The organism is Pseudoselenomonas ruminantium, assembly GCF_900104055.1.
Lineage (GTDB): Bacteria > Bacillota > Negativicutes > Selenomonadales > Selenomonadaceae > Selenomonas_A > Selenomonas_A ruminantium_C.
On sequence record NZ_FNJQ01000019.1, the window covers coordinates 1 to 57671 of the forward strand.

The following is a 57671-nucleotide window of genomic DNA, read 5'->3' on the forward strand; positions in this document are numbered from 1 at the left end:
TACGCCGAAAGTACTTGTCTGGAGACGGACTGGGAGGATAGGGCGTTGCTGGTTTGAATCTGGTGACGATAGCCGAGTGGTTCCACCTGTTCCCATACCGAACACAGTAGTTAAGCACTCGTACGCCGAAAGTACTTGTCTGGAGACGGACTGGGAGGATAGGGCGTTGCCAGTTAAGAACTCCTTTTTAGGAGTTATGCTTCCCCGATAGTTCAGCCGGTAGAACGGTGGACTGTTAATCCATATGTCGCAGGTTCGAATCCTGCTCGGGGAGCCAATTATGATATACCTCTGGGGTGATTGGGGTATAGCCAAGTCGGTTAAGGCACGGGACTTTGACTCCCGCATCCGCTGGTTCGAGTCCAGCTACCCCAGCCAGATAATGGTTCACTAGCTCAGTTGGCAGAGCACCTGACTTTTAATCAGGGTGTCCCGGGTTCGAATCCCGGGTGAGCCACCAATAAATATGGCGCGTTGGTCAAGTGGTTAAGACACCGCCCTTTCACGGCGGCTTCATGGGTTCGAATCCCATACGCGTCACCATATCATGACTCACTAGCTCAACTGGCAGAGCAACTGACTCTTAATCAGTAGGTTCACGGTTCGATTCCGTGGTGGGTCACCATTATATGGGCGATTAGCTCAGCTGGGAGAGCGCCTGCCTTACAAGCAGGATGTCAGCAGTTCGATCCTGTTATCGCCCACCATTTTATGGCCCGGTAGTTTAGTTGGTTAGAATGCCGCCCTGTCACGGCGGAGGTCAGGGGTTCAAGTCCCCTTCGGGTCGCCACTTGATATTAACGCCTACGGGCGTTAAATATATATATGTATGATGTGCCTTTGTAGCTCAGTTGGTAGAGCAGGGGACTGAAAATCCCCGTGTCAGTGGTTCGATTCCGCTCGAAGGCACCATTTTTTCAGGCTGGTGTAGCTCAATTGGTAGAGCAGCTGACTTGTAATCAGCAGGTTGGGGGTTCAATTCCTCTCGCCAGCTCCACTACTTGATATTACGCGGGTGTAGCTCAATGGTAGAGCCCCAGCCTTCCAAGCTGGTCACGTGGGTTCGATTCCCATCACCCGCTCCATAAGCAGATTGTTTACTGCCGGGGTGGCGGAACTGGCAGACGCAACGGACTTAAAATCCGTCGGTTGGAAACAACCGTACCGGTTCGATTCCGGTCCTCGGCACCACTTAAAATTACATAGTTTATCATGCGGACGTGGCGGAATCGGCAGACGCGCTAGTTTCAGGTACTAGTGGTGGTGACATCGTGGAGGTTCAAGTCCTCTCGTCCGCACCATTTTTATATTCAGGCCTTTTGGCTGGTGGTGTCCTTTTGAGGGCATATTTTTTTCGCGGTCGTGGCGGAATTGGCAGACGCGCTACTTTGAGGGGGTAGTGTTCACAAGACGTATGGGTTCAAGTCCCATCGACCGCACCATTTTCTTTTTTGAACATACAACTTGTTCTATGATATAGATTTCATGGAACAAGTTTTTTTTATATATTTATATCATTTATCATTTTGCAGGAGTGATGAACACACATGAAAGAAGCGAGTATCGGGAATATCTACCGGCTTGATGGCCGCGTGCCCCTGGAAGCAGCCATTCCTTTTGGCTTGCAGCACGTATTGGCCATGTTTGTAGCCAACCTGACACCCATCGTCATTATTGCTGGAGCGGCAGGTTTTGACAAGGCCATGACGGCCATGCTGGTGCAGAATGCCATGTTTGTGGCAGGGATTGCGACATTGGTGCAGTTATACCCACTGTGGAAGGTGGGGGCGCGCCTGCCAATCGTTATGGGCGTGAGTTTTACCTTCGTGACCGCAATCTGTTTCGTGGCAGCTAATTTTGGCTATGGCGCAGTCGTTGGCGCTGTTCTCGTTGGTGGTATTTTTGAAGGGACACTGGGGCTGCTCGCAAAATACTGGCGGCGGTTTATCTCACCGATTGTTTCGTCGATTGTCGTTACTACGATCGGGTTCTCCCTGTTGGGGATCGGCATCCGTTCCTTTGGTGGCGGTTATAGCGATGGTTATGGTTCCCTGGATAATTTATTTTTGGGGACAGTCACCCTGGTTACCTGTCTGCTCTTTTCTTCGTTTGCCAAAGGGCATTACAAGCAACTGGCTGTATTAGTGGGGCTGGTTGTAGGTTATGTCGTGGCTTTTGGTTTGGGAAAGGTAAATCTGTCCGCCGTGTTTGCGGGCAATATATTTGCCCTGCCTGCGTTTTTACCAGTAGCACCGGAATTTAATTTAGGCGCAATCATTTCCGTGGGAATCATCTTTTTGGTATCGGCGGCGGAAACGATTGGTGATACGACGGCAATGGCTGTGGTAGGTCTCAAGCGGGATATCAAGGAGCGGGAGATTTCTGGCTCGCTGGCCTGTGATGGTTTCTGCAGTTCTGTGGCTGCGCTGTTCGGCTGCTCGCCGATTACGTCGTTCAGCCAGAATGTTGGTCTGATCGCCATGACGAAGGTAGTCAACCGCTTTGCCATCATGACCGGAGCGGTGGCCATGATCATTGCAGGGATGTTCCCGCCAATCGGTGCGTTCTTTGCTTCCCTGCCCGACGCGGTATTAGGTGGCTGCACGATCATGATGTTTGGTTCCATCATGGTCAGCGGTATCCAGATGATGAGCCGTTTGCAGATGACACAACGCAATGTGACGATTGCCGCGCTGTCCTTCTCTCTCGGAATCGGGACAACCACGGCTTCGGAAAATGCCATCTGGCATGTATTCCCGCAGATCGTGCAGGATGTATTCAGCGGCAACTGCGTGGCAGTGGTCTATGTGGTGGCAATCTTGCTGGATACTTTCCTGCCGGCTAATATGGAAGTGGAAAAGAAAGAGGCTGAGGAAGAAGTGCTGGAGCCGGCCATTGACAACCATTGAGAATAGGAGCTTATTATCGTGGAATTATTGAAAGAACGTATCTTAAAAGAAGGTTACTGCCTGTCGGGCAATATCTTGAAAGTGGATTCCTTCATCAATCATCAGATCGATCCGGAATTCACGGTGGAGATGGGCAAGGAATTCGTGCGCCGTTTCGCTGATGTGAAGATTGACAAAGTGCTGACCATTGAGTCCTCGGGGATTGCTATCGGCATGGCCGTGGCCTATGAACTCAAGAAACGACTGGTCTTTGCCCGCAAGAATCCTTCGCTGCTGATGCAGGAGGATATGTATACCTGCCCGATCACTTCCTATACCAAGAAGGAAGCCAAGCTCGTGTATGTGCTCAAGAAATTCTTGCAGGCTGGGGAAAATATCCTGATCATTGACGACTTCATGGCCGATGGCAATGCTGCTCTAGGCCTGGCCAATATCGTCGAGCAGGCTGGTGGCAAGGTCGTGGGTATTGGCATTGCCATTGAAAAATCCTTCCAGCAGGGTGCTCAGCGTGTCCGCGATGCCGGCTACCGGGTGGAATCTCTGGCCCGGATCGCATCTCTGGAAAACGAACAGATAAAATTCGTGGAAGATTGAAGTTTTTTGTAAAAAAACTATTGACAGATGAGCGAATGTAGATTATAATAATTTTCGTTGATTCGGTGATTTCACCGAAAGCAATTGAATAAGCGGACGTGGCGGAATCGGCAGACGCGCTAGTTTCAGGTACTAGTGGTGGTGACATCGTGGAGGTTCAAGTCCTCTCGTCCGCACCATATTCGCGGTCGTGGCGGAATTGGCAGACGCGCTACTTTGAGGGGGTAGTGTTCACAAGACGTATGGGTTCAAGTCCCATCGACCGCACCATTTAGATTTCAGGCCCAGACAGATTGTCTGGGCTTTTCTTGTATAACAGAAGGAGGAATTTCCATGTGGCGCAAGATATTCCTTTTATGTTTCGCCTGGCTGCTTTCCTTATCTCCCGTACAGGCCAGGGAGCTGGACAAGGCCGAGCTTAACTTTGCTACAGCCCTGATTTCCATGTCGACCTACAGTGCAGAACTCAATGTGCTGGCCCGGCATTGGCTGGAGGAGTTGGGCTGGGTGGTGGACTCCCACGAATATGCCACAGCCTTGGCGGCAGGACGCGTGCACATACTGGCCAAGAAATTACCCGATGATGAGCAGGTCTATGTGCTGGCTTTTCCGGGGACGGAACGCAAGCAGGACGCCATTGTCGACCTGCGGGTGAAACGGGTGAATTTTGGGGGGACGAGTCCTGCTGAATTTGCGGAGGTGGCCGGCCTTGAGGACCGGCAGGGAGCCAATCCCTTGGTGCATAAGGGATTTAATGACTATACGCAGGCTGCTTTATTCAGCGAACAATTGCCGGAGTTTGGTAATTTGACGCTCGGAGAGGTCATTGCCCGGGATTTGCGGGAGCATCCTGCCTATCAGGTATATCTGACTGGTCATAGCCTGGGCGGGGCGGCAGCAACGCTGGCAGCGGCCCGGTTGGCGGATATGGGCGTGAGGCCGCAGCAGTTGCAGGTCATCACCTTTGGGGCACCGGCCGTGGGCAATACGGCTTTTGCCAGAGCCTATGAAAAGCGCATGCAGCTGACGCGCATCACCATGGAGGGAGATCCGGTGAAGGCGGCCTTGCAATTGCTGTCCGGCAGTTATGCCCAATTCGGGGAGAAATTGGTCTGGGACAGTCATTTAGGGCGTTTCCCGCATGATATGACGCTCTATCTGGATGAAGCCCTGCGCCATTATCAGGATGCTCATGATGAGTCGGAAAGGCCATTGTTGGTGACAGGGCATTGTCATCAACTGGATGGTCCGCTTTATGTGGCCCCGTTACGCTTCAAGCTGGATGATATGCTCAGCAATGACAGGAGTTATATGGAGCGGGTGGCTCGCGGCATCCTGAAAGGTGCGTATACGCCGATTATCTTTGGCGAAGCTCGGCAGGATGTGTATCAGGCGGCGCGGCAGCAGGGCGCAAAATATGTGCTTTATGAGCGTTTCCGTGGTCAGCGGCTCAAAAAAGAGGATGCCAATTTTCGGCTGACCTTGGAAGAAGAGCTCTACGATATGGAGGGAAATCTCTTGTCCTTCCAGTCATACAGCACGACGGCCAGCACCCTGACGCCGATTGAGGCCGTGGGGTATCTCGTCATGCAGGCGGAAGCAGAGCGGAGTGCCAAATTAAACGTGAAAAAATAGAAATCGGCAGGAATTTTTTTCCTGTGAGCGAATATTTAATATGTGTATGTATTGCCATAAGGCTAGGAGGTTACTATGGAAAAGTCGAAGGTCTATTTTACCAGCTTCCGTACCCAGGTGGGCACGAGCTGGCTGGAGAAGCTGCGCCGTCTGTGCATTGCGGCGGGCATCAAGAATATCGATATGGAAGGCAAGTTCGTCGCCATCAAGATGCATTTTGGTGAGATGGGCAATCTGGCCTTCCTGCGTCCGCAGTATGCCAAAGTTGTGGCCGATATCGTCAAGGAACAGGGAGGCATTCCCTTCCTGACGGATTGTAATACGCTCTATCCCGGCAGCCGCAAGCATGCGCTGGAACATATGGATATTGCGAACCTGCATGGTTTCAATCCCATGACCACGGGCTGTCAGATCATCATCGGCGATGGACTCAAGGGGACGGATGATGTGGAGGTTCCCGTCAAGAACGGCGAATATGTCAAGGCAGCCAAGATTGGCCGCGCCGTGATGGATGCCGATATCGTCATCAGCCTGGCGCATTTCAAGGGGCATGAGATGACGGGCTTTGGCGGCGCCATCAAGAATCTGGGCATGGGCTGCGGCAGCCGTGCCGGCAAGATGGAGCAGCATTCTTCCGGCAAGTGCGTGGTCAATCAGGAGTTGTGCCGCAGCTGCCATAAATGTGCCAAGGAATGCGGTTCGGACGCCATCAGCTTTGATACGGGCAAGGCTTATATCGATCCGGAAAAATGCAAGGGCTGCGGCCGCTGCATCGGTGCCTGCGGTTTCTCTGCCATCCGGAATGAGCAGTGGGATGCTGGTGACCTTTTGGATAAGAAGATGGCGGAATATACGCAGGCCGTGGTGCAGGATCGTCCCTGCTTCCATATCAACCTCGCCATGGACATCTCGCCGAACTGTGACTGTCATGGAGAAAACGATGCGCCCATCCTGCCAGATATCGGCATGTTTGCCTCCTTCGATCCCGTGGCCATCGATCAGGCTAGCGCAGATGCCTGCCAAAAGGCAACGCCGATTCGTGACAGCCAGTTAGGGGATAATCTGGCACAGGCGGATTGGCATCATCATCATGATGTCTTTATGGACAACAACCCCAATGTGCATTGGAAAGAAACGCTGGAACATGCCGAAAAGATTGGCATGGGTACCCGCGAATATGAACTGGTGACTTTGAAATAAAGGGAAAATAAAAGGGCATTGCCGTGGGTGGCAATGCCCTTTTGGCGCCGCAGGCAATTCACTCAGAACAAGGAGCTGAAGAGATTGCCAATCATGCCGTACTGAACAGAGGCGCTCAGTACCCGTGGGTTGGTGTAAGCCGAGGCGGTCTTGATGGAGTCGCCGAACATGCTCTGCAGGGAGGGGAACAGTTTTTCGCTTTGGCTTCCCGCCTCGTTGAGATGCTGTTCAGCCTTGCCCGCAAGTCCGTTGCTGCCGAGAGCGTTCTTGACGCGGTCGCCGTTTTCCGTAAGGGCTTGGGCGAGTTTGTCTTCATCGACAGTCATCTTTCCCGTCTTGCTGTCCACCGAGATACCGAGCTGCTTATAGGTGTCAGCCCGGTAAGTGGTGTCGGCGAACGACTTATGGAGCGATTCCATTCTCTTCCCCACACTGCTGTAATCGCTGGTGAGGTCTAAGGCATCGTTGTAGTCGGAGACGAGCTGCTTGACATTGCTGATGGCGTTTTTGAGGCCATCGCTATAGGTCTTCTGGCCGTCCTCGGCTTCTTTGATGTCGTCCGCACTGAATTCGTAGCTCATGTTCTTCACGGCCTTGGCCGATTTTTCTAGATCGCCCATATAGGCCTTGAACTGGGTGTCGAAGGTGGACTTGGCTTCGTTGTAGGAATTCACAAGTCCGGCCGCGCTGGATGAAACACCGGAAATGGCGTTCAGGCTGGCGAGGCTTGAGGCACTGGAGTACGAATTGGTGTAACCGGACCAAAGGCTGCTGATGGAGTCCTGGGAAGCATTGGTCTTCTTGTTGCCTTGGGCATAACTGAAAGAATCCACCAGCGTACTGAGCGAGCTGATATTGGAAGCCGCGGCGGCATAGCTCTTGCTCTGGGCAGAGCTGGTACTCTTGTCACTGCTTTCCTCAGCCTTGCTGGCTGCCTTTTGGGCAGACGTCGTTTGCTGGGTATCTCCCTGGGCCATCTTGTACATCGTGTACGTATCCTTGGTCATTGCCGAAATGGTAGACATGGTACATCCTCCTTTCCCACTGAATCTGGAAAGTGCGATACTTTCCTTATTGTTATATCGGCGAAAATGGGCGGAGACATAAGCACTTTTTGTACTGGGAACAATTTCAATCAATAGGGATAATTGCCCGGAGAATGGAGGAATAAAAGCAATGAATTTCAAGCAATGAGCCGCTTTTCAGAAAATAATTTTTTCCAGCGTTTTTCGCCGAAAATGTTTTACTTATGGGGACAAAGAGTGTAGAATAGTAACTGATGGGGAGTTTTCCCCGCATGAATTAGGCCGTAGACAGGACGCCATACAGCGACTCCGGAAGGGGAATTTTCCCCAGGAGGTGTCCGTCTAAAATATAATATGTAGTAAAAGAATAGGTGGGGTTTACAACATGTTAAAAAAGACGAAAATCGTTTGCACGCAGGGTCCGTCCACAGAGAAACCGGGCGTAATCGATGCACTGATTGCCAATGGCATGAACTGCGCACGCTTCAACTTCTCCCATGGTGACCACGAAGAACATCTTGGCCGTATCAATATGGTTCGTGAAGCAGCCAAGAAAGCTGGCAAGGTTATCTCTTTAATCCTCGATACCAAAGGTCCGGAAATGCGTCTGGGCGAGTTCAAAGATGGCAAGGTTATGCTCGAGAAAGGCAACCAGTTCACTTTGACTTATGACGATGTACCGGGTGACGAAACTCATGTTTCCGTAAACCACAAAGGTCTCTATACGGAAGTTAAGCCGGGCGACACCCTGCTTCTCTCCGATGGCCTCGTAGCTCTCAAAGTAGACGAAATCAAAGGCAAGGATATCGTTACGACGATCCAGAACAGCGGTAAGATGAGCACCCGCAAGCGCGTAGCTGCTCCGGGCGTATCCCTGGGCCTGCCTCCCATCTCTGAGCAGGATGCTAAGGACATCATCTTCGGCTGCGAACAGGATATGGACTTCGTAGCTGCTTCCTTCATCCAGCGTCCGGATGACGTACTGGCTATCCGCAAGCTCATCGAGGAGCACAATGGCCATATGGAAATCATTCCGAAGATCGAAAACCTCGAAGGTGTCAAGAACTTCGATGCTATCCTCGAAGTTTCCGACGGCATCATGGTTGCCCGTGGTGACCTGGGCGTAGAAGTTCCGGCTGAAGACGTTCCTCTGATCCAGAAGGAAATCATCCGCAAGTGCAACGCTGCTGGCAAGCCGGTTATCGTTGCTACGCAGATGCTCGACTCCATGGAACGCAACCCGCGTCCGACGCGTGCTGAAGTTTCCGACGTCGGCAACGCTATCCTCGATGGTACGGATGCCATCATGCTGTCCGGTGAAACGGCTTCCGGTGACTACCCGGTAGAAGCTGTTTCCACGATGAACCGCATCGCACAGCGCATGGAAAGCTCCCTCGAATACAAGGAGCTCTTCGTAGAACGTGGCTTCCAGCACATGGAATCCCGTACGCGCGCTATCGCTCATGCTACGGTTCAGATGGCTTACGAGCTCGATGCTCCGGCTATCATCACGCCGACCGAATCCGGTTACACGACGAAAGTTGTTTCCAAGTACCGTCCGAAAGCTGCTATCGTAGCTTATACGCCGAGTGAAAAAGCTCTGCGTCAGCTGAACCTGCGTTGGGGTGTATATCCGGTCCTCGGTTCCAAGTGGAACGATGTGGATGAGATGATCAGCAACGCTACGGCTGCTGCTGTCAAGGAAGGTCTCGTAGAACGTGGCGACCTCACCATCATCACTTCCGGTGTGAAGGCTGGCAAGGGCAACTCCAGCTCCGTACGCGTGTACAACATCTAATAGAAGCAAGCATAACGTTGATAAGAAACTCTCTGAGATATTCATCTCAGAGAGTTTCTTTATTGTTTTTATATGGAAAATAGCAGGTAAAGGCGTTATAATGAAAAGGTCTTGTTTTTACAGATAATTTACAGAGTCAAGTGTTAAGATAGGAGTCGTGGGGATGCAGGTTAGGATTTTGGCTAGTGGCAGCAAGGGCAATGCCGTCTTTGTGGAAATGGATGGCGTTCGGCTGCTGCTTGACGCTGGCATCAGTGCCACGAAAATAAAAAAAGGATTGCAGGGGATTGGTGTCGAACCTTCCTCTTTGGATGGTGTCCTCATCACCCATGAGCATCGCGACCATGTAGCGGGACTGGTAACGCTTTCCAAGTGGTATCACCTGCCCATCTTTACCCGTCCGGGCACGATTGAACACATGAAGGACAGGGCCGCAATTCCCGCGGAATGTTTCTGTCCTGTTGGCGAGCAGTTTTCCGTGGGAGGGCTGGCCGTAGAAAGCTTCAATATTTCCCATGATGCCGCTGAGCCGGTGGGTTATCGGCTGAAGGGTCGCAGGAATGTGACGCTGGCGACGGACTTAGGCTTTGTAACGTCCAGCGTGCAGGCCGCGTTGGAAGGTGCAGATGTGCTGATCCTGGAAGCCAATCATGATCCCGAGGTCCTGAGACAGGGCGCATATCCTTGGCATCTGAAACGGCGCATCCTGTCTAACCGTGGACATCTGGCCAATAGTGATGCGGCTTGGGCTTTACTGCGAATGCAAAAGCGTCCGGAAAAGGTCTTCCTGGCGCATCTATCTGAGGAAAATAACCGCCCGGAGCTTGCGGAGGATACCGTGCAGCGTATCTTGGCACAGCAGGGCGTGAATATCGATTTAACCGTAGCCAGCCAGACTGAAATGGTCAGCTGGTACTTGAATTAAATTTTTGGAGGGATTTTCATGAATAAGAAGAAAACTTCACTGATGGTTGCCGCAATGCTGGCTTTGTCAGCGGTATCGTTCTCCGGTTGCTCCGCGGGGACGGCGGCGGATAACTCGGCCAGTGTCAGTGAGTCGACGCAGAGCGCTCAGGCCCCCCGCAGCGATGTGAAATTATCCGATGCGCGGAACACACCGGCTGTGCGGGCGGCCAAGATGGTAGGCCCGGCTGTGGTCGGTATCACCAACAAGGCCGTGGCCCGTGACTGGTTCAACAATCCTGTGGAGACGCAGGGCGTGGGTTCTGGCGTGATCTTCAAGGAAGACGGCTATATCGTGACCAATAATCATGTGGTCAGCGGCGCCAAAGAAATCATCGTCTCCCTGCCCGATGGCCGCAGCCTCAAGGGCAAGCTGATCGGTGCCGATGAGCTGACGGACCTGGCAGTAGTCAAAGTTGAGGCCAAGGACCTGCCAACGGCGAAATTCGGGGATTCGGACCAGATCGTGGTCGGGGAACCGGCGATTGCCATTGGCAACCCCATGGGGCTTGAATTCCAGGGCAGCGTCACGAGCGGCGTGGTCAGTGCGGTCAACCGTACCTTGGATATCAGCGACAAGCTCGTGAAGCTGATTCAGACCGATGCAGCCATCAATCCGGGTAATTCTGGCGGCGCACTCGTGAATGCCGACGGCGAAGTCATCGGTATCAACAGCGCTAAGCTCGCTGCCAGCGGCGTAGAGGGCATGGGTTTTGCCATTCCCACCAACACCGTACAGAACATCATCGATGAAATCATGAGCAAGGGCTACGTGGCTCGTCCGTATCTGGGTGTGTCGGTATTTGATCCCCAGACGGCTGGTCGTTATGGGTATCAGCTCAATATCGACAAGGGCGTCTATATCTTCCAGCTGACACTTAATGGCCCGTGCGGCAAAGCCGGCCTCCAGCGCGGCGATATCATCCTCAAGGTCAACGATGAGGAAGTCAACAGCGTGACGGATCTGCGGGCAAAAGTGGCCAGCCATAAGGTCGGCGATACAGTGAAAATAACCTTTGACCGCAATGGTGCCAGCCGCAATGTGGATGTAGTCCTCGAAGAAATGCCACAGGATAACCGCTGATGAAGATCACGATTGTCTGTGCAGGCAAGATCAAGGAGAAGTATCTCTCTGCGGGCATCGCGGAATTCATGAAGCGCCTGAAGCCCTTCGCGCAGGTGGAGATCCGGGAGGTCCACGAGGAGAAGATGCCAGATAATCCCTCGGCGGCAGAGAAAGAACAGGTGCTGACCAAAGAAGGGGAAAAACTCCTGAAACTCGTGCCCGAGGGCAGCTATCTCTTTGTGTTGGATGTCTTCGGCAAGGAGAAGTCCTCCGAGGAACTGGCAGCCAGCATCGATAAGCTGGGGCTTTCAGGGCGCAGCAACATCACCTTCCTGATTGGCGGGGCCTTTGGCCTGTCGCCCGAGGTGCGCAAGTCCGCCGATGAACTCCTGAGCTTCTCGCGGATGACCTTCACCCATCAGATGGTAAGGCTGTTGCTAGTAGAACAAATATACCGCGCATTCAAGATCAACCGTGGGGAAAAATATCATTGGTAATAATGCCGGGTGGCTGGTTTGCAAAATAGTGTAAACCAGCCACCCTTGTGGTATAATGGAAACATAAATTTGCGGCAAGGGGAGAGGGAGATGCGGAATATATGCGGCCTGTTGGCCTTGATTTTTGGAATTGGCGGGATATATTGCCTGACGAATGACTATGATGCGGCGGGCCTGTTGATGCTGGTGGGCATGGGAGCCGGTCTTTACCGGGGGCAGCTGCCGCAGAAGGTCGTGCGCAAGCTGGATGTCAGCCAGTTGGCCGAAGCACAGGTTGATTCGGCGCTGGAGGATTGGGAGAAGGCCCGGCTGGATTATGACCGGGTGGAGGCCGCCAGGCGGAAAATCCGGGACAGCCAATTGAGCCAGCAGCTGGGACTGATGCAGCAGGAAGCTGCCAGGCTGCTGAATTATGTGGAAAAGCATCCGGAGCGCATCGCAGCGGCTAACCGCTTTATCCATTATTATCAGGACCGGGCGGCCGGCCTTTGCGAACAGTATATGGAGCTCGAGGATACGAAGCTTGAAACCAGCCAGGTCCGCCAGGTGAAAGCCCAGCTCAAGGAAACGCTGGTCAGCTTTGATGAGGCCTATAGTGCGGAGTTTACCAAGATCATCAACAATCAGCTGCTGGATATGGAAGCGGAACTCACGGTGATGAAACAGTCGTTGGAGGCGGAAGGTATCAGCAATACCCGGCAGGAAATGAATGGAGAGCCGGTGGAACTCAATGCGCATAGCGGTCCGCCAGCCACTGGCATCGGCCGGAAGAAACGTCCCCGCCGTGGGGCTGTTACCAAAGTAGGTCAGCACAGTTTGGAAACTGTGCAGGAGAGGCTGCCTGTGCCGGATGATCTGCGCGCGTCTGTACTGATGCAGAAGGCGATCATGAGCGGTTTGGCTATTGCCTTGGGAACTTTGGGGGCGCATAAATTCTATCAGGGCAAAACCAAGTGGGGAGTTGCCTATATTGTCCTATGCTGGACGCTGATTCCCACGTTTGTGTCTATCGTAGAGGGTATTCGGTATTTCTTTATGCCGGTAGATGATTTCTATGAACAATACTATCGCTAAGCGGGAGGACTGACCATGGAAGTAAAATTAGAAGATTTGATGAAGGCGAAGACCAATATTGCAAGTAGCGATGTGACGCCGGATAACCTGCCGTCCGCAGAAGTGATAACGGCGCAGGTAGAACAGGCGGTGAATGCCCTGAGTCCGGAGGAACGGGCACAGGTGGAGAAGATAAAGGACGAGCTGGACCTGACCGATTCCACGGCCATTTTGCGCTTTGGCGCACCGGCCCAGCAGAAGATTGCCGAGTTCTCTGACAGCGTATTGTCCCAGGTGCGTACGAAGGATAGCGGTCCTGTGGGTGAGCTGCTGGGAAGCCTCGTCAAGCAGGTGCGGGATTTTGAACCGGAGGAGAACAAGAGCTTCCTGACCAAGATCCCGCTGGTGGGCAGTCTCGTAAAGAAGGGGGAGGATATCAAGTTAGGCTATGATAAACTCTCCACACAGGTGGAACGCATCCAGGGGAATCTGGAGCAGGCCAAGCTCAAGATGATGAAGGATGTGGCGCTGTTCGATAAGCTCTATGCGGAGAATCTCAGCTATTTCAAGCAATTGCAGCTCTATATCCAGGCCGGTGAGGAAAAGCTTACGGAAATGCGGGAAGTTACCTTGCCGAAACTTCGGCAGCAGGCCGCTGAATCCGGCGATCCCATGGCCGTACAGGTGGTATCGGACTTTGAGGCCAGTGTCAACCGCTTTGAGAAGAAAGTCCATGACCTCAAGATCAGCAAGACGATTGCCATCCAGTCGGCGCCGCAGATCCGTCTGATCCAGAACAATGACAAGGCGCTGATCGACCGGGTGCAGACGGCTATCTACAGCACGATTCCCCTTTGGAAGAATCAGCTGGTCATTGCCTTAGGTTTGCAGGCTCAGCAGGATGTCCTGCGCATGCAGCAGGCGGTCAGCAATACTACCAATGAGCTGCTGCGCCGCAATGCGGAACTTTTGCAGCAGAACAGCATTGAGACTGCACAGGAAAATGAGCGCAGCATCGTGGATATCGAGACGGTGCGGGAAGTCAATGAACGGCTGATCAATACCATCGAGGAGACCATCAAGATCCAGCAGAATGGCCGGGCCAAACGGCAGGCCGCGGAAGCGGAACTGGTACAGATCGAAGGTAAACTCAAGGAAACCCTGCTGAAGAGCAGCGGCAGGCAGGAGGCTCATTAAAACATGAAGAAAGAACGCCGGGCAATACAACGGCGGGTAAGTTTTTTGGCATTTTTTATGCTGGGGCTATTGGGACTGACGGTGGGCCGTTATGCCTGGCTGCAGCTGGTGCAGGGAAATTCCCTGGGCGAACGCATGAAAGCGCAGGTAGGGCAGGATTATGCCATCCAGTCGCCCCGCGGGACGATCGTGGACCGCAATGGTCGGGAAATGGCCGTGAGTACCATGACGAAATCCCTCTATATCGATCCCTCGCATGTAGAAAATCCGCAGGAGGTGGCGGAGAATCTTGCGCCGCTGATTGGCAAGAGCGAGCAGGAAATCCTGGATGATATCGCCGTGGGCGGCGGGTTTGTCTGGGTGAAGCGGCGCATGGAACAAGCGGAATATGAAGCGGTGCGCCAGCTTATCAAGGACAAGAACTATATTTCCTGTATGAACTTCCGGGACGAGGCCAAGCGTTATTACCCCAATGATGTGCTGGCGGCTAATGTGCTGGGCTTCATCGGTACGGATGACAAGGGGCTGGACGGCGTGGAACAGGCGCTTGATTCCCTGCTCAAAGGAGAGGTCAAGGAAACATATATCACCACTGACCAGCAGGCACGGCCTATACTGGATTCTATCTTTTCCAACAAGCGCCGCTATATGGGCGATGCCTGCAAGACCGTAGAACTGACCATCGACAGTGGCATTCAGTTCATCGTGGAGCAGGAACTGGACCGGGCTATGGCGGAAAATAACCCCAAGGCGATCACCTGTATCGTGATGGATCCGAAAAGTGGGGAAGTTCTGGCCATGGCCTCCCGGCCGTCTTATAACCCCAACAAGTTTTGGGATTATTCGCCGGAACTCTGGAAGAATCGAGCCGTGTCCTTTATCTATGAACCGGGCTCGACCTTCAAGTCCGTAGTGGCAGGTGCTGCCCTGCAGGAAAAGGTGGTCAGCCCCAATCAGGTATTCGTGGATCCGGGCTATGTCATGGTGTCCGGGCGGCGTATCCAGAACTGGAACGGCGAGAGCTTTGGTACGGTTACCTTTACCGATGTCGTGAAGCAATCGCTGAATACAGGTTTTGCACAGGTGGGCTTGCGCCTGGGCGCAGAAAAGCTCATGAACTATGCCAAGGCCTTTGGCTTTGGCGAGCCGACCGGCGTTGACCTGCCTGGTGAGGAAAGCGGTATCCTCTTCAAACCTGAGGATATGCGGGATTCGGATATGGCGACTACGGCCATCGGCCAGAGTATCGCCGTGACGCCCTTGCAGCTGATCACAGCCGTATCGGCCATTGCCAACGATGGTGTGCTGCTGAAGCCGCATATCGTCAAAACCATCCGCAATGCGGATGGCAGTGTCTATGAGGAACGCAGCAAGACGGAAGTAAGGCGTGTCATTGACTCTGCTACGGACAAGACGCTGATGGGCCTTCTCGAGCAGGTCGTGGCTAGCGGCGGCGGTGCCAAGGCACAGGTCAAGGGCTATCGTATCGGCGGCAAGACCGGTACGGCGCAGAAAATCCGCGAAGACGGCAGCGGCTATATGGACGGGCGTTATATTGCCTCCTTCTGCGGCTTTGCTCCTGTGGAAGATCCTCAGCTGACGGTGCTCGTGGTGATTGACGATCCGGGTACAGGCAACTTCTATGGCGGCCAGATTGCCGCGCCGGTGGCTGGCCGAATCTTCTCCCAGCTCTTCCGTCATTTGCATATTGAGCCGTCCAGCGATCCTTTTGCGGGCATGGAACCGGCAGAGAAGAAGCAGCCCGTGCACAGGCCGGTCCGCCCCTTTACGGGTGAGGTACCCGAGGGCAAGGTCGTTGTGCCGGATTTCAAGGGCAAGAGCCTGCGGGAGGCTGCCGGCCTGGCCGCAGATAAAGGACTATCCTTCCAGAGCGAAGGATCTGGCTATGCCACAGGGCAGAGTATCGAGGTGAATACGCTGGTTGATGGCGGTACCACTATCACGGTGTATTTTGAACCCGGTTGAGAAACAGAAATTGAACAAGGGGTATGGGGATGCTGAGAAAAAATCGTCAGGACATTCTGGCAGGCCTGCGGGAAAACCTGAATAAGGGAAAAATCCTGACAGGCCTAGGAACAGGCATGGAGGAAATCCTTAAGCATATCGATAGGACTAATGTAGATTTTGTCGCGCTCTACCATACCGGCCGTTTGCAGCAGGCTGGACGCAATCTGATGTCCAGCCTGCTGTCCTATGATGATGCCAATTCATTGATGCAGGCCAAAGGTGAGGATTTGCTGCCGGTGGTGAAGAAGACACCGCTGATAGCTGGTGTATGCGGGACGGACCCCTTCCGGAAGATGGATATGTTCCTGGCGCAGCTAAAAGAACAGGGATTCAATGGCGTGCAGAACTTTCCTACTGTGGGCATCATCGATGGCCGCTTCCGGGCCAATCTGGAAGGAACGGACCTGGGGTATCAGCTGGAAGTGGATATGGTCCGGGAAGCACATGAACTGGATCTGTTTACCTGCCCGTTCGTATTCGATGTGGAGCAGGGCAAGGCGATGACAGAAGCCGGGGCCGATGTGCTGGTCATCCATTTGGGAATCGTGACCAAGGCCATGCTGAACGCGGGCAATGTCCCGCCGCTGTCGGACTGCTGTGCACTGGCGGAAAAGATCATGCGGGAAAGCAAGGCGATAAGGCCGGATGTGATTACGCTGGTCTGCGGGCAGAGAATGGCGGCTTCTGAAGATGCCGCCTATATCGTGGAACATGTTCCAGAATTGGATGGTTTTTTCAGTTTCTATCCGCTCAAGAGCGAAGATACGGAGCGCAGCCTGCAGGTCCGGGTGAGATCTTACAAGGTGCTGGATAAGATGAAGGCGTTTGTGGCCAGAAAACAGGGAGCTATGAGTGATGGCAGTTTATGATAAAAGCTATATCCTGCGCCGCCTGCGGGCGGAGGTCAACGTCGGCGGGCATATAATCGGTGCGGCGGTCGGTTCCGGTATGACCGCCAAGCTGGCGGCCATGGGCGGAGCGGATCTTTTGCTGGCACTTTCGGCGGGGAAATACCGCATCATGGGGCGCAGTTCGTTGAGCAGTTATTTCTGCTATGGCAACAGCAACCAGATGGTCATGGAGATGGGCAAGCGGGAGATCTTTCCCGTGGTACAGGATGTACCCTTGCTGTTTGGTCTGATGGCCAGCGATCCCTATCTGAAACTGTATGACTATCTGAAGCTGATCAAGGAATGCGGTTTTGCCGGCGTTGTGAATTCGCCGACACTGGCACTGGTGGATGGCAGTTTCCGCGAGGCGCTGGAAGAAGAAGGCAGTTCCTATGAACGGGAAGTGGCGGCGATAAACCTGGCCAATCAGCTGGATCTCTTGACCATGGCTTTTGTGACTTCCGTGGAGGAAGCCGATAAGATGCTGGCCGTGGGGGCCGATATCATCTGTGTGCATATGGGACTTACGGCTGGCGGCCTCTTGGGAGCCAAGCGCCATCTGACCATCAGTGAGGCCCGGGGCATCGCGCAGGCAATCTTCGAGCTATGCCGGAAAAAGAAGCCGGATTGCCTGCGCATGGTCTATGCCGGGCCGGCCAATACATTGATGGATATGCAGTATATATACCGCAATACGGACTGTCAGGGCTATATCGGTGGTTCGACCTTTGACCGCATACCGATGGAGAAATCCATCTATGATACCGTGAGTTCCTTCAAGCAGTACTGTAGTCCGGAAGCCATCGGCACATTGCGGGAACGCAAATGGGGCGGCAATCAGTTGGTGGAATCCATGCGCCGCTACATTGAGGAACACTATATGGATGATGTGAAGCTGGGCGACCTGGCCTTGGTGGCACATATGTCAGCGTCCTATATGGGCGGGCGCTTCAAGAAGGAAACGGGCATCAGCTTCACGGATTACCTTTTGCAATTCCGCATGGGCAAGGCCAAAGCTTTGCTGAAAAGCGACAAGAACCTGCAATGCAAGGAAGTGGCCGCGCAGGTCGGTTATCATGATTATGTACAGTTTTCCAAGATGTTCCGCAAGCATGTGGGGATGTCTCCACGGGACTATCAAGGAACATTAGATTAAAAATAAGATACACCTATAAATTTAAAGTTGTGTTTATACGCATATCAAATGCTGAAAACACAACTTTTTTATGGTTGGATTTCTGGAAATAAATTTTAAACACAAGTAAAAAGGCGATAAACACATTTACTATAAAGAATAAAACGATTAAAATAATAAGTAACAAGTAAGAAAACAGGCTGCGGGAGGTAAAATACAGTATGGAACGGCTGAATTATGAAGTATTGGAGAAAAGTGGCTATCAGGGATACATCCTGAAAGAAGCACCAGTAAAGATGCTGCAGTTTGGCGAAGGCAATTTCCTGCGGGCCTTTGTGGATTACTTCTTTGATGTGGCCAATGAGAAAGCCGGCTGGCACGGCAAGGCCATTTTAACCCAGCCGCGGGGGAAAGGGAAGGATAAGGTCTTCAACGAACAGGAAGGCCTATACACCCTCTATATTCGGGGCAATGAGAAAGGCCAGAAGGTAGATGAACGACGGGTGATTTCGGTGGTGGAAAAATGTTATAACCCCCTGGAACATTTTGACAGACTGACTGAAGCTGCCTGCCTGGATACCTTGGAATATATCACCAGTAATACCACGGAAGCTGGCATCGTCTATGATCCCACTGCGAAACTCACGGACGTACCCCCTGCCAGCTTCCCGGCAAAACTGGCAAAACTATTGTATGCACGTTTTCAGGCAGGCAAGAAAGGTTTGATCATCCTGTCCTGTGAACTGATTGATCATAATGGCCGGGAACTGCAGAAAATTGTCCTGCAGCATGCCCGGGACTGGCAGCTGGGCGAAGGTTTCGTCCGCTGGATTGAAGAGGAGAACCTGTTCTGTTCCACGCTGGTGGACCGTATCGTTCCCGGTGAGATCCGGGATGCTGGTGAGATTGCGGCGCTGAATCAGATCAATGGTTATGAAGATAGATTGATGGATGTAGGTGAGGTCTTCGGCGTCTGGTATATTGAAGGGCCGAAGGAATTGGAGGACAGGCTCCCCTTCAAGCGGGCTGGACTGAATGTCCATGTGGTGCCGGATATCGCACCATACAAGAAGCGGAAGGTGCGCATCCTGAATGGCGCCCATACAGGCTTTGCCCTGGGCAGTTTCCTCGCAGGCAAGGATATCGTCAGGGATTGCATGAACGATGATGTGATCCGGGCGTTCATGAATCACATGCTCTATGAGGAAGTGATTCCCATCCTGCCGTTGGATCAGCAGGATTGTGAAAAATTTGCCGCTTCTGTGGCCGACCGGTTCAACAATCCGTTCATGGAACATCAGCTTCTCAGTATTGCCCTGAATTCCACGGCTAAGTGGAAGGCGAGAGATATGGGCTCGCTGCTGGAATACCGGAAGAAGTTTGGCAAGCTGCCCAAAAGCCTCGTGATGACGCTGGCGGCGTATATCGCCTTCTATTCCACTGATATTCAGGCACGGCAGGAAAAAGCACTTCTGTGCCGGCGCCCTCAGGGAGATATCTATCCGGTGCAGGATGATGACTGGGTACTGGATTTCTATTATGAGCATCGTCATAGCGATGATGCAGTCCTGGTCCATGATGTGCTGGCTTACGAAAAGATGTGGGGCTGCGATCTGACGCAGCTGCCTGGACTGGAAATGCAGGTGCTGAAGGATTTGCAGCTGATTCGCCAGAAAGGCACGAAGAAAGCCTTTGCCAGTTGTTTGTTGGCATGTGCCTGAAAGGATTGGATATGGATAGGATAAAAGCAGTGCGCATCGCCGCAGAAGATAATGTGGCGGTGGCACTGACCAAGATAGATAAAGGGGAATGCCTGCAGGTGGGGGATGTGGAAGTTACCGCCTGTGAGGAAATTCCCCAGGGACATAAGATTGCGTTGCAGTCTGTGGCAGAAAACGAGAACATCATCAAATACGGGTATCCCATCGGACATGCAGCCCAGGACATCAGTCCGGGCTGCTGGGTACATACCCATAACTTGCGGACTAATCTCAAGGGAGAAATAGAATACGTTTACCATCCGGCGGTGCATGATCTGCCAGAGCAGCCAGCCCGGGAGTTTGCCGGGTATCTGAGACCAGATGGCCGGGCGGGTATCCGCAATGAGATCTGGATCATCCCCACAGTGGGCTGTGTCAATGATGTAGTGCTGAAGCTGGCGCGGGATAATCAGGATCTGTTGGGTGAACATATCGACGGCATCCATGCCTTCACGCATCCCTTCGGCTGCAGCCAGACCGGTGCGGACCATGCTCAGACCAGAAAGCTTCTGGCGGCTTTGGTCAATCACCCCAATGCCGGTGGTGTGCTGGTGGTGCACTTAGGTTGTGAGAACTGCACCCATGAACAGTTTGTGGAAGAATTGGGGGATTTTGACCGGGAACGGGTAAGGTTCCTCAACTGCCAGCAGGCAGAAGATGAACTGGCTGCCGGACGTCAGCTCCTGCAGGAACTTACAGCTTATGCCGGCAGGTTCAGACGGCAGTCCCTGCCAGCCAGCAAACTGGTGGTGGGGCTGAAGTGCGGAGCCTCTGATGGGCTTTCGGGAATCACCGCCAACCCCACGGTCGGCAGGTTCAGCGACCTGCTGCTGAGTCAGGGCGGCAGCACCATCCTGACCGAGGTGCCGGAGATGTTCGGTGCCGAAGGCATCCTTCTGGGCAGGTGCCGCAATCGGCAGTTGTTTGACAAGGCGGCGGCCATGCTCAATGGCTTCAAGGACTACTTCATCTCCCATCATGAGGTGGTCTACGACAATCCCAGCCCCGGCAACAAGCAGGGGGGCATCACCACACTGGAAGACAAGAGTTGTGGCTGTGTCCAAAAGGGAGGTACGGCGCCCATTGAAGATGTGCTGGGGTACGGGGAGCAGGTAAAGAAGCAAGGTTTGAACTTGCTCTATGGGCCGGGCAATGACCTGGTTTCCAGCACAGCTCTGGCTGCTGCTGGTGCTGCCTTGATCCTCTTCACCACAGGCCGGGGGACGCCCTTTGGTTCACCGGTACCCACCGTGAAGATTGCTACCAACAGCCGCCTGGCCCAGCATAAACCGCATTGGATTGACTTCAATGCCGGTACGGTGGCGGAAGGCGAAGCGTTGGACACGGCTGGTGGGCGCTTGCTGGACAAAGTCCTGCAGGTGGCCGGTGGCGAACTGACCTGCAATGAGAAAAACGGCTATCGCCAGATTTCCATATTCAAAGATGGTGTTGTTTTATAGGAAGGACTGATTTTCCGTTATGAAGGCTTTTATGGGGAAAGATTTTATGCTCCGCAATCAGACAGGTGCGCGGCTGTATGAAGAATATGCCCGGGACTTGCCGCTGGTTGACTATCATTGCCATATCTCACCCAAAGAGATTTTTGAGGACCGCCGCTTTGACAATATCGCGCAGATTTGGCTGGGCGGGCGCAATGATGATGGCACTTACTTCGGTGACCATTATAAATGGCGGGTGATGCGCACCAACGGCGTACCCGAGGATATGGTTACCGGCGGGGCAGATCCCTATGAGAAGTTCAGCGCTTTTACGAAATCGCTGGAAATGGCCATCGGCAATCCCATGTATCACTGGTGCAATCTGGAGCTGCATAAGTATTTTGGTGTGACCGAACCCCTTACCGAAAGCAATATGAAAGCCGTCTGGGACAAGGCCAACGATATGCTGCAGCATAACCCGGATATGTCCGTGCGGGGGCTTATCCGTCAGTCCAAGGTCGCTTACATCGGCACTACGGATGATCCCATCGACACGCTGGAATGGCATGAGAAGCTGGCTGCCGATGAAACGGTGGAGTTCAAGGTCTGCCCCTCCTTCCGTCCGGACAAGGCGGTCAATATCCATAAAGAGGGCTTCCGTGAATATATGGAAAAACTGGCGGCCTGCGTGGGCAAGGAAAAACTGGCTTCCATTGAGGATGTGCTGGCGGCCCTTACGGAACGGATCGCTTATTTCAAGAAGCACGGCTGCCGGGCCAGCGACCATGGCCTTGATTATGTGATGTTCAACCATCAGGGATTGGAGGCTGCGGATAAGGCCTATAAGAAAGCCCTTGACGGCGAAACGCTCACGACGGCGGAAGCCGAGGCTTATCAGACCGAAGTGCTGCTGCATCTGGCCCGGGAATACCATAAGCAGCAGATCGTGATGGAAATCCATTACTCCTGCAGCCGCGACAACAACGAAAAGATGTTTGCCCTGCAGGGGCCGGACACGGGGTTCGACATGATTGCCCAGACCACCTGCATCGGCAATCTGGCAAGGTTTATGAGTGAGCTTTACAGGGAAGGTAATCTGCCGCAGATGATTCTGTTCTCGCTGGACAGCACGGATTTTGACCGGATAGCCTCGCTGATGGGCTGCTTCCAGTCCGAGGAAATGCCCGGCAAGATCCAGATGGGTTCGGCCTGGTGGTTCCTCGATACCAAGGACGGCATGGAAAAGCAGATGCGCTCACTGGCCCGGCTTTCCCTGTTGGGGAATTTTGTCGGCATGCTGACCGATTCCCGTTCCTTCCTGTCCTATACCCGTCATGATTACTTCCGGCGCATCCTGTGCAATATCATCGGTGACTGGGTGGAACATGGAGAGTATCCCTGCCATGAAGCATCTTTGCAGAAGATCGTGGAGGGCATCAGTTATAAAAATGCAGTCCGCTACTTCCACATTTAAAAGTGGCGATTTAAGGAAAGGATTTAGAGAGAATGAAAGAGATATTCAAGCAGTTCAAGGAGATTGGGATTATCCCGGTGGTGGTCATGGAAGATGCACAGTATGCAGAACAGCTGGCAGATGTCCTCTGCGATAACGGTCTGCCCTGTGCGGAGGTCACCTTCCGTACGGAGGCAGCTGCCGAGGTGATTTCCCGCATGGTGAAACATCGCCCGGAACTTCTGGTGGGGGCGGGCACTGTGCTCACCACGCAGGAAGCAGATCTGGCCATCGCCGCGGGGGCAAAGTTCATCGTCAGCCCCGGCCTTAACCCCGAAGTGGTCCGGTACTGTCAGGCCAAGGGGATGCCGGTAGCTCCGGGAACCCAGACGCCCAGCGAAATGGAACAGGCCATCGGCCTGGGGCTGGATTTCGTGAAATTCTTCCCGGCGGAACCGGCTGGCGGCCTCAAGATGATCAAGGCGGTGGCTGCGCCCTACGGTCAGCTGGTCTTTATGCCGACAGGCGGCCTTACGCCGGAGAATGTCCGTGCCTATCTGGCCGATGACAAGATTCTGGCCTGCGGCGGCAGCTGGATGGTCAAGCAGCAGATGATGGCTGAGGGTGACTGGGACGGGATTGCCGGTCTGGTCCGTGAGGCTGCGGATATCGTCCGGGAAGTCCGGGGCAGGAAAACGGTCAATAGCCTCTATCGCAAGGACAAGTCAGACTATTTGAATAAGCGTAAATTGAAGATTTCTTGAATAGGCAATGGAAATGAGGTCATAAACGTGGCGTTTTCCTGGAATCAAAAACTTTATGAGGAAATCCTGGCTAAGTTCAGAGCGCCTTTGCCCCGTGTCAGGTTCTGCCGGATCACGGACAGCAGATATCAGGAGCTCTGGCGTTCCGTGGAGGAAATCTACTATGAGCATCCGCTGGGCCCTTACAGGGGCAGCAAGGCGGAGCTCAAGGAAGATCTGTCGTACCGGGAGGAAAGATTGTTAGAGCGGCGCCGGCATGTGCTGTTCCATGGTCAGGCTATCCAGCAGGCCATTGATGATATGGCGCAGGCGGGCGGCGGCCGGGTGGAAATCCCGGCAGGCATCTGGTATACCGGTGCGCTGGAGCTCAAATCGCATGTAGAGCTGTATCTGGCGGCTGGTGCCAGGCTCTGCTTCATCCGCAACAAGAGCAATGTCTTCTATCCCCTGCGCTATACTCGCTGGGAAGGCGTGGAATGCATGAACTTTTCGCCGTTCATCTATGCGGAGGGCGCAGAGGACATCAGCATCACGGGACAGGGCACGCTGGACGGGCAGGCCGATGAATTCAACTGGATGCCCTGGAAATTCGGCTACTTCGGCGAGCCGGATCAGGAGGAGCAAAGACAGCGACTCTTCCGGGCTGGGGCAGAGGGACTTCCCGTTTCGCAACGCATTTTTACCGATGATGTATCCACCCTGCGGCCGCCCTTCATCCAGTTCTACAACAGCAAGGATATCCGAATCATGGGCGTGCATATCGTCAATTCCCCCTTTTGGGAAATCAATCCGGTGCTCTGCGAGAATGTCTGGATCAAGGGTGTACATATTGAGACGGATCTCTACAACAACGATGGCATCGATCCGGAATCCAGCCGCAATGTGCTGATCGAGGATTGCTATTTTCTCACGGGGGATGACTGCATCGCGATAAAATCCGGGCGCAATGAGGATGGGCGTCGCATCGGCGTGCCGACGGCCAATGTGATCATCCGCCATAACCGCTTTGCCAATGGCCACGGCGGCATCACCTTGGGCAGTGAGATTTCCGGCGGGGTGCATGATGTGTTTGCGACAGGCAACCATTTCGACAGTCCCAACCTCGATTATCCCATCCGTTTCAAGACCAATGCCATGCGGGGGGGCACGCTGGAAAATGTCTATGTGAAGGACAGCGTGGTCAACAAGGCACGGCTGGCGGTGGTGCATGCGGATTTCTTTTACGAGGAAGGCCATGCAGGAGAAAACCTTCCGCAGCTGGATAATATCACGCTGGATGGTTTCCGGACCGCAGAGGGCGGCAGCATTGATGCACGTTATGCCTTTTATCTCAAGGGCTTTGCCGATGCGCCGATTGCCAATATCACCTTCCGGGATATGCAGCTGGAAGGGGTGAAAGGTGAGGCTGTGCTGGAAAATGTCCAGGGACTGGCCTTCGAGAATGTGACCATTAACGGAAGACGTCAGCCGGACCGGCTGGTGGATGTTGGCTCTGACGGGCAGGTCGGATAAGAGCCGGACTTTTAACTGTGTTAGGAGGATCAAGATGGAAGCAAGAAAAGTAACTTGGTGGAATGTGCTGGGCTATGCCTGTTTGAATTTCCTCGGTGGCGGTACCCAGGCACTCAGTTCCGCTTTCCTGATGTTGTTCTACACGATGTATTGCGATATTCCCGCCGTGCAGGCAGGTCTTATCTTTACCATTGCCAGATGTATCGATGCCGTGGGCAATCCGGTGATGGGCTATATCAGCGATAACTTTGGCCGTACCCGCTTGGGCAAGCGCTTCGGGCGGCGCAAGTTCTTTATCCTGACCGGTATTCCCTTGGTGCTTATCACCTATCCAATCCTTTGGACGCCGGGCCATAGTTTTGAATTCTATGTGGCTGCCAACATCATCTATGAGATCGTCTTTACCAGTGTGATGGTTCCGGGGCCGACGCTGCCGGCAGAAATGACGCAGGTCGCAGCCGAAAAGACCAAGCTGGTCTCGGCCAAGCAGTATTGCGGCACCTTTGCCAGCACCATTGCCCTGCTGTTCCCGGCCTTCTTCTTCCAGCGCTTCGGAGAAGGCAATCTCGATGCTTTCTTCTATACTGGCCTTACCTATGCTGTGGTAGTTTCCATCTCCTTAGCCGTTATGTATGTACTGACCTATGAACGTGCACCCGAGGACATCCACTATACGGAAGAGATGGGTTCAGTATCCCATGTGCTGCGCAAATTGGTCAATGACGTGTTCGCTTCCATGCGCATCCGGGCCTTCCGCCTCCATGCCGGCATGATGCTCTTTATCGGCATCTACAAGAATTTGGCCGCGGGCGTGTTCACCTACTATGTGGTTTATGCCCTGTCCCTGTCGGTTAGTGCGACCTCCATCATCACGAGTTTTGCCACCTTGGTTTCCTTCATCGCTTTGGCAATCTTCATCACCATCTGCTACCGCCGCGGCGGCCCGTTCGCCTTCAAGGTGGTAGGCGTCATCGTGACGGCTTCGCTGGCCGGTTATTATATCCTGTTCCAGAATCAGTCCAGCATGACTGAAGAGGCCGTGATTGTCTGGTTGACCGTTCTGGCCATCATCAACAATGTGGGCAAGGCTGGTGCAGACTATATCCCGGTATTCCAGCTGCCGTTTATGGCTGATATTGATGAAGCGGTTACCATGGAACGCCGCGAGGGTATCTTCACAGGCGTGAATGGCCTGCTGTCCAAGCTCGCCTCGGCTGCCGAAGGCTTCCTGCTGGGCGTAGGGCTGGCCCTCTTCGGTTTTGAAAAGGGCGCTGGCCAGCAGACGGCAATGGCTATTGATGGCGTGCTGGTCATGACCATTGCGGTGCCAATCGTTCTCTGCGGCATCGTTTATCTGATTTCCCGCAATCTGACGCTGACCAAGGAAAACCATAAGCTCCTCGTGGATGAGGTACATCGCATCCGTTCGGGCGGCAGCATGGCCGATGTGACGCCGGAAACGCGCAAGGCTGTGGAATCCCTGACGGGCTGGAAGTATGAGCAGTGCTTCGGTCATAATGATCTGATGCGCGTCCACGATGAACCCGCTAGTGTTCATTCCCACTGAATACACGAAAAAATTTTTGCAATATTTAGGAGAGAACGAAGAAAATGAAAAAATATTCACAGTGGATGGCTGATTCCGTTATCCAGCGCAAGACCGACCTGACAAGTTACTGGGCTTATGAATTTGGCCTGACGCTGGACGGCATCGCGGAGGTCTGGCATCAGACCGGAGAGCGGAAATACTTTGACTACATCAAGTCCTGCATGGATACGTTTATCGGGGAGGATGGCAGTATCCGGGGTTATGATGTCCAGGAGTACAATATCGACCATCTCAACAATGGCAAGATCCTGCTGACCATATACAAGGAAACCCATGAGGAAAAATACCGCAAGGCACTGGAACTCCTGCGCAGCCAGATTGAGCATCATCCCCGCACGAAGGAAGGGGTGTTCTGGCACAAGGAAATCTATCCGGAACAGATCTGGCTGGATGGCCTCTATATGGGGGCAACCTTCTATGCCAAATACGTCAGTGAGTTCAGCCGCAGCATGGAGGAATATGATGATATTGCCCGGCAGTTTATCATCGCCCGTAAGCATACGCTCGATGAGCAGACAGGGCTTCTCTATCACGCCTATGACGATGCCCGCCAGCAGCCCTGGGCCAACAAGCTGACAGGACTTTCCAAGCACTTCTGGGCCCGCTCCATTGGCTGGTACTGCATGGCGCTGGTGGATACGCTGGCAGAATTGCCGGCGGACAATCAGTATAAGCCGGAGCTCATCCAGATCCTCAACGATACGATGCAGGCGCTGATCAAAGTGGCCAGCCCCCAGTCCCATGTCTGGTATCAGGTGCCGGACTGCGGCGACCGCAAGGGCAACTATGTGGAAGCTTCCGGCTCGTCCATGATCGCCTACGCTCTGTTCAAGGGGGTGCGCATGGGCTGGCTGCCGGAGAGCATGCGGGAATTTGCGAAACTCTCCTATCATGGGCTCATTGATGAATTCATCACCGAAACGCCCATGGGCACCATCTGCCTCAATAAGATCTGCTTCGTTGCCGGGCTGGGCGGCCAGCCCACCAAGGCTTACGGCGAGCGGGATGGTTCCTTTGCCTACTATATCAGTGAACCGATTGTGACCAATGAACCCAAGGGATTGGGCCCCTTCATTCTGGCGGCTGCGGAATATGAGCGCCTTTGAACGTGGAAACGGATTTAGTAAATAGTTGGCTGTTGATTTTTCGTATTGTGTGTCCTTAGGAGTGAAAACGAAACGATGATAAAACAGAAGATGCTTTTAGGTCTAGTCAGTGCAGCATTTTTAGGTATGGGCAGCCTGCCCGGTGCGGCCGAAGCCGCCGACAATCCCTTTGCCAGCGTGCCGCCGGACAGCGGCTATTATGATGATGTGGATGCGCTGGTCAACAACGGTCTGATCTATGGCTATGAGAAAGGCGAATTCAAGAAGACGCGCATCATCAGCCGCATGGAGATGGCCATCTTCACGGCCAAGGCCATGAGTGCCATGGACCGGGCCGGGGCTGAGGATGCCCAGCGCATCCAGCGCTTGATCAAGGAGTTTTCCGGGGAACTTTCCGATATGCATGTGAAGGTGCCGGGCGTAGCGGCAAAGAAGGAAGAATCCAAGGCAGCCAGTGGACCAAAGATCAAGCAGATGCCCAAGAACTTCAGCCTGACGGGCCTGATCCGCCTGCGTGATGACTGGGGACACAACAAGAATGCCGATGGCAAGGATGATACCTTCGGTGGAACGAAGAACCATCAGCTGCTCTGGCAGATGTTCACGAAATTTGATATCGGTGCTGGCTGGACCGGTGAGATCGACTTCCTCGGCGCCAAAGATGGGGATGGGGATTCCCGTACTACTGGCGAAAATACCAGCGGTACCGCCGATGTCAACAAGGCTTTTGTAACCGGGCCGCTGGCCGGAGGTTCCGTGCGTGTGGGCCGTGTGAAAGGTTCCACGGTCTATGGCGATTCCATGATTATGGGGCAGTATTATCAGGGGATTGATTACACCCGTAAGATGGGCAAATGGAAAGCTGGGGCGACCTGGGGCAAGGTAGATTATAATACTTCAAGATGGAGCGGTGACACTGAGAAAGTCAATACGACATATTATGATAAAGATGGAAAGGCCCATTATGGATATAAGGCAGAACGGGGCGTTTCAGGTTCAGATATGAATCCGGACGGTCTGGGTGTTAATATGACACAGATACAGACTTCTTATCAGGCCAGCAAGGACTTTGCCTGGAATATGGGTTTCTGGCATCTGACAGCCCGGGGCAGCGGCAATTACCGCAGCAGCAAGGATATTGCGCTGGGTAAGGCTTCCACGCACTATAATGATCCCAATATCTTTGAGACCAGTGTCAGCTGGCAGGCTTCCCGCAAGCTGAAAGTTCTGGGGAACTTTGCCATCTCCGATGATACGCGTGGCAAGGATACGGACTTTGGCCGCCAGAACAAGGCCTATGGCATATCCTTCCGCTGGGGGCAGGTGGCGGCCAGCAATCCGCATTCCAGCAAGCTCCAGCTTGACCTGCTGCATCAGGAACGCTATACGGGCATCAAGTCCACTTATGATCTGAAGAACAAGATGGGCGAAGGTGAGCGGGGCTTCATCCTGGATTACCGCTATGTGCCCATCCAGAATGTGATGTTCGACTTCCGTTGGATGCACTATCATTCCCTGGGCAAGACCGCGGCTAAGACGGATCATGGCAATCAGTACCGTGTACAGGCATATTATTACTTCTAAGGCATTGTAGGAGGCAGAAACATGTTTATCAATAAAAAGAAAGTTGCAGCATTGGCATGTGTGATCGGTCTGTCCCTGTCACAGGGCGTTTGGGCAAATCCGGCCGCCCCCACAGGGCTGACGGCTCCAGGGCAGGCGGTGACGGATAACAGCCTGAGCCTGATCTGGGACCGCCCGGCCAAGGATGATGAGGTAGTCAGCTACAATGTCTATATGGATGGGAAATTGGTGGCGCAGACTGCCAAGGATTTCTCCTCTGAGGCCAAGCAGGAGATCCGGGATTTCTACACCGCCTCTCCGCAGGGGCAGAAGGTCGTAAGCCATAATTACCGGGTTACCGGTCTGCAGCCGGGCAGCAAGCACAGCTTCACGGTGCGGGCAGTGGATGCCAAAGGTGCAGAATCGGTGGACAGCAACAAGCTCAGCACGGCAACCCTTACGGCTGGTGCTCGGCTGGACGTGACGAAATACGGTGCCGTCGGGGATGGCAGCACGCTCAATACCCAGGCTATCCAAAAGGCCATTGATGCCTGTCCCGCTGGTGGTACGGTGGTTGTCCCGGCAGGTAATTTCAAGACCGGCAGCCTCTGGCTCAAGAGTGATATGACCTTGGAAGTGCAGAAAGATGCTACCTTGCTGGGGACGGAAGATCCGTCAGCTTATCCTTATCATTACAAGCTTTACTCCTACCTTTCCGATGAACGCTATTTTTCCCTGCTCAATGCTCGTCCTGGTCAGGATGGCAAGCAGCTGCAGAATATTCGCATCGTTGGGGAAGGTACCATCGATGGCAATGGCTGGAAGATGGATGAAAAGGGCAATTATCTCTACCGGGCCAGAGCGAAGAAAGGCGAACCTCTGCCGGCCAATCATGTTTCCAAGATCGGCGTATTGGCCGCCAATCAGGTAGCAGCCCTGGAAAAAAACGAGGGCTTGGATGAAAACAAGGCTTATCCGCGCCGTTCCAGCCTGATCCTGCTGAAGGGTGTCGACCATGTTTACGTCACGGGCGTAACGCTCAAGAATCCGGCCAATCATACACTGGTCTTGCAGAAATGCAATGACGTGGTCGTGGAGAACACCAATTTCCAGACCTTCAACTGCAATAATGGCGATGGCATCGAATTCGGCCATGGAAAAGGTTTGAAAGTCTACGACAATGTGTTCAACAACGGTGATGACTGCGTGAACTTTGCCGCTGGCCAGGGAGCCAAAGGAGAGAAGGGCGCACCCACCGAGGATATCTGGATCTTCAACAACTCCTTCCATCATGGGCATGGTGCCGTGGTCATGGGCAGCCATACGGCAGCTTATATCCAGAAACTGCTGGCAGAGGACAATGTCATCGATGGCACGGAAATCGCCCTGCGCATGAAGACCAATCCGGCTAATGGCGGTGGTGCCCGGGACGTCTTGTTCCGCAACAATGCGGCTCGCAACCTCACGAAGAATTTCTTCATTGCCACGACGGCTTATAGCGATCCCAATGCCAAGACTGATTTCCCCAAGGCCAGCAAGGCCGGCAGCTTCTACAACATCCGCGTGGAGGACTGCACGGTGGAGAAAACCGGCAAGGCTGCTATCGAGATCGTGGGCCTGCCCGAGGCCAAGCACCATGATATCAACTTCAAGAATATCACGATTGATAAAGGCCAGCCATGGATCATCACCAATGCCGAAAATATCGATTTCGACAATGTAAAACAGAGTAATACCCCTATCAATAAATTCTAACCCTCCGGAAAGCCTTCCCCTCTGGGGAAGGCGCCCCGTAAGGGGCGGATGAGGTTAGACTGGAGGTCAGTACATGAAAAAATTATACCGTCTGACGGGCATCATGTTCCTCTTGTGCCTGTTGTGCTGCAGCAGTTTCCTGTCTGTCACGGAAGCGGCAGACAAGGAAGTATCCTTCAAGGTGACGCAGGTAGAGCTTTCCGGCAGCAAGGTTTTGCTGCATGGCAATTTTAAGAATGAAAGTGAAGAATTCCAGAAAGTCAGGCAACTTACCGTTCGTTATACCCTGTCGGACGCCGATGGTTATCCGCTGCTGGTAGGCAGTTGCCGGGGCAGTGATCTGGATATTTCCGTGGGCAGTGACAAGGTTCCCTATACGCTGACGGCAGAGAATATACACGCGCCGGAATTTTCCAGCAGTGATATCGCTGTTTGGAAAATCAGTGCCCATGTGGAAACTGAATGAAGGATTTATTGAAAACAATATGGAATATAAATAAGGGATATGAAAAGAAGGGATGACAATGTTGCAATTAGGGATTCGGCTGCATGACATGCGGCCGGGAAGTTTAGCCGAGCGGGCGGCCTGGGCACGGGGACAGGGATTTTCCTGCGTGCATCTGGCCTTGGAAAAGACCATATCTGGTTTCAAGCTGGAACCGGGAAAATTGACCGCTGGATTTGGCAAACATATCCGGGATATCTTTGCCTCGCATGATGTGGATGTGGCGGTGTTGGGCTGTTATAAGAATCTGGCCCATCCGGACCGCGCAGAATTGCAGAGGATTCAAGAAAATTACATCGCCCATCTGCGCATGGCGGTGAGTCTGGGCTGTTCGGTGGTAGGGACGGAAACCGGCGCCCCCAATGCAGAATATCAATATGAACCACAATGTCATACGGAAATGGCCCTGCAAACGTTCCTGCATGGTCTGGAGCCTGTGGTGGAGGCCGCTGAGAAATTAGGCGTGCTGCTGGCCATAGAGCCGGTCTGGAACCACATTGTCTGGAATCCCCAGGTGGCTCGGCGGGTAATCCGGGAAGTGGCTTCGCCGAATTTGCGGATCATCTTCGATCCGGTGAATCTCCTGTCTGGCGAAAACTATCAGGACAGGGAACGAGTTATCGGGGAAGCAATCGAACAGTTCGGCGAATATGTGGAAGTGGTGCATCTGAAGGATTTCCAGGTGCAGGGGGGAAAGCTGTCAGCCGTTGCTCCGGGCACGGGACTGATGGATTATAAGCCATTGTTGGCTTATCTGAAACAGGAAAAATACGGCATCCAGGCAACGCTGGAAAATACGATTCCAGAAAATGCCGTGGCTGCGCGAAAATATTTGGAAGAAATCTATGCTGAGGTTTGAGGCAAAAGGCTGTCAGCAGAGGTGAGAAAGGATAGATATTTATGGCTGAGGTACTGACAATCGGCGAGCCCATGGGACTCTTTGTGGCGGAGGAGGCAAAACCGTTGAAGGATGTACAGACCTTCACCCGTCTGGTATGCGGTGCGGAGGTGAATTTTTCTATCGGCCTTTCAAGGCTGGGACATACGGTTTCCTATGTCTCCCGGGTGGGCAGTGATCCCATCGGCCAGCATATCCGGGATTTCCTGCAGGAAAATGGCATCGAAGCCGGTTATGTGCAGGTTGACCGGGAACATCTGACCGGCATGCAGTTCAAGGAAAAAGCGCCGGAGGGGGTAGATCCGCTGGTGGTCAATTATCGCCGCCATACGGCCTTTTCCTATTTCACGCCGGAGGATCTGCATGGCATTGACTGGCAGGGTGTGAGGCATGTCCATGTGACAGGCATTCCCGCAGCGCTGTCCGCCAGCTGCTGTGCCGCAGTGGAAAAACTGATGGATGAGGCCCATGCCCATCAGGCAATGGTCTCCTTCGATCCCAATCTGCGCCCGGCTCTCTGGTCGTCCCATAAGGTCATGGTCAGGACTTTGAACCGTCTGGCCGCGAAGGCCGACCTGGTGTTGCCGGGACTTGGGGAAGGCAAGATTCTCACCGGGATGGAAAAGCCGGAGCAGGTAGCCGACTTCTATCTGGAACGCGGTGCTAAAGCCGTGGTCATCAAATTGGGCGGCAGCAAGGGCGCTTATGGCAAGGAGCGGAATGGCAAGGAATTTATCGCGCCGTCCTTCCGGGTGGAACATGTGGTGGATACGGTAGGTGCCGGGGATGGCTTTGCCGTGGGCACCGTATCGGCCCTGCTGGAAGGCAGGACGCTGGAAGAAGCCGCCTTGCGCGGCGCTGCGATTGGTGCATTGGCCATCATGTCGGCAGGTGATAATGAGGGCTTGCCAAATCGCACGGAATTACAACATTTTATGGAGGCAGTTTGAACAATGGATATTCGTTATTCGGCAAATCAGAGAGATTTCAAGCGTTATACGACGGAGGAAGTGCGGCAGGAATTCTTGATTGAAAACCTGTTCCAAGCCGATGAAGTGACGGCGGTATACTCCCATGTAGACCGCATGGTGACTTTCGGCTGCATGCCGGTCAAGGAAGAAGTGGCGCTGGATAAGGGAATTGATGTCTGGCATAATTTCGGCACCCATTTCATCCTGGAACGCCGGGAAATCGGCATTTTCAACGTGGGCGGCGCTGGTACGATCACGGCTGATGGCACAGCCTATGAATTGGGCTATAAGGACTGCCTCTATATCACCATGGGGACAAAAGAGGTCACGTTCAAGAGTCAGGACGGCAGCCAGCCGGCGAAATTCTACATGGTTTCCGCTCCAGCTCATAAGGCCTGCCAGACAAAGCTCCTGACCATCAAGGATGCCAACAAGGTTCCCTGCGGCGATGCCAGGACCAGCAACAAGCGCACCATCAATCAGTTCATCCATCCGGATGTTTTGGAAACCTGCCAGCTCTCCATGGGCATGACTTCCTTGGAACCCGGCAGTGTTTGGAATACCATGCCCGCGCATACCCATGAACGCCGCATGGAAATCTATTTCTACTTTGAGATTCCGGAAAACGAAGTGGTGTTCCATATGATGGGCGAACCGCAGGAAACCCGTCATGTGGTGATGCAGGACGAACAGGCCATCATCAGCCCGTCCTGGAGCATCCATGCCGGCTGCGGTACCGCCAACTACACCTTTATCTGGGCCATGGGCGGTGAGAATAAAGCCTTTGACGATATGGATCATATCAAGAATACCGAACTTAGATAAGGAGCGCATGGAGATGGATATGGAATACCTGAAACAATTCTCATTGGAAGGCAAGGTGGCACTCGTTACTGGCGCGGCTTATGGCATCGGCTTCGCCATTGCCAAGGCCTATGCCAAAGCTGGAGCCAGGATCGCCTTCAACTGCCGCGGTGAAAAGCATATGCAGGAAGCAATGGCCGCTTATCAGGCTGAAGGCATCGAAGCCAAGGGCTATTACTGCGACGTGACCAAGGAAGATGAAGTGCAGAAGATGGTCGCCGATATCGAAAAAGAACTGGGCACGATCGATATCCTCGTGAATAATGCCGGCATCATCAAGCGCATTCCCATGCTGGAAATGTCGGCCGAAGAATTCCGGCAGGTGGTGGATATCGACCTCAATGCGCCGTTCATCGTAGCCAAAGCCGTGATTCCGGGCATGCTGAAAAAAGGACATGGCAAGATCATCAACATCTGCTCCATGATGAGTGAACTGGGGCGGGAGACGGTATCGGCTTATGCGGCCGCCAAGGGCGGACTCAAGATGCTGACGCGCAATATCTGCGCGGAATATGGCCATGCCAATATCCAGTGCAACGGCATTGGCCCTGGCTATATCGCTACGCCGCAGACAGCTCCCCTGCGCACGCCGGGGCATCCCTTCAACGAGTTCATCCTGGCCAAGACACCAGCTAACCGCTGGGGAACCACGGAAGACCTGGAAGGCCCGGCAGTATTCTTAGCCTCTGATGCCTCAAACTTTGTCAACGGACATATCCTCTATGTGGATGGGGGAATACTGGCCTATATCGGCAAACAGCCCTGAGACAAAGAAAACAAATTAGAGGTGAATCCTGATGGCAGTTCATGTAATCAACGAAGCGAGGCGTTGCCTGCAATGCAAGAAGCCGCTGTGTCAGCTGCAAGGCTGTCCCATCGGCACCAATATCCCAGAAATGATCCGGCGGTTTCTGGCCGGTCAGGGAAATGAGGCCGCTGCGATGTTATTTGCCAACAATCCCATGAGCATTATCTGCTCGTTGGTCTGTGACCATGAAAAACAGTGCGAAGGTCATTGTATTCAAGGGCGCAAGGGCAGTGCGGTACAGATTTCCAGTATTGAGCATTATATCTCCAATGGCTTTTTTGAGAAGCTGCAGCTGGAAAAGCAGCCGCCCAAAGGCCAGCGGATAGCGGTGATTGGCAGCGGCCCGGCCGGGCTTGTGGTGGCGGTGGTGATGGCGCAGAAGGGCTATGATGTGACCATCTTTGAGCGCAAGAGCCATATTGGCGGCATGATGCGCTATGGGATTCCGGACTTCCGTCTGCCCCGCACGATCCTGAGCCGCTATAAAGAGAAGCTGCGCCTGCTGGGCATCCATATCCGGCCCCATACCACCATTGGCGGTGCCCTGCATCTGGATGATCTGATCAGCGATGGATATCAGGCAATCTTCATCGGCACGGGCACCTGGCGGGCACGGCGCTTGGGCGTACCCGGGGAGAGCCTGGGCAATGTACACTATGCGATTGACTATCTGCAGAATCCCGGCGCCTATGCGTTAGGCGAGCGGGTGGCTGTGATCGGTGCCGGCAACTCGGCCATGGATGCGGCCCGTACGGCCTTGCGCCAGGGCAGCCGCTTCGTTACCATCTATGCCCGCAGCAATCATGTCACGGCCAGTCAGCGGGAACTGGATTATGCCATCGCTGATGGTGCGGAGATAATCTATGGCATGGCAGTGGAGAAGATTACAGAACAGGGCCCTGTTTTTGTCAAACGGGAATTTTCCGAGGCCGGTGAATTGCTCAGCCAGGGGCTGGCGGAACTGGCTCCGGCTGACAGTACGATCATCGCCGTCAGTCAGCGTCCCAAGGACAAGCTGGTGAGCACCACATCCGGACTCGATGTGAATGACAAGGGCTTGGTGGAAGTTGATGAACATGGACAGACCACCCGCCCGGGAATATTCTCCGCCGGTGATGTGGTCACCGGCCCCTGGAATGTGGTAGAGGCCGCCAAAGCGGCAAAAGAAGTGGCAGAGCAGATGGACGCCTATTTGCAATCGTTATAGGCGGATAAAGCAGTGTCTGTCAGGGTAAAACAATAGAAACATAATATGAATAATTGTACGAAAAAACCTCCAGCTATTCATCAAGCTGGAGGTTTTTCGTTCTGCGTATGATTGTTTATACAATCGGAAAACTTTCGATTGCGCCATACTGGATGTACTTGCTGGCGTTGGTGGGTTCCCCTTCCATGATGGCCGTGCTCACAGCATCCATGTTGTCATCGATTACATTGATGCGGCCGGCTTTTACTTCTTCCTCGACCTTGGCTAGCAATTCCTTGCGGGCTTTTTTCGTTCCCTGATAGATGGTCTTGTTGTAGAAGATGTTCATGGTCTTCTGTGTCTTTTCTTCATCGCAGTTGAAGAAGACATAAGCGTGTTTAGCGTTTGCCATTGGTTGATAATCCCCCTTAAAATACAAATAATATAATCGCATTTATGAATATGTAACCAATAAAGATATTATAACACAGCTTGTCAAAAATGATAAATTAAATTGAATTTTCACAGGTAGTTGACAAATAAAATAAGAAAGAGTAAAGTGAAACTTGTATAGAATTGTAGAAAATCATACACAATTCTAAGTCGAAAACCTGGGAGGTATATATATGGCAACAGTTAAGCATGAACCCTTTGGCAAACTCAGTGACGGGCGTGAGGTATCGCTCTATACCCTGCGCAATACCAAGGGGACGGAAGTAAAGATTACCAACTACGGCGCACGTCTGGTCAGTTGGCGGGTTTTTGGCAAGGATGCGAAGAAGATAGATATCTTGCTGGGCTATGCGGATGCCGCTGCTTATGAAAAGGACGATACGAGCATGGGCGGCATCGTAGGCCGCCATGCCAACCGCATTGCCGGAGGCAAGGCAATCATAAACGGACAGGAGTACCAGTTGGATTTGAATACCGGTTCGAAGATGCAGAACCATATCCATGGCGGCTCCAAAGGCTTCCATAATGAACTTTGGCAGGCTGAGGAAGTCTATGAAGGGGTAAAGCTGACCTATCATAGCAAGGATGGCGATGCGGGCTATCCTGGCAATATGGATGTAACCGTTATCTATTCTCTGTCCAATGATAATGAGCTTTCTATTAAGTATGAAGCTATCAGTGATAAGGACACCATCTGCAACCTGACCAACCATAGCTATTTCAATCTGGATGGTTTTGCCGCACCGCCGGTGCTGGATCAGAAAATCCAGATCTTTGCCGATGAATATACCTGGGCTGACAGCGAATCCCTGCCGGATGGCAGAATCCTGCCGGTAGAGGGCACGCCGATGGACCTGCGTCAGCCGGTGCGCATTGGTGAACATATCGATGATGATTTCGATGAACTCGTTATGGGCAAGGGCTATGACCATAACTGGGTACTGCGGGATGAACCGGTGAGTGTGGAGATGAAACCGGGAATGTTCGGCTATGATCCCCATTGTCCCATTGACTATTTGAAGGGCGGACTCAAGAAGGCTGCTTATGCCGAATCGGACAAGAGCGGCTTGACTTTGACTTGCTACACTACTCTGCCGGGAATCCAGTTCTATACGGGCAACTTCCTCGAAGGCGGCCTGCCAGGCAAAGATGGCGTGGAATTCCAGCGCCGCACGGGCTTCTGCCTTGAAACGCAGTACTTCCCTAACTCGCTGGCCAATCCGAATTTCCCGCAGCCAATCATCAAAGCCGGTGAAAAATGGGAATCCCAGACGATTTTTGTCTTGTGGCCCAAGGACTGAACATCGCGAGTGTGTAGGAAATTTGAGCTTCATAAGCAATATGTATAAATTCGATATGTAATATTTATGTAAAGACGGGCGAAAAACGTATTTTGCTCAAATAGGCATAAATTATGATAATTTTTGCGAATACTGCATATGAATAATAAATAGTAGACAAAAATACGAAAAAAGCATACAATATACATGTAAACGAGAACGAAAGCTAGTTAAGTATTCTCGAAACGTCATACCAATTTCAGGGAGGCATGTTTGATGAATATTCATGAGTATCAAAGCAAGGCAGTATTGAAATCCTATGGTGTCACTGTACCGGAAGGATATCCTGCCTTCAGCGTAGAAGAAGCCGTGGAAAATGCCCAAAAGCTCGGTACGCCGGTGGTAGTGGTAAAGGCCCAGATCCATGCAGGCGGGCGCGGCAAGGCTGGCGGTGTCAAGCTGGCGAAGAACCTCGACGAGGTGAAAGCTTACGCGACGGAACTTTTAGGGAAGACCTTGGTTACCCATCAGACAGGTCCTGAAGGCAAGAAAGTTGGCCGCCTCCTGATTGAAGCTGGTTCCAATATCAAGAAAGAATATTATCTGTCCTTTGTCATTGACCGTCAGACGGCCCGCGTGGTCATGATGGGGTCCGAAGAAGGCGGTATGGAAATCGAGAAGGTTGCGGCCGAAATGCCGGACAAGATCTTCAAGGAATACATCGATCCGGCTGTTGGTCTGGCTCCGTTCCAGGCTACTCGCATGGCGTACAATATCAATATCCCGCAGGAAGCCATCCGCAAGGCAACCAAGCTGATGGGCTGTCTCTACAACGCTTTCGTGGGCAAGGATTGCTCCCTGGCTGAGATTAATCCGCTGGTCGTAACGGCTGATGATGATGTGGTAGCGCTCGATGCCAAGCTGAACTTCGACGACAGCGCCCTGTTCCGTCATCCGGATATCGAAGAACTCCGGGACGAGAGCGAAGAAGATCCGAAGGAACGCCGCGCAGCAGAAGCTGGCCTCAATTACGTCAACCTTGGCGGCGATGTGGCCTGCATGGTCAACGGGGCAGGCCTTGCCATGGCTACGGTGGATATCATCAAACACTATGGCGGCGAACCGGCTAACTTCCTCGATGTAGGCGGCGATTCCTCGCCGGAAAAGATTGCCGAGGCATTCCAGATCATGCTGGACGGCGGTCAGGCCAAGGGGATCTTCGTCAACATCTTCGGTGGCATCAACCGCTGCGATGCGGTAGCTGCCGGTATCGTGGAAGCTGCGAAAATCATTTCCGATGATGGCAAATCCCTGCCGGTTCCTGTTGTGGTGCGCTTGGAAGGCACCAATGTGGAACAGGGCCGCAAGATCCTGCAGGATTCCCCCATTGCCAATGTCATCATGGCACCGACTATGGAGGGCGGCGCAGAAGAAATCGTCAAACGAGTCAAAGCAGCAGAATAAGGGAGGCCATCTGACATGGGTGTTTTAGTCAACAAGGATACAAAGGTAATCGTACAGGGCATTACGGGCAAACAGGCCACCTTCCATACGAAACAGATGCTGGCCTATGGCACGAAGATTGTCGCTGGTGTAACGCCGGGCAAAGCCGGCCAGGTTGTAGAAGGTGTTCCCGTATTCAACACCGTCAAGGACGCAGTGGACGCAACAGGGGCTACGGCCTCCGTGGTCTATGTACCCGCAAGGTTCGCCGCTGACTCCATCATGGAAGGTGTGGATGCCGGACTGGATTTGGTGGTCTGCATTACGGAACATATCCCCGTTGAGGATATGGTCAAGGTACGCCGTTATATGGAAGGCAAGAAAACCCGCCTGATTGGGCCGAACTGCCCGGGCATCCTGACTACGGATGAAGCAAAACTCGGTATCATTCCGGGCAATATCCAGAAGAAAGGTCATGTAGGCCTCGTTTCCCGCTCCGGAACCTTGACCTATGAAGCCGCTTTCCAGCTGATGAACGCCGGTATCGGCGTGACGACAGCTATCGGTATCGGCGGTGACCCGGTCAAGGGCACGGACTTTATCGATGCTTTGCAGCTCTTCAAAGAAGATCCGGAAACCAAGGCTGTGCTGATGATCGGTGAAATCGGCGGTACGGCTGAGGAAGACGCGGCTAAGTGGATTAGGGAAAACATGCCGGAAAAACCGGTAGCAGCCTTCATCTCCGGCCGTCAGGCGCCTCCGGGAAAACGCATGGGCCATGCTGGTGCCATCATTTCCGGTGGCAAAGGTACGGCTGCTGACAAGATCAAGGCCCTCAATGCTGTGGACATTCAAGTGGCTGATACCGTAGCTCATATCGGTGCAACGGTTGTCGATACGCTGAAAAAAGCCGGCATCTATGATGAATGCCATACCTGCTGAAGATAGCATAAAAAAATCCCGCTGGACAAAGTCCAGCGGGATTTTTAGTTCCGTAACAAAGGAAATTATTTGATGCCAGCGCCATCGAGAGCGGAACGAACGCTCTGAGCAGCTTTGTGCATCTTCTCCAGTTCATCATCCGTGAGATGAACTTCGAAGGAGCGCATGATACCATCAGCGCAAACCATACGAGGAATGGAGAGGGCAACGTCTTTGATGCCATATTCGCCTTCGAGAACTGCAGAGCAGGGCAGGATCGTGTGTTCATCATAGAGAACGGACTTGATGAAGCGGCAAGCAGCCATAGCGATACCAGTGTTGGTGAAGCCCTTCTTATTGATGACATCGTAAGCAACCTGAACCAGTTCCTGTTCAACAGCTTCGTGGCTGAGTTTTTCCGTGCGGTGGAAATATTCATCCAGATCATCGATGGGGAAACCAGCGCAGCCAGTCGTGGACCAAGCAACGAATGCAGCGTTGCCGTGCTCACCGAGAACATAACCGTTGATGTTCTTCGGATCCACCTGGTACTTGTCAGCCAGGATGCGACGGAAACGGTAGGTTTCGAGCATCGTACCAGTACCGAGGATGAGGTTGCGCGGATAATCAAACTGGGTGGAAACAACATAAGTAGCAACATCGAGCGGATTCGTGATCATGATGATCATAGCTTCCTTCGTACGCTTAACGATCTCGCCCATTACGGAGCTCATGATCTTAGCGTTGGTGCCAGCCAGCTTCAGACGGTCCGGAGTTTCGCCCGGGCGGATGGAAGGACCAGCGGTGATAACGATGATGTTTGCATCTTTGCAGTCTTCATAGTCACCGAGGTGGAACTTGATGTTCGTGCTGTAGATGCAGCTCGTTGCATGGCTGGAGTCCTTAGCTTCGCCCCAAGCTTTGTCTTCGTTGAGGTCGATCAGAACTACTTCCGTAGCAAGCTGGAAGTCAGCAATCTTGTTGGCAACTGCGGAGCCAACGTTGCTGGCGCCAATGACGACGATTTTTCTTCTGTTGTTCATTTTGTTATTACCCCCTGAATCATTGTGAAATATATCCCTAAGTCGTGTTAATCGTAGCACTATTAATACCTAGTGTCAATAAATAATTTCAAAGAAACAAAAGCAATATTTTTCGCAAAATTGCTGAAATGTTGTAAATGAGGGGAAAATGTGTCAATTTTTGGCAGGGCCAAAAATTATATCAGATTTTGAGGGGGAAGTTGTTGTAATTCATGTTTTTTTATTATATATTATAGTGTGTTGCGATGAAGATGACTTCGGAAGGAGATTTTTGACATATGTTTGGCATGTCTTTAGATATTGGTATTGACTTGGGTACGGCAAACGTACTGGTTTATGTGAAGGGAAAAGGTATTGTCCTGCGGGAACCGTCGGTAGTGGCGGTGGACCGGGACACCAACCGGGTATTGGCCATCGGTGAGGAAGCGCGCCAGATGATCGGCCGCACGCCGGGCAATATCGTGGCAATCCGTCCGCTGCGTGAAGGCGTTATCGCCGACTATGACATCACGGAAAGCATGCTGCGACACTTCATTGAAAAGGTTGTGGGACGCCGCTTCGTCTTCCGTCCCCGCATCATGATCTGCATTCCCTCCGGCTGCACCATGGTGGAGCAGCGGGCTGTGCAGGAAGCTGCGGAACAGGCTGGTGCCCGTCATACCCAGCTGATTGAAGAACCGCTGGCAGCAGCACTCGGTGCGGGGCTCGATATCGTGGAACCCCGCGGTTCCATGGTCGTGGATATCGGCGGCGGCACGACGGATATCGCCGTGATTTCTCTGGGTGGCATCGTGACCAGTGCCTCCCTGCGCGTGGCTGGTGATCGCTTCGATGAGGACATCATTGCCTATGTGAAGAAGGAATTCAACATGATGATCGGCGAGCGCACGGCTGAGGAGATCAAGATGCGTGTCGGCGCTGCCTTCGTGGGGGCCCGTAATGAAGTGATGGATATCCGTGGCCGTGATATGCTCTCCGGTCTGCCGAAGAATGTGCAGATCACCACGGAACAGGCAGCTGCGGCTATGCATGAAAGCGTGGCGAAGATTGTCAGCTGCGTGAAGAAGGTGCTGGAGGATACTCCGCCAGAGCTGGCTGCCGATGTGATGAACTGCGGCATTGTGCTCACGGGCGGCGGTGCGATGCTCTATGGTCTTGACGAACTGATCCGCAAGGAAACAGATATCCCCACGGCGCTGGCTGAAGATGCCATGAGCTGCGTGGCTATCGGCTGCGGCATGGCACTGGACAGTTTCAGCAAGTTCGATGGCAAGGCCAAGAATATCAAGACAGGACACTGATCTGCGAAGAAAATAAATTTTTTGACAAAGGCGAAACTCGAAAAGGAGTTTCGCCTTTTTTAGCGAATAAACGAAGCAAGGATAAATGTGAGATGGGACAAGGAGGACGCATTATGTGGCGCGGTCTATATACAGCCGGCGCGGGGATGATCACGGAGTCCAAGCGCACGGACACATTGGCCAACAATCTGGCCAATGCCAATACCAACGGTTTCAAGCGGGATGAGGCCGTCAGCCGGGAGTTTGAACCCATGCTGATCAAGCGCATCAATGATGGCATCAACAAGAATGACGTGACCAGTTTCAAGCAATTCCATGTAGGCGAACAGTATCCGGTTGTGGGTACTTTGGGACTGGGTTCCCGCATCGATGAGATTGCGACCGAGCACACCCAGGGGGCTTTTGAAACCACCGGCAATCCATTGGATCTGGCGATTTCGGGCAATGGTTATTTTGCTATCCAGACGGAAAATGGGGTGCGGTATACGCGGGACGGGAATTTCTATAAATCTGCCAATGGACAGATTCAGACGGTGAACGGGCAGACTGTTTTGGGGGCGAATGGACAGGGCATCACGATCCCGCAGGATGCCACCCGCATCATGGTGGGGAGCAAGGGCGAAATCTATGCGGATGACCAGCAGGTGGGACAGCTGCAACTCGTGCAGTTTGATAATCGCCGGGCTGTGCTCAAGCAGGGAAACAATCTCTATTATCCGCAGGAAGGTGCACAGCCTCAGCCGGCTGCGGGCGAGGTCTTGCAGGGCGTATTGGAGCGCTCCAATACGAATATCGTGTCGGAAATGGTGGAGCTCATCAATAACTACCGGCTTTACGAAGCCGGGGCAAAGGCGGTTACTACACAGGATACCATGCTCGAAAAATCCGTGAGTGAAGTTGGCAGAGTGTCTTAAGTTTTTTTAGGCTTGTTCGATATATATTGGAGAGGTTGGTTTTCTGTACTTTTCTTTGGCGCAAAGAAAAGTACCAAAAGAAAACGCGGACTGAAATCCCATCACGGGATTTACGTCCGCCTGCGCCCGTCCATGGGCGCTGGGCAACGATTTAGTGGTATCTTTTTCGTTGTGGCAGTAAAAGCCTTTCCTATTGAGGGGAAGGTGCCGAACGTTAGTGAGGCGGATGAGGTGAGGAGGTAGCTCGGTATGATGAGAGCACTTTGGTCGGCGGCTTCTGGTATGAAGGGTCAGCAGACTAATATTGATGTTATCGCCCATAATATTGCCAATGTCAATACCTATGGCGGCAAGAAGGTGCGGGCGGAGTTTCAGGATTTGATCTATCAGACCTTGCGGGATGCTGGGGCCCAGAGCGGGCAGGACAATCAGTATCCGACCGGCTTGCAGGTCGGATTAGGGACGCGTGTGGCGGCTACCCAGCGGGTGATTACTCAGGGGCCTTTGCAAAGTACAGAACATCCTTTGGATATTGGCATTCAGGGCGAAGGATATTTCCGAGTTACGATGCCGGATGGAACCACAGCATATACCCGCGATGGCTCCTTTAAATTAGATTCTCAGCGGCGTATGGTGACTTCTGATGGTTATCTGCTGGCGGATGGCATTACTTTTGCGGAGAATTCACCAGTGGATTCTATCGTCATTGCCGGTGATGGCACTGTATCGGAAACGCCGGCAGGCGGCACGCAGCAGAATGTGGGACAGATCACCTTGGCCCGGTTCGTCAATCCGGCAGGCCTTACGGCTGTTGGCAAGAACCTCTTTATCGTATCGGCAGCTTCCGGCGATCCCATTGAAGGCAATCCTGGTACGGACGGTGCGGGCACCCTTACCCAGGGTACATTGGAGATGAGCAATGTGCAGATCGTCGAGGAAATGGTCAATATGATAGTTTCCCAGCGTGCTTATGAATCCAACTCCAAGGCCATCACCACTTCCGATTCCATGCTGGAAATTGCCAATGGCCTGAAACGCTGATGAAAGTGAAAAGAAGCCGCATAGCCAGTCTGTTTACATCATGGATGTTATGGATTGGCTTCTTCTGTCTGTCAGTTTGTGTTTCTCCGCCGCAGGCAGAAGCAATCTATGGCGGCGGTCAGCAGGCGGAGGCTTTTCCACAGCTTATGAGTTCCCAGAAATTGGCGGGGATTGCCCGGCAGCAATTGGAGTTGGAACTCTATAAAGTGGGAGAAGGGCGGCGGCATGTACTGACACTGACCGTTTCCCCCCCGGATATGCGTCTGCCGGCAGGGAAAATCCGCTATGAGGCGGAAATCCCGGGCAAGCTGCATTATGGCAATGTGCAGCCAGTGCATATCCGGGTGTTCGTGAATGAAAAGCTCTATCGGCGGGCCATCTGCTATTATCGGGTGCAGGTATTTGAGAAGGTGCTGGTGGCCGGGATGAATCTTGGTTTGGAGCAGACTATTGGCGCCAATGCCGTACGCCTCGAAGAACGTGAGGTGCAGGGGGGCACAGGGCGCTATCTGACGAAATACGAGGATATTGCCGGCCGGGTACCCATCCGTTACATCCATATGGGGCAGCCCATCGAACAGAATATGCTGCAGAACCCTGTGGTGATCAATCCGAATTCGCCGGTAAAGCTGATCGCGAATATCAATGGCGTACAGGTCAGCGCTGACGGCATTGCCCTGCAAAAAGGGCGGATTGGCGGCATGATCCGGGTGCGCAATGCCCATTCCAACAGGCTGTTGCAGGGACGGGTGATTGACGCGAATACCGTCGAGATTACAGGTCGTTGAAGGCAGGTAATAAGTATGCAGATAAAAAAATATCATAAAAGAATCGCCTTGGCGTTGGCGGCTGGCAGTTTGTTTTTCAGTGCAGCGCCGATGGTTTCGGCGCAGTCGCTTTGGGCTGAGGGCGGCAGGTATCGGAATATCTTTTCGGATCGGAAGGCGCAGGATGTAGGGGATATCCTGACCATTGCCATCAGTGAATCCACGAGCCTGTCTACGAGCAAGTCCAGCGCCAACAGTAAGAGTGGCAGTACATCGCTGTCAGCAGGCGTAGGCATCTTTGACTTCCTGAAGGCGGCTTCGGCCAGTGGTTCGGATTCGTTTAAGGCTGATGGTTCCTCCACCGCCAAGAACACGACGACAGCCAATGTGACCGTCACCGTGGTGGATATCCAGCCCAATGGCAATCTGGTGCTGGAGGGAACACAGTCCATCTGGCATAATAAGAATGAGCATAAAATCACCTTCCGGGGCGTTTGCCGGCCGGAGGATGTGACGGCGGCCAATACCATTCCTTCGACGAAGATTGCGGCTGCGGAAGTGCGATTCAATGGCAAGGGACCTCTGAATGCCAAGCAGCGGCAGGGAATCCTGACGCAGATATTCAATATCCTGTTCTGATTAGGGGATGTTTATATGAAGAAGATATTGGCTTGTTTTTTGGCCGGGGCGTTAGTGTTTGGCGGCATGCCCACGCTGGCGTCGGCGGATAATGCGGTGACGCGGATCAAGGATATCGCCAAGGTGCAGGGCGTGCGCTCTAACCAGCTCATGGGCTATGGTCTGGTAGTGGGGTTGAATGGCACCGGCGATTCGAATAAGACGCTGGAAACCATCCAATCCATTGTCAATATGCTCAAGACCTATGGCGTGTCGGTAAATCAGGCTTCCTTGAAGTCGGATAATGTCGCCGCGGTTATGGTTACGGCCACCCTGCCTCCATTTGTGCGGGAAGGCGACACAATCGATATCACGGTTTCGTCTATCGGTGATGCGGACAGTATCCAGGGCGGTACGCTCCTGCAGACACCACTCCGGGCTGGCAATGGGACGGTATATGCAGTGGCGCAGGGCGCAGTGTCCACGGGCGGTTTTGCCGCGGGGCGCGGTTCTTCGACTTCGACCAAGAATTTTCCTACCGTCGGCATGACGCCGAATGGGGCAATCGTAGAACGCACGGTGGAGGATGACCTGGGCAATAATGGCAGGTTATCCCTGTCGCTCTCCCATCCGGACTTTACGACGGCTACGCGCATGGCAGCGGCCATCAATTCCCAGTATGGAGGTGTGGCGCAGGCTGTGAATCCCGGCCGCATCGATATCAATATCCCGAGCTACTATCAGGGAAATGTGGTAGGCTTTGTGGCTTCGATTGAAGAACTGCCGGTGATGCCGGATAAGGTGGCCAAGATTGTGGTCAATGAGCGCACGGGCACCATTGTCATGGGCGGCGATGTTTCGGTGGATGAGATCGCCATCACCCAGGGCGGTCTGACCATCAAGGTGCAGAAGAATAAGACGGCCAGCCAGCCGGAGCCCTTCAGTTACGGCACCACCATTGAGACGCGCAATGAGAATGTGGATGTCAAGGAGGATAAGGCCAGTACGCTGGTTCTGCCGGCTACGGCCAATGTCAGTGACATTGTCGGTGCATTGAATGCCGTAGGGGCGACGCCACGGGATACGATATCGATCCTGCAGGCTATAAAAGCAGCAGGCGCACTTCATGCAGAATTGCAGTTGATTTAAGCGGGGTGAAGTGAATGCATATAGCACCTTTGACAGCGCAGGGGATAAGTGCCGGCGCCAACAATAACTATGATGCGGCGCAGTCCGCAGCGGAGTCGGCGAAGTTTGCCGATGTACTGAAGGAACTGCAGGGACGTGTGGACAAGGCGCAGAAAAGCGGTGATGCCAAGTCCGTGCAGGAAGCGGCAGAGATGGCCAAGCGGGACAAGGAACTTAAAAAGGCCTGTGAGGGCTTTGAAGCCATGTTCCTCAATATGATGTACCGCCAGATGCGAGCGACTGTGCCGGAGAATAGTCTGTTTGGCGAGTCGCACGGCGAGAAGATATTCAAGGATATGCGGGATGATGAATTGATGAAACAGGTGGCAGCGGGCGGCGGTATCGGCATTGCGGATATGATGTATAAGCAGCTCAAGCCGCAAGTTGTGAAGCAAAGTCAAAATGTGGTAAAATAGATTAGGCTGAGGCGGTTGTGTCAACCGCCTCTCTATTTTTGGCATGAAAGTTACAACTATATGAGGAGGTATTTGACTTGTTCTATAAATCAAGAAAAATAACTGCTTTACTGCTGGCATTGTCGTTACTGGGACTACCGGTGGCTGAGGCTGCGGATTTGAATTCGGTACGCTATCACAGTGGGGCGGAGCATGACCGGATCGTGTTTGACTGGTCAGAAATGCCCCGTTATAATGTGACGGTTTCAGCGGACAAGAAGCTGCTGACCATTGATTTCTTCAATGCGGATAAGCGGGCAATCAACAAGGAGGCCTTTTCGAGCAGCCGCATTGAATCGGTGGATTATACAACGCGGAATGGGCATTTACTGGTAAGCATGAAGCTGAAAAGCGGGCTGGGCTATAAGGTCGAGAAATTAGGCAATCCGGCACGGGTGTTCGTGGATATCCTGCCGGAAACCATGGTGCATAATGGCAGCAGTGCAGCGCAGAAGAAACCGACAGGCGTGGTAAGAAAGCCTGCGGGCACGGTCAAACCGTCAGCATCAGATGCGCGCAATATGATGCCGCTGAACTTTGATGGCCTCTATACGGAGATGATGGCGCCGGGGATTGCCAAGCGGCAGTATGTCTATTGGGATGATGCCGGGAAGATTTCGGCTTATTTTGTGGAGGCGGACAAGAATCTCTACACCATCAAGCCGGTGCTGGCAAAAGGCAGGATCCCAGGATTGCAGACTACCAGCGGGATGTCGGATATGACGGATGCGGTGGCGGCAGTCAATGCCACTTATTTTGCCGGCAATGGCGATGCCATCGGCATGGTCAAGATAGATGGGGATATGGCTGGCACGACTTATTTCCGCCGTACGGCTATCGGGATGAATGCCAGTGGCCAGCCGTTTATGGGGCCGGTAACCTATAGCGGACATGTGACGCTGGGGGATGTGACACTGCCCGTGTCCGGTGTGGACTGCGAGCGCGGCGCCAATAACCTCACGATCTACAATCATTGGTATGGCCCCAGGACACGTACGAATGAGTATGGCATGGAGTATACCGTGGTGAATGGGGAAGTGACGGCCATCCATACGGGCAATTCAGTGATTCCGAAGGACGGCATGGTGATTTCCGTGCATGGTTCGTCCGCCGAGGCTTTTGCCGGTGTGCAGGTGGGGGACCGGGCAGAGATCGATCAGGAAATGGGAGCACGCTGGAATCAGGCCGTAGATATCATGGGCGCTGGTCCGCGGCTGGTGCAGAATGGTCAGGTTTCCGTGACGGCCGGGGATGAACAGTTCCCTGGCGATATCCGCTATGGACGGGCACCTCGCAGCGCAGTGGCCATCCTCAAGAATGGCAATTATCTGTTCGGCGTGGTGGATGGCCGCCAGTCCTCCAGCCGGGGGTTGACATTGACCGATTGGGCAAAGCTCCTGGTGAAGATGGGCGCCAAAGACGCAATGAACCTGGATGGCGGTGGCTCCAGTGCGCTGGTTATCGGTGGTCAGCTGCAGAACTCCCCCAGCGATGGTTCTGAGCGGTATGTGGGCAGTGCACTGATTATCACGAAAAAATAATTTTGACATAGGACTTTGTGCCTATGGTAAAACATCTTGGCGGGCGTTATAATGAGAAGATGGACAAATATAGAACTGCAAATGAGGTGAATGATTTTGCGTAGATATATAAGGAAAATGGTGGCAGCAGGTCTGGCGGGAATGATGATGTCTGCCCCGGCTACAGGATTGGCCATGGATCCCATCATGCCCCATAGTCAGGTGACCGGCGGCATGGTGGGCACTGCATATACCGTTGTGGACAGCAGCGGCGAGCTCAAGGATTTCCAGGTGGATATCGTAGGCAATATGGACAATGGCAAGGGTTCCCAGCCCATGATCATGGCCAAGGCCTCTGGTCCGGTGATCGAACAGACCGGCGGTATCCTGCAGGGGATGAGCGGCAGCCCTGTCTATGTGGATGGATATCTGATCGGCGCTGTGGCAGCCGGAATCAAGGGCATGACGCCGTACACCTTCTTTATCACGCCCATCGATGAGATGACACCGCTTTGGTCTATGCCGGACCGAAAGAACAAGACAAAACTTTCTACTATAAATATCAAGAGGGCGGCAGAGAAGCGGGAGCAGGAAGCCAAGGAGAAGAAAAAGCAGCAGGAAGAGCGGGCTAAAGCTGGCGATAAGAAGGTCTATGGTGATGAGTTGTTAGACCGGGCCCGGGCAGCAGTCAAGGCTGACAAGGATAAGGGAAAAGAGAAGCCGGCAGCTGCGAAAGCAGGCGAAAAGGCAGCAGAGAAAACTGCAGAACCTGCCAAGGTTGCAGTGGAAACGGTAAAAAAAGAAGTAACCAAGACAGAGAAAGCATCTAAGGCAGCCAAGGCCAAAAAGGCGAAGAAGGATAAGCCTGTTAAGACAGCACTGAAATCTGAGCCGAAGGATGTCATGTATTTTTCTGGTTTCAATCAGGCAGGGCTGGACTTCCTGAAACGTCAGCTTGATCCGCAGGACAGTTATACTTTCCTGCCCATGGGAGCACCTACGAGTGCAGAAATGGGCAGAACTGTCTACAATGCCAGCCTCGTTCCAGGGGCGGCAGTGGGCGTAGCGGTGGCCTATGGTGATTTTGCTGTTGGAGCTACCGGCACGGTGACGGCTGTGGATGGAGATAATATCCTGGCCTTTGGTCACCCCTTCCTGCATCGTGGCAATGTGAACTATTTCATGACGGATGCCACGGTGGTAGGTACGATCAGCGGTCAGAGCAATGGCATGAAGGTGGCCAATATCGGCAACATCATCGGCCGCATCAAGCAGGACCGGGCAACGGGCATTTCCGGTACTTTGGGTGAGTTTCCTTCGGTGGTGCCAATCAAGGTCAATGTCCGGGATAATTCCCTGGCCCGTAATGTCAACTACGGTGCCCGGATTGCCTATGATGAGGACTTCCTGCCGCAGCTTTCGGGTGGCATTGCTTATGCAGCCCTTTCCAAGACCAGTGACAACCTGAGTGGCAGCACGGCCAAGGTGGGGTTCAAGATCCGTACTGATGCGGTGGAGAAGGGCGTAGTGTCCCGGGACAATATGTTCTATAACACCGCCGATGTGGGGCAGATTGCCATGGCAGAACTCATACAGGCAGTGAGTACCATCTGCCAGAACACCGATAAGGAGTCGGACATCATCGATGTACAGGTGAATATCACTGTAGATGATGGCCGCAAGACGGCGTCGATTGTTTCGGCTGTGCCGGACAAGAAAAAAGTGAAACCCGGTGATACGGTGAAGTTCACGACTACGATCAAACCGTATCGCAAGTCTCAGGAAACTTTGATCATTCCCTACACGGTGCCCGAGGCCCAGCCGGCAGGCACCCTGAATCTGGACATCCGCGGCGGCGGATTGACGCCGGTGACTTCACTGATGCTTCTGCAGCAGGCAGGTGTGGATGTGACTACGGAAGCTGAGAGCAAGCTGACAACTGCAGCGAAGCTGCAGAAATTGGAAAAAGCTGGCCGCAACAATGAAATCGTCATTGCGCCCGGCGCCGTACAGGTACCGGCCAGCAAGACGGCAATCCTGCAGGCCAAGCGTGACGCTGCCCGCAAGAGCAGGGAAAAGGTCAGCAATCTGGATAAACTAGGCAAGCAGCCGGCAACACCTGGTGAGACGAAATTTACCACCAGCTACATCATTGACAATGTAATCCATTCTACGCTGACCGTAGAACGGGACTGATGGTAAAAGTGCGACTCCCCTATTGTAAAGACTGGCGGTTAATGGTAAACTATTGGTTGGTGCTTTTAAAAGCGCGACTACTAGGAGGATAAAGAACTTAATGGAAAAGTTGATTATACACGGGGGACGCCCCTTAAAAGGGCGCGTAAAAATCAGCGGGGCCAAGAATGCTGTTCTGCCCATCATTGCAGCAACGCTCTTGGGACAAGATAGGGAAAGTCTTCTGGACGAAGTTCCAGCCTTGGAAGACGTACATACCATTACCGAAGTCCTGAAAAAATTAGGGGTAAAAGCAGACTTCGACGAGGAAAAGCATCAGCTGCGCGTGGACAGCACGGTGATTGGCAGCTGCGAGGCACCTTATGATCTGGTGCGTAAGATGCGGGCATCTTTTTTGATCATGGGGCCGCTCTTGGCGCGTTGCGGACAGGCGAAGATTTCCCTGCCCGGCGGCTGTGCTATCGGCACCCGTCCAATCGACCTGCATTTGAAGGGGTTTGAAGCACTGGGCGCTAAGATCAAGATCGGTCATGGCTTTATCGAAGCCACGGCCCCGGAAGGCCTCAAGGGTACGAAAATCTATCTGGATTTCCCCAGCGTAGGGGCTACGGAAAATATCCTGATGGCTGCTTCCATGGCCGAAGGTGTTACTGTGTTGGAAAATCCGGCACAGGAACCGGAAATCGTGGATCTGGCCAATTACCTCAACGTGATGGGGGCGAAAATCCGCGGTGCGGGTACCAATGTCATCAAGATTGAGGGTGTGCCCAAGCTCGTGGGGCGTGATTACACGATCATCCCTGACCGCATCGAAGCTGGTACCTACATGGTGGCCGCAGCGATGACGCAGGGTGATGTCTATATCGAGAATGCAATCAGCGAACATCTGAAACCTGTCATTGCCAAGCTCAAGGAAGCTGGCGTGAACATCGAAGAGGATGTGGATGGTATCCGCGTGACCTGTGACAAGCGCACGAAGGCTGTGGATATCAAGACCATGCCTTATCCCGGCTTCCCGACGGATATGCAGGCTCAGTTCATGGCGATGCTGGCCATTTCCGAAGGCACGGGTATGGTGACGGAAACGGTATTCGAAAACCGCTTCATGCATGTGGACGAACTCAAACGCATGGGTTCCAATATCAAGATTGACGGCCGCACTTCCGTGGTGGAAGGGGTGGATACCCTTACGGGCTGTCAGGTGAAGGCTACCGACCTTCGTGCCGGTGCTGCTATGGTATTGGCTGGTCTTGTAGCTGAGGGGGAAACTCAGGTGGGCTATATCCATCATATCGACCGTGGCTACGACAATCTCGTACAGAAATTAGTAGGCTTAGGCGCAGACATCTGCCGCCGGGAGTCCTGAAAATAGCAAAGAGGCCTTGCGGCCTCTTTATTTTTTTCGCATATTCTGCTATAATACTAGATGTTGCGGTTGTAGCTCAGTTGGATAGAGCGTCCGCCTCCTAAGCGGCAGGTCGCGCGTTCGAATCGCGCCAATCGCACCAGATATATGCAAAAGACGCCCGGTGACGGGTAATATTTTCCTTCATTTTGACAAGTTTGCCAAACGTTACGGAAAACATTACCCGTCACCGGGCTTAATTTATGCTTTGGCTTACTCAATCGGGCAGGAATGTGCTTCGCCGCCTCTTTCTGCCTGGTGCTTGCCCTCGAACAGGGCTTCGCTGACTTTGCGCATCAGCTCATCCTGTTCTGCTGCGGCCGAGAAAATCACCTTGTTCTCCGGCGCGGTGCTTTCGTTTTCGAGCTCCGTGATGGAAAGCTGCAATCGATGACTTTTGTCCTTGCGGAAGGAATAATTCATCCGGGTGGCCAGCCATTCCGTGATCATTTCGATGTTCTGGAAGGATGCGACCTTGTTGTAATCCTTGTAAACTTCTGCTGCCAGTCCGGCGGCTTTTTTTTTGTCGCTGGTCACGCCTACCAGTGAGAACGTTGTGGATTCGCCTTCCGTGACAAGGCTGTTGATGATATAAAGCATGTCAAAACCTTCTCTTTCTTTACAGAATCATGCTTCTATTGTAGCAGATAAAGATTTGCTGTCAAATTGTGTAAAGTTTGTTTCACGGACAAATGTAGTATTGTGTGTATACATAGCGTGGACATAAGGGCTGAATGTATATCTTATATTACATGTTTACATTTGCAAATATTTTTTTGTGTTATTTTTCTTGCACAACCATCACTTATAAAGTATATATGATAGACTTTGAAAATTTGCTTGCATAAAAAGGACATATGTCTTTGTTTTGCAGAGGGGAAAAATGTATAGTTGTCCATGTAACAGTTTTTACACATTGCGTCGCTTTGCAGATACTTTTATTTATGCTATAATGTCTACTCGTAACAAACATTGCAATGATGCGATGCTGTGTGTATGTATTTTCGAGAAGTTAGGAGAATGATTATGGTAGAAACGCAACCTGTAAATCGCAAAAAAGCGTTTAATATGCTTTTCTTCCTGGAATTCTGGGAGCGGTTTGGTTTTTACGGTCTGCAGGCTGTGCTGGCAGGTTTCTTTGTTAAGAGCCTGGGCATGGAAGATGCAGAGTCCTTTGTAGTATTTGGTGCATTCAGCGCCATGGTATATGGTTATGTATCCATCGGCGGTTTCCTGGGCGATAAGGTGCTGGGAACTCAGCGTACGATCACTTTGGGGGCCGTGGTGCTCATGATCGGTTACTTCATGATGGGCATGGCTGGTACCAATAAGGATATGGTGTTCCTGGCTCTGGGTGCTATTGCCTGCGGTAATGGTATCTTCAAGGCGAACCCGTCCTCACTGCTTTCCAAGCTCTATGAAGGGGCAGAGGAAGAACTGGACAGTGCGTTCACCATGTATTATATGGCCGTGAACATCGGTTCCTTCATCTCCATGCTGCTGGTGCCGATCATCGGTGCACAGTATGGTCTGGATCTGGGCTTCATGATCTGCGCTATGGGCCTGGTCCTGGCTATTGGTGGTTTCATCAGCTTCCGTTATCTGGTACGGGGCATTGACTCCCCGGCTGGTGCGGAGAAGCTTTCCGTTACGAAGCTGGCTGTGGTTATCGCTGGCGTGGTCGCAATGACCTTCATTTCCAGCTGGCTCCTTTCGCATCTGTCCGTAGCTCATTGGCTGCTGCTGATCATCGGCATCCTGGTATACGGCGTATTCTTCAAGATGATCATCCAGTCCAAGGGCGCAACCCGCAGCCATATGATTGCGGCCATGATCCTGATCGTGGAAGCTATCGTGTTCTTCACGCTTTACAATCAGATGCCGACGTCCCTGAACTTCTTTGCCATCAAGAACGTGGAGCACAGCATCATGGGCATCAATATTCCCGATGCGCAGGTGTTCCAGACACTCAATCCGTTCTGGATCATGCTGGCCAGCCCTGTCCTGGCATTCATGTATTCCCGTTTTGGCAGCCAGGGCAAGGACCTGTCCATGCCGGCTAAGTTTGCACTGGGCATGCTGTTGACGGCAGGTTCCTTCTTAGTAGTAGGTTTCTCTGCTAACTTTGCCAGCGAAGGCGGTATCGTTTCTGCCTGGTGGCTGGTTGGTTCTTACTTCCTGAGCTCCATCGGCGAGCTCCTGATCAGTGGTCTTGGCTTGTCCATGATTTCCAAACTCGTGCCGCAGAAGCTGATTGGCTTCCTGATGGGTGCCTGGTTCCTGACCACGGCTATTTCCTCCATCATCGGTGGCTGGGTGGCAAGCCTCACGGCTGTGCCGAAGGATGTTACGGATCCTGTCCTGACGTTGGGCGTATATTCTGACGTCTTCACGCAGATTGGTCTCGTAACCCTGGGGGTGACGGTTGTTATGGCCGCTACGGTGCCGCTCCTCAACAAACTCATCAACAAGCAGGATGAGGAAGAGGTTACGGCAGAACCTGCTTTGGAAAAATAATTTTTCAATAGGTATTGACACATGCTTTCGCAATCGCTATAATAATATATGTTGATTGCGGAAGCAATTATCGTGACTCAGTAGCTCAGTTGGATTAGAGTATTTGACTACGAATCAAAGGGTCGGGGGTTCGAGTCCCTCCTGGGTCACCATTTTTTTTATAATGGGGTTATAGCTCAGTTGGTTAGAGTGTCTCGTTGACATCGAGGAGGTCACAGATTCGAATTCTGTTAACCCCACCATTTGCTCGCCTAGCTCAGTTGGCTAGAGCATCTCCGTCACATGGAGGGGGTCTGGGGTTCGAATCCCTAGGCGAGCACCAGATAGAGATATGCAGGAAATTTATCAGTTTGATAAGTTTCCTGTTTTTGTATATATGCGGTTCATGAAAAAATCCCGCCGTTAGCGGCGGGGTTTTTCATATTCACTCGTCCACAAAGGAGTCCTTGAGGGCCTGCTGCTGTTCTTTGTTCATGGTGATTTTGCCATGGAGCAGGGTGATGAGCCCTGCTTCTTTTAATTTGAGTACGCCGCGGTTGACGGTCTTCACGCTGGTGCCGATGTCGTCGGCAATCTGCTGGCGGCTCGTGTGCAGGATGAAGAGGTCGGTTTCGATATCGCCGAGGCGTTTCAAGAGATAGCTGTGCAGGCGTTCGAGGCTCGGCAGGAATTTGATGCGCCCTGCTTCATTGGAGGTGGGATACATCTTGGCAGCCAACATACGGGCGACGGCTACGGCGAATTCGTTGTCCAGATGCATCCACTGGATGAAGGTTTCGGCGCGCATGGCGATGACCTCGCAGGTGCTGTCCGCTTCGTTGGTGGCGGCATAGACGCTCTTGCCGGCCAGCACGTCCAGGTCGCCGATGATGTCAGCTTCGCCCAGGGCGGCAAAGGTATAGCGCTGCCCGCTGGCGAATTCGTTGCTGACGCGGGTGCTGCCCCGGGTGATCAGGTAGACGTGTTTGGCATCCTCGCCTTTGCGCACGATGGTCTCGCCGTTCATATAGGTCCTGTGGGTGGTCTGGCGCCGGATTTCCTCTGGCATATGGGACAGGATGAAATCTAAATCCATAGTCGATATCCTTTCTGTAGTGAGCTGAAAATTTTATTCATTTATTATATAGCATTTTTTTATGGAAAAAAAGGACATATTTGGACGAATGTCCTTTTTTTTTATGGGGTAAATAGATACAATGGTTGTGAAATGATAAAAATGAAGGGAGAGTGCGAAGCATGCGGAATTTGTTTGGTCATGCCCTGAACCATCCTAAGGTTTGGCAACGGGAGATTGTGTCTGGCATTACAGCATTTTTTGCAATCTCTTATATCATAATCGTCAATCCCCTGATCCTGGCGGATGCGGGTATTCCGGTGGAATTGTCCGTCTTTGCCACGATCTTTTCTTCGGTGATTGGCTGCCTGCTGATGGCCTTTGTGGCCAATGCCCCGATTGTACTTACCCCTGGCATGGGGATAAATGCCTTCTTTACTTACACGATCTGTGTGCAGATGGGGCTCAGCTGGCATGAGGCGCTGGCGATTTCTTTGCTGTCCGGTGTGATCTTTGCGCTGGTGGCTTGTACGCCTTTGGCGGGCAAGCTCAGCCGGGCGGTGCCGCCTTCGCTGAAATGTGCGATTACCGTTGGCATCGGCCTGTTCCTCGTGGAGATCGGTCTGGAGAAAGCCCAGCTGATCCGCCGGGGCACGAATTCGATCATCGAACTGGGATCGCTGACCAATCCTGCGGCACTGCTGGCCATCTTTGGCCTGATCCTGAGCCTGGGGCTGTATCTGCGGAATGTGATGGGCAGTTTCTTTATTGCCATCATAGCCACCAGTGTGCTGGGGTATTTCCTGGGTGTCAGTGAAGCCAGCCAGATCAGCGTGAATCTGGCATCGGTCAGCGATTATCCGCAGCTTCTGCTGCAGGCGGATTTTTCCCGGTTGCTGAGCATTCCCTTCTTGCTGGCAGTCTTTTCCATGTCGATGATCATGGTCTTTGAAACCATGGGGCTGCTCGAAGGCATCCTGCCCAATCAGGCCAAGTTTGCGAAGACCTTCAAGGGGTCGGCTATCACGACGATTCTTTCCAGTGTGATGGGCACGAGTCCGACGGTGGCGGCAGCGGAGAGCGCAGCCGGCATTGCCAGTGGCGGGCGCACGGGACTGATGGCGCTGACAGCGTCTGTCCTGTTTATTCTTTCTTTGTTCTTCATTCCCCTGCTTGCATATGTGCCGGCGGCAGCGATTGCCCCGGTAATCATCATCACGGGAGCCATGATGATGCAGCAGCTTAAATATATGACGTTTGACGATTTTTCCGAGTGGTTCCCGGCATTTCTGGTGGTGGTGCTGATTCCTCTTTCGGGCAGTATTTCGACTGGCCTGGCATTCGGCTTCGCCGCCTACCCCCTCCTGAAATT

Annotated in this window: 48 protein-coding genes, 19 tRNA genes and 1 rRNA gene (1 of these 68 running past the window's edge); 63 read left to right on the forward strand and 5 right to left on the reverse strand. The window is 52.9% G+C overall.

Going from position 1 to position 57671, the window contains the following annotated elements:
* Positions 1-58: 58 nt before the first annotated feature.
* The 20 genes from rrf to BLQ59_RS08875 all read left to right on the forward strand — a co-directional run bounded on the left by rrf (position 59) and on the right by BLQ59_RS08875 (position 6338).
* A 5S ribosomal RNA gene (gene rrf / locus BLQ59_RS08780) occupies positions 59-175 on the forward strand.
* 26 nt (positions 176-201) lie between these two features.
* A tRNA-Asn gene (locus BLQ59_RS08785) sits at positions 202-277 on the forward strand.
* Positions 278-301: 24 nt separating this feature from the next.
* A tRNA-Gln gene (locus tag BLQ59_RS08790) sits at positions 302-378 on the forward strand.
* 6 nt (positions 379-384) lie between these two features.
* Positions 385-460: transfer RNA gene (locus BLQ59_RS08795), tRNA-Lys, on the forward strand.
* An 8-nt stretch (positions 461-468) separates the two neighbouring features.
* A tRNA-Glu gene (locus BLQ59_RS08800) sits at positions 469-543 on the forward strand.
* A 6-nt stretch (positions 544-549) separates the two neighbouring features.
* Positions 550-625: transfer RNA gene (locus BLQ59_RS08805), tRNA-Lys, on the forward strand.
* Between the two features lie 6 nt (positions 626-631).
* A tRNA-Val gene (locus BLQ59_RS08810) sits at positions 632-707 on the forward strand.
* Positions 708-713: 6 nt separating this feature from the next.
* Positions 714-790 (forward strand) — tRNA-Asp (locus tag BLQ59_RS08815).
* A gap of 46 nt (positions 791-836) precedes the next feature.
* Positions 837-912, forward strand: a tRNA-Phe gene (locus tag BLQ59_RS08820).
* A 9-nt stretch (positions 913-921) separates the two neighbouring features.
* A tRNA-Thr gene (locus tag BLQ59_RS08825) sits at positions 922-997 on the forward strand.
* 14 nt (positions 998-1011) lie between these two features.
* Positions 1012-1085: transfer RNA gene (locus tag BLQ59_RS08830), tRNA-Gly, on the forward strand.
* A 17-nt stretch (positions 1086-1102) separates the two neighbouring features.
* Positions 1103-1191: transfer RNA gene (locus BLQ59_RS08835), tRNA-Leu, on the forward strand.
* 23 nt (positions 1192-1214) lie between these two features.
* Positions 1215-1301, forward strand: a tRNA-Leu gene (locus tag BLQ59_RS08840).
* 55 nt (positions 1302-1356) lie between these two features.
* A tRNA-Leu gene (locus tag BLQ59_RS08845) sits at positions 1357-1442 on the forward strand.
* 105 nt (positions 1443-1547) lie between these two features.
* Entirely contained in the window at positions 1548-2909 is a 1362-nt protein-coding gene (locus BLQ59_RS08850) for a uracil-xanthine permease family protein (protein ID WP_074572537.1), read from the forward strand.
* A gap of 18 nt (positions 2910-2927) precedes the next feature.
* Positions 2928-3503, forward strand: a complete 576-nt coding sequence (locus tag BLQ59_RS08855) for a xanthine phosphoribosyltransferase (RefSeq protein ID WP_074572539.1) — start codon at positions 2928-2930, stop codon at positions 3501-3503.
* A gap of 92 nt (positions 3504-3595) precedes the next feature.
* A tRNA-Leu gene (locus tag BLQ59_RS08860) sits at positions 3596-3682 on the forward strand.
* Positions 3683-3687: 5 nt separating this feature from the next.
* Positions 3688-3773 (forward strand) — tRNA-Leu (locus BLQ59_RS08865).
* A gap of 63 nt (positions 3774-3836) precedes the next feature.
* The gene (locus BLQ59_RS08870; protein WP_074572541.1) at positions 3837-5138 is read left to right on the forward strand and encodes a lipase family protein; all 1302 of its coding nucleotides are present in this window, start codon (positions 3837-3839) and stop codon (positions 5136-5138) included.
* Positions 5139-5213: 75 nt separating this feature from the next.
* Positions 5214-6338: a DUF362 domain-containing protein gene (locus BLQ59_RS08875; protein ID WP_074572543.1), complete on the forward strand. Its 1125-nt coding sequence runs from the start codon at positions 5214-5216 to the stop codon at positions 6336-6338.
* 62 nt (positions 6339-6400) lie between these two features.
* On the opposite strand, the gene fliD is transcribed toward BLQ59_RS08875, so the two are convergent.
* The gene (gene fliD, locus BLQ59_RS08880) at positions 6401-7363 is read right to left on the reverse strand and encodes a flagellar filament capping protein FliD (RefSeq protein WP_074572544.1); all 963 of its coding nucleotides are present in this window, start codon (positions 7361-7363) and stop codon (positions 6401-6403) included.
* A gap of 385 nt (positions 7364-7748) precedes the next feature.
* Between fliD and pyk the strand changes: the two genes are divergently transcribed.
* The 24 genes from pyk to BLQ59_RS09000 all read left to right on the forward strand — a co-directional run bounded on the left by pyk (position 7749) and on the right by BLQ59_RS09000 (position 36204).
* Positions 7749-9161, forward strand: a complete 1413-nt coding sequence (pyk, locus tag BLQ59_RS08885; protein WP_074572546.1) for a pyruvate kinase — start codon at positions 7749-7751, stop codon at positions 9159-9161.
* 163 nt (positions 9162-9324) lie between these two features.
* On the forward strand, positions 9325-10086 hold the full coding sequence (locus tag BLQ59_RS08890; RefSeq protein ID WP_074572548.1) for an MBL fold metallo-hydrolase: 762 nt from the start codon (positions 9325-9327) through the stop codon (positions 10084-10086).
* An 18-nt stretch (positions 10087-10104) separates the two neighbouring features.
* Entirely contained in the window at positions 10105-11208 is a 1104-nt protein-coding gene (locus tag BLQ59_RS08895; protein ID WP_074572550.1) for a S1C family serine protease, read from the forward strand.
* A complete protein-coding gene (gene rlmH / locus BLQ59_RS08900; RefSeq protein ID WP_074572552.1) occupies positions 11208-11687 on the forward strand; it encodes a 23S rRNA (pseudouridine(1915)-N(3))-methyltransferase RlmH in 480 nt (159 codons plus the stop codon). Before BLQ59_RS08895 ends, rlmH begins: the two co-directional genes overlap by 1 nt.
* A gap of 90 nt (positions 11688-11777) precedes the next feature.
* Positions 11778-12761 (forward strand): 5-bromo-4-chloroindolyl phosphate hydrolysis family protein, encoded by a 984-nt coding sequence (locus BLQ59_RS08905; protein WP_074572554.1) that lies wholly within the window; start codon positions 11778-11780, stop codon positions 12759-12761.
* 15 nt (positions 12762-12776) lie between these two features.
* Entirely contained in the window at positions 12777-13937 is a 1161-nt protein-coding gene (locus BLQ59_RS08910; RefSeq protein ID WP_074572555.1) for a toxic anion resistance protein, read from the forward strand.
* Positions 13938-13940: 3 nt separating this feature from the next.
* Positions 13941-15923, forward strand: coding sequence for a penicillin-binding protein (locus BLQ59_RS08915; RefSeq protein ID WP_074572557.1), 1983 nt, complete (start codon positions 13941-13943; stop codon positions 15921-15923).
* A 29-nt stretch (positions 15924-15952) separates the two neighbouring features.
* The gene (locus BLQ59_RS08920; RefSeq protein ID WP_074572558.1) at positions 15953-16834 is read left to right on the forward strand and encodes a phosphoenolpyruvate hydrolase family protein; all 882 of its coding nucleotides are present in this window, start codon (positions 15953-15955) and stop codon (positions 16832-16834) included.
* Positions 16821-18011 (forward strand): phosphoenolpyruvate hydrolase family protein, encoded by a 1191-nt coding sequence (locus BLQ59_RS08925; RefSeq protein WP_074572560.1) that lies wholly within the window; start codon positions 16821-16823, stop codon positions 18009-18011. Before BLQ59_RS08920 ends, BLQ59_RS08925 begins: the two co-directional genes overlap by 14 nt.
* 200 nt (positions 18012-18211) lie before the next feature.
* Positions 18212-19711 carry a tagaturonate reductase gene (locus BLQ59_RS08930; protein ID WP_074572562.1) on the forward strand — a complete coding sequence of 500 codons (1500 nt, stop codon included), beginning with the start codon at positions 18212-18214 and terminating at the stop codon, positions 19709-19711.
* 11 nt (positions 19712-19722) lie between these two features.
* Positions 19723-21210, forward strand: a complete 1488-nt coding sequence (locus BLQ59_RS08935) for a UxaA family hydrolase (RefSeq protein WP_074572613.1) — start codon at positions 19723-19725, stop codon at positions 21208-21210.
* 31 nt (positions 21211-21241) lie between these two features.
* Positions 21242-22663, forward strand: a complete 1422-nt coding sequence (uxaC, locus tag BLQ59_RS08940) for a glucuronate isomerase (RefSeq protein WP_256324648.1) — start codon at positions 21242-21244, stop codon at positions 22661-22663.
* A 32-nt stretch (positions 22664-22695) separates the two neighbouring features.
* Positions 22696-23406, forward strand: coding sequence for a bifunctional 4-hydroxy-2-oxoglutarate aldolase/2-dehydro-3-deoxy-phosphogluconate aldolase (locus BLQ59_RS08945; protein WP_074572566.1), 711 nt, complete (start codon positions 22696-22698; stop codon positions 23404-23406).
* Positions 23407-23433: 27 nt separating this feature from the next.
* A complete protein-coding gene (locus tag BLQ59_RS08950; protein ID WP_074572567.1) occupies positions 23434-24918 on the forward strand; it encodes a glycoside hydrolase family 28 protein in 1485 nt (494 codons plus the stop codon).
* Positions 24919-24952: 34 nt separating this feature from the next.
* On the forward strand, positions 24953-26485 hold the full coding sequence (locus tag BLQ59_RS08955) for an MFS transporter (protein ID WP_074572569.1): 1533 nt from the start codon (positions 24953-24955) through the stop codon (positions 26483-26485).
* 44 nt (positions 26486-26529) lie between these two features.
* Positions 26530-27633, forward strand: coding sequence for a glycoside hydrolase family 88/105 protein (locus BLQ59_RS08960; protein ID WP_074572571.1), 1104 nt, complete (start codon positions 26530-26532; stop codon positions 27631-27633).
* A gap of 75 nt (positions 27634-27708) precedes the next feature.
* Entirely contained in the window at positions 27709-29217 is a 1509-nt protein-coding gene (locus BLQ59_RS08965; protein WP_074572573.1) for an S-layer homology domain-containing protein, read from the forward strand.
* A gap of 21 nt (positions 29218-29238) precedes the next feature.
* Positions 29239-30951, forward strand: a complete 1713-nt coding sequence (locus tag BLQ59_RS08970) for a glycoside hydrolase family 28 protein (protein WP_014423295.1) — start codon at positions 29239-29241, stop codon at positions 30949-30951.
* 73 nt (positions 30952-31024) lie between these two features.
* Positions 31025-31417: a hypothetical protein gene (locus BLQ59_RS08975; RefSeq protein WP_074572574.1), complete on the forward strand. Its 393-nt coding sequence runs from the start codon at positions 31025-31027 to the stop codon at positions 31415-31417.
* Between the two features lie 52 nt (positions 31418-31469).
* Entirely contained in the window at positions 31470-32315 is an 846-nt protein-coding gene (locus BLQ59_RS08980) for a sugar phosphate isomerase/epimerase family protein (protein ID WP_256324649.1), read from the forward strand.
* A 41-nt stretch (positions 32316-32356) separates the two neighbouring features.
* Complete coding sequence (locus tag BLQ59_RS08985; protein WP_074572579.1) at positions 32357-33304, forward strand: sugar kinase; 948 nt, start codon at positions 32357-32359, stop codon at positions 33302-33304.
* Between the two features lie 3 nt (positions 33305-33307).
* A complete protein-coding gene (gene kduI, locus BLQ59_RS08990; RefSeq protein WP_074572580.1) occupies positions 33308-34150 on the forward strand; it encodes a 5-dehydro-4-deoxy-D-glucuronate isomerase in 843 nt (280 codons plus the stop codon).
* A 13-nt stretch (positions 34151-34163) separates the two neighbouring features.
* Entirely contained in the window at positions 34164-34955 is a 792-nt protein-coding gene (locus tag BLQ59_RS08995; RefSeq protein WP_014423300.1) for a gluconate 5-dehydrogenase, read from the forward strand.
* A gap of 31 nt (positions 34956-34986) precedes the next feature.
* On the forward strand, positions 34987-36204 hold the full coding sequence (locus BLQ59_RS09000; RefSeq protein WP_074572581.1) for an FAD-dependent oxidoreductase: 1218 nt from the start codon (positions 34987-34989) through the stop codon (positions 36202-36204).
* A gap of 115 nt (positions 36205-36319) precedes the next feature.
* Here the strand turns inward: BLQ59_RS09000 and BLQ59_RS09005 are convergent, their stop codons facing one another.
* Complete coding sequence (locus tag BLQ59_RS09005; protein WP_014423302.1) at positions 36320-36595, reverse strand: hypothetical protein; 276 nt, start codon at positions 36593-36595, stop codon at positions 36320-36322.
* Positions 36596-36809: 214 nt separating this feature from the next.
* Between BLQ59_RS09005 and BLQ59_RS09010 the strand changes: the two genes are divergently transcribed.
* From BLQ59_RS09010 to sucD, 3 genes are all read left to right on the forward strand, one after another.
* Positions 36810-37937, forward strand: a complete 1128-nt coding sequence (locus BLQ59_RS09010; RefSeq protein ID WP_074572583.1) for an aldose epimerase family protein — start codon at positions 36810-36812, stop codon at positions 37935-37937.
* A gap of 255 nt (positions 37938-38192) precedes the next feature.
* Positions 38193-39380 carry an ADP-forming succinate--CoA ligase subunit beta gene (sucC, locus tag BLQ59_RS09015; RefSeq protein ID WP_074572584.1) on the forward strand — a complete coding sequence of 396 codons (1188 nt, stop codon included), beginning with the start codon at positions 38193-38195 and terminating at the stop codon, positions 39378-39380.
* A gap of 15 nt (positions 39381-39395) precedes the next feature.
* On the forward strand, positions 39396-40301 hold the full coding sequence (gene sucD / locus BLQ59_RS09020; protein ID WP_074572586.1) for a succinate--CoA ligase subunit alpha: 906 nt from the start codon (positions 39396-39398) through the stop codon (positions 40299-40301).
* Positions 40302-40366: 65 nt separating this feature from the next.
* Here sucD and BLQ59_RS09025 read toward each other — a convergent pair whose 3' ends face one another.
* Positions 40367-41323, reverse strand: coding sequence for an L-lactate dehydrogenase (locus BLQ59_RS09025; RefSeq protein ID WP_014423306.1), 957 nt, complete (start codon positions 41321-41323; stop codon positions 40367-40369).
* Positions 41324-41601: 278 nt separating this feature from the next.
* Between BLQ59_RS09025 and BLQ59_RS09030 the strand changes: the two genes are divergently transcribed.
* From BLQ59_RS09030 to BLQ59_RS09080, 11 genes are all read left to right on the forward strand, one after another.
* Positions 41602-42624 (forward strand): rod shape-determining protein, encoded by a 1023-nt coding sequence (locus BLQ59_RS09030; protein WP_074572587.1) that lies wholly within the window; start codon positions 41602-41604, stop codon positions 42622-42624.
* 113 nt (positions 42625-42737) lie between these two features.
* Positions 42738-43538: a flagellar basal-body rod protein FlgF gene (gene flgF / locus BLQ59_RS09035; protein ID WP_074572589.1), complete on the forward strand. Its 801-nt coding sequence runs from the start codon at positions 42738-42740 to the stop codon at positions 43536-43538.
* A 249-nt stretch (positions 43539-43787) separates the two neighbouring features.
* Positions 43788-44579 carry a flagellar basal-body rod protein FlgG gene (gene flgG / locus BLQ59_RS09040; RefSeq protein WP_041914211.1) on the forward strand — a complete coding sequence of 264 codons (792 nt, stop codon included), beginning with the start codon at positions 43788-43790 and terminating at the stop codon, positions 44577-44579.
* Positions 44580-44623: 44 nt separating this feature from the next.
* On the forward strand, positions 44624-45367 hold the full coding sequence (gene flgA / locus BLQ59_RS09045) for a flagellar basal body P-ring formation chaperone FlgA (protein ID WP_218122889.1): 744 nt from the start codon (positions 44624-44626) through the stop codon (positions 45365-45367).
* 15 nt (positions 45368-45382) lie between these two features.
* Complete coding sequence (locus tag BLQ59_RS09050; protein ID WP_371118279.1) at positions 45383-45985, forward strand: flagellar basal body L-ring protein FlgH; 603 nt, start codon at positions 45383-45385, stop codon at positions 45983-45985.
* Between the two features lie 15 nt (positions 45986-46000).
* A complete protein-coding gene (locus BLQ59_RS09055) occupies positions 46001-47113 on the forward strand; it encodes a flagellar basal body P-ring protein FlgI (protein ID WP_074572591.1) in 1113 nt (370 codons plus the stop codon).
* A gap of 14 nt (positions 47114-47127) precedes the next feature.
* Positions 47128-47568 (forward strand): rod-binding protein, encoded by a 441-nt coding sequence (locus tag BLQ59_RS09060; RefSeq protein WP_074572592.1) that lies wholly within the window; start codon positions 47128-47130, stop codon positions 47566-47568.
* Positions 47569-47645: 77 nt separating this feature from the next.
* Positions 47646-49148, forward strand: coding sequence for a phosphodiester glycosidase family protein (locus tag BLQ59_RS09065; protein WP_074572594.1), 1503 nt, complete (start codon positions 47646-47648; stop codon positions 49146-49148).
* Positions 49149-49238: 90 nt separating this feature from the next.
* Positions 49239-51323, forward strand: a complete 2085-nt coding sequence (locus BLQ59_RS09070; protein WP_074572596.1) for a SpoIVB peptidase S55 domain-containing protein — start codon at positions 49239-49241, stop codon at positions 51321-51323.
* Positions 51324-51423: 100 nt separating this feature from the next.
* Positions 51424-52689, forward strand: coding sequence for a UDP-N-acetylglucosamine 1-carboxyvinyltransferase (murA, locus tag BLQ59_RS09075; RefSeq protein ID WP_074572597.1), 1266 nt, complete (start codon positions 51424-51426; stop codon positions 52687-52689).
* Positions 52690-52754: 65 nt separating this feature from the next.
* Positions 52755-52831 (forward strand) — tRNA-Arg (locus tag BLQ59_RS09080).
* A gap of 110 nt (positions 52832-52941) precedes the next feature.
* Here the strand turns inward: BLQ59_RS09080 and BLQ59_RS09085 are convergent.
* Entirely contained in the window at positions 52942-53328 is a 387-nt protein-coding gene (locus BLQ59_RS09085) for a hypothetical protein (protein WP_074572598.1), read from the reverse strand.
* A 426-nt stretch (positions 53329-53754) separates the two neighbouring features.
* On the opposite strand from BLQ59_RS09085, the gene BLQ59_RS09090 reads away from it, so the two are divergent.
* The 4 genes from BLQ59_RS09090 to BLQ59_RS09105 all read left to right on the forward strand — a co-directional run bounded on the left by BLQ59_RS09090 (position 53755) and on the right by BLQ59_RS09105 (position 55567).
* Positions 53755-55245 (forward strand): oligopeptide:H+ symporter, encoded by a 1491-nt coding sequence (locus BLQ59_RS09090; RefSeq protein ID WP_074572600.1) that lies wholly within the window; start codon positions 53755-53757, stop codon positions 55243-55245.
* Between the two features lie 74 nt (positions 55246-55319).
* Positions 55320-55397, forward strand: a tRNA-Arg gene (locus BLQ59_RS09095).
* 13 nt (positions 55398-55410) lie between these two features.
* Positions 55411-55487, forward strand: a tRNA-Val gene (locus tag BLQ59_RS09100).
* 3 nt (positions 55488-55490) lie between these two features.
* Positions 55491-55567: transfer RNA gene (locus tag BLQ59_RS09105), tRNA-Val, on the forward strand.
* Positions 55568-55669: 102 nt separating this feature from the next.
* On the opposite strand, the gene BLQ59_RS09110 is transcribed toward BLQ59_RS09105, so the two are convergent.
* Positions 55670-56320, reverse strand: a complete 651-nt coding sequence (locus BLQ59_RS09110) for a Crp/Fnr family transcriptional regulator (RefSeq protein ID WP_074572601.1) — start codon at positions 56318-56320, stop codon at positions 55670-55672.
* A 161-nt stretch (positions 56321-56481) separates the two neighbouring features.
* Here BLQ59_RS09110 and BLQ59_RS09115 point away from each other — a divergent pair, with 161 nt between their 5' ends.
* On the forward strand, positions 56482-57671 hold the 5' portion of the coding sequence (locus BLQ59_RS09115; protein WP_074572603.1) for an NCS2 family permease. 91 nt of this gene lie beyond the right edge of the window; only the first 1190 of its 1281 coding nucleotides appear in the window; the start codon lies at positions 56482-56484; its stop codon lies beyond the right edge, outside the window.

Bases quoted from the DNA above. Each gene is read 5' to 3' on its own strand.
- sucC (WP_074572584.1), top strand. From the start codon at position 38,193: ATGAATATTCATGAGTATCAAAGCAAGGCAGTATTGAAATCCTATGGT.
- BLQ59_RS08965 (WP_074572573.1), top strand. From the start codon at position 27,709: ATGATAAAACAGAAGATGCTTTTAGGTCTAGTCAGTGCAGCATTTTTA.
- BLQ59_RS08920 (WP_074572558.1), top strand. From the start codon at position 15,953: ATGCTGAGAAAAAATCGTCAGGACATTCTGGCAGGCCTGCGGGAAAAC.
- BLQ59_RS08980 (WP_256324649.1), top strand. From the start codon at position 31,470: ATGACAATGTTGCAATTAGGGATTCGGCTGCATGACATGCGGCCGGGA.
- murA (WP_074572597.1), top strand. From the start codon at position 51,424: ATGGAAAAGTTGATTATACACGGGGGACGCCCCTTAAAAGGGCGCGTA.
- BLQ59_RS09005 (WP_014423302.1), bottom strand. From the start codon at position 36,595: ATGGCAAACGCTAAACACGCTTATGTCTTCTTCAACTGCGATGAAGAA.
- rlmH (WP_074572552.1), top strand. From the start codon at position 11,208: ATGAAGATCACGATTGTCTGTGCAGGCAAGATCAAGGAGAAGTATCTC.
- BLQ59_RS09050 (WP_371118279.1), top strand. From the start codon at position 45,383: ATGCAGATAAAAAAATATCATAAAAGAATCGCCTTGGCGTTGGCGGCT.
- BLQ59_RS09060 (WP_074572592.1), top strand. From the start codon at position 47,128: ATGCATATAGCACCTTTGACAGCGCAGGGGATAAGTGCCGGCGCCAAC.
- BLQ59_RS08955 (WP_074572569.1), top strand. From the start codon at position 24,953: ATGGAAGCAAGAAAAGTAACTTGGTGGAATGTGCTGGGCTATGCCTGT.
- sucD (WP_074572586.1), top strand. From the start codon at position 39,396: ATGGGTGTTTTAGTCAACAAGGATACAAAGGTAATCGTACAGGGCATT.
- BLQ59_RS08930 (WP_074572562.1), top strand. From the start codon at position 18,212: ATGGAACGGCTGAATTATGAAGTATTGGAGAAAAGTGGCTATCAGGGA.
- BLQ59_RS08925 (WP_074572560.1), top strand. From the start codon at position 16,821: ATGGCAGTTTATGATAAAAGCTATATCCTGCGCCGCCTGCGGGCGGAG.
- flgG (WP_041914211.1), top strand. From the start codon at position 43,788: ATGATGAGAGCACTTTGGTCGGCGGCTTCTGGTATGAAGGGTCAGCAG.
- BLQ59_RS08910 (WP_074572555.1), top strand. From the start codon at position 12,777: ATGGAAGTAAAATTAGAAGATTTGATGAAGGCGAAGACCAATATTGCA.
- BLQ59_RS08995 (WP_014423300.1), top strand. From the start codon at position 34,164: ATGGATATGGAATACCTGAAACAATTCTCATTGGAAGGCAAGGTGGCA.
- BLQ59_RS09110 (WP_074572601.1), bottom strand. From the start codon at position 56,320: ATGGATTTAGATTTCATCCTGTCCCATATGCCAGAGGAAATCCGGCGC.
- BLQ59_RS08905 (WP_074572554.1), top strand. From the start codon at position 11,778: ATGCGGAATATATGCGGCCTGTTGGCCTTGATTTTTGGAATTGGCGGG.
- BLQ59_RS09030 (WP_074572587.1), top strand. From the start codon at position 41,602: ATGTTTGGCATGTCTTTAGATATTGGTATTGACTTGGGTACGGCAAAC.
- BLQ59_RS08975 (WP_074572574.1), top strand. From the start codon at position 31,025: ATGAAAAAATTATACCGTCTGACGGGCATCATGTTCCTCTTGTGCCTG.
- BLQ59_RS09000 (WP_074572581.1), top strand. From the start codon at position 34,987: ATGGCAGTTCATGTAATCAACGAAGCGAGGCGTTGCCTGCAATGCAAG.
- uxaC (WP_256324648.1), top strand. From the start codon at position 21,242: ATGGGGAAAGATTTTATGCTCCGCAATCAGACAGGTGCGCGGCTGTAT.
- BLQ59_RS08985 (WP_074572579.1), top strand. From the start codon at position 32,357: ATGGCTGAGGTACTGACAATCGGCGAGCCCATGGGACTCTTTGTGGCG.
- BLQ59_RS09025 (WP_014423306.1), bottom strand. From the start codon at position 41,323: ATGAACAACAGAAGAAAAATCGTCGTCATTGGCGCCAGCAACGTTGGC.
- BLQ59_RS08960 (WP_074572571.1), top strand. From the start codon at position 26,530: ATGAAAAAATATTCACAGTGGATGGCTGATTCCGTTATCCAGCGCAAG.
- BLQ59_RS08945 (WP_074572566.1), top strand. From the start codon at position 22,696: ATGAAAGAGATATTCAAGCAGTTCAAGGAGATTGGGATTATCCCGGTG.
- BLQ59_RS09055 (WP_074572591.1), top strand. From the start codon at position 46,001: ATGAAGAAGATATTGGCTTGTTTTTTGGCCGGGGCGTTAGTGTTTGGC.
- BLQ59_RS09085 (WP_074572598.1), bottom strand. From the start codon at position 53,328: ATGCTTTATATCATCAACAGCCTTGTCACGGAAGGCGAATCCACAACG.
- pyk (WP_074572546.1), top strand. From the start codon at position 7,749: ATGTTAAAAAAGACGAAAATCGTTTGCACGCAGGGTCCGTCCACAGAG.
- BLQ59_RS08850 (WP_074572537.1), top strand. From the start codon at position 1,548: ATGAAAGAAGCGAGTATCGGGAATATCTACCGGCTTGATGGCCGCGTG.
- BLQ59_RS08970 (WP_014423295.1), top strand. From the start codon at position 29,239: ATGTTTATCAATAAAAAGAAAGTTGCAGCATTGGCATGTGTGATCGGT.
- BLQ59_RS08895 (WP_074572550.1), top strand. From the start codon at position 10,105: ATGAATAAGAAGAAAACTTCACTGATGGTTGCCGCAATGCTGGCTTTG.
- BLQ59_RS08890 (WP_074572548.1), top strand. From the start codon at position 9,325: ATGCAGGTTAGGATTTTGGCTAGTGGCAGCAAGGGCAATGCCGTCTTT.
- BLQ59_RS08915 (WP_074572557.1), top strand. From the start codon at position 13,941: ATGAAGAAAGAACGCCGGGCAATACAACGGCGGGTAAGTTTTTTGGCA.
- BLQ59_RS09090 (WP_074572600.1), top strand. From the start codon at position 53,755: ATGGTAGAAACGCAACCTGTAAATCGCAAAAAAGCGTTTAATATGCTT.
- BLQ59_RS08870 (WP_074572541.1), top strand. From the start codon at position 3,837: ATGTGGCGCAAGATATTCCTTTTATGTTTCGCCTGGCTGCTTTCCTTA.
- BLQ59_RS08935 (WP_074572613.1), top strand. From the start codon at position 19,723: ATGGATAGGATAAAAGCAGTGCGCATCGCCGCAGAAGATAATGTGGCG.
- flgA (WP_218122889.1), top strand. From the start codon at position 44,624: ATGTTATGGATTGGCTTCTTCTGTCTGTCAGTTTGTGTTTCTCCGCCG.
- fliD (WP_074572544.1), bottom strand. From the start codon at position 7,363: ATGTCTACCATTTCGGCAATGACCAAGGATACGTACACGATGTACAAG.
- BLQ59_RS09010 (WP_074572583.1), top strand. From the start codon at position 36,810: ATGGCAACAGTTAAGCATGAACCCTTTGGCAAACTCAGTGACGGGCGT.
- kduI (WP_074572580.1), top strand. From the start codon at position 33,308: ATGGATATTCGTTATTCGGCAAATCAGAGAGATTTCAAGCGTTATACG.
- flgF (WP_074572589.1), top strand. From the start codon at position 42,738: ATGTGGCGCGGTCTATATACAGCCGGCGCGGGGATGATCACGGAGTCC.
- BLQ59_RS09070 (WP_074572596.1), top strand. From the start codon at position 49,239: ATGATTTTGCGTAGATATATAAGGAAAATGGTGGCAGCAGGTCTGGCG.
- BLQ59_RS08875 (WP_074572543.1), top strand. From the start codon at position 5,214: ATGGAAAAGTCGAAGGTCTATTTTACCAGCTTCCGTACCCAGGTGGGC.